Below are 56609 nucleotides of genomic sequence, written 5' to 3'. Positions count from 1 at the left end.
GACATGCTGTCCTTCCTGGTCGAGCGCTTCACCGCCGTGCCTGCGCAGGCGTGGCACGAGCGCTTGCTGCGCGGCGAGGTGCGCAACCAGCATGGCGAGGCGTTGCAGCCGGCGTCGCCCTATCGCAGCGGCGACTGCATCTTCTACTACCGCGAGCTGCCGCAGGGCGAGGCGCGTATCCCGGTGGAAGAAAAGATCCTGCTGGTGGACGATCACCTCGTCGTGGCCGACAAGCCGCACTTCCTGCCGGTGATCCCGACCGGACGCTTCGTGCAGGAGACCCTGCTGGTGCGCCTGAAGAAGGCGACCGGCTTCGAGGACCTGGTGCCCATCCACCGCCTCGACCGAGAAACCGCCGGCGTGATCGTGTTCTCGCACAATCCCGCCAGTCGCGGCAAATATCAGTCGATGTTCCAGCAGCGCTCCATGTTCAAGGTGTATGAGGCAGTGGCGCCGTTGCGGGCCGATCTGGAGCTGCCGCGCGTGCACCGCAGCCGGGTGGAGGAGATCCCGGAGCAGTTCTTCAAGATGCACGAAGCCCCGGGCGAACCCAATTCGGAAACCTATATTTCGCTGATCGAAGCGCGCAACGCGCTGGGGCTGTACCGCCTGGAGCCGGTCACCGGCCGGCGTCACCAGCTGCGGGTGCACATGGCCTCGCTGGGCATTCCCATCGTCAACGACCTGTTCTATCCAAACGCCGTGCCGATGGGCGTGGCCGATGATCTCGACAAGCCGCTCAAGCTGCTGGCGCGCTCATTGTTCTTCATGGATCCGCTGGACGGCGGCGAGCGCTTTTTTGAAAGCGAGCGGCAGTTGTAATGCGTCCAGGCGCATCACAAGACACTGGATCCTGACTTTCGTCAGGATGACGTCGTCAATGAAGTGCCTGCAACAGCGCAAACGCTGATTTGCCGCACCTGCGATCTCCCATCCACCGTCATCCCGGCGCAGGCCGGGATCCAGTGTCTTTCGTTTTTGAATAATGTATTCGGGCACATCGAAAGAGACTGGATCCTGACTTTCGTCAGGATGACGTAGTCAGTTGAAATGCTTGCAGCAGCGCAAACGCTGATTCGCTACGCCTGCGTTCGCCCATCCACCGTCATCCCGGCGTAGGCCGGGATCCAGTGACGTTGATGTTGCTGTGAGGCGGCTGGGCGATCTTCGATCCCGATGTCGTCAGGATGAAAAAGAAGGGGGAATGCCGCCATGAAATGGCGGCGTTTTCATGCAGAGGCGGCCGCTCAGGCCGCCGATTTCAGCTGATGCAGCGACGCCACCAGGTCGGCGAAGCGCTGGCCCTGGATCATGATGTGGTCGCGCAGCACTTCCATGGTTTTTTCCTCATTGCCGGCGATGATGGCGTCGACCGCCGCGCCGTGTTCGTCGAAGGACATCTTCAGGCGGTCGCGCACCCGCAGCTGCAGGCGGCGATAAGGGCGCAGGCGGCGGTGCAGCGCGCGCGCCTGTTCGGCCAGGAAGGTGTTGTGGCTGCCGGCGTAGATGTGGTCGTGGAACACCTCGTTGAGGTAGAAGTAGGCGTCCGGGTCGCTGGCGTCGCGCGCGGCCTGGCAAGCCTGGTGCGCAGCCAGCAGCTGCGCGTGCTCGGCCGGCGTCATGCGGCGCGCGGCCAGGCGGCCGCACATGGCCTCGAACTCGGCCATCACCTCGAACATTTCAATCAATTGCTGCGGGCCGATCTCGGCCACGATGGCGCCGCGCCGCGGCCGCATCTCGACGATGCCCATCGACGCCAGCTGGATCAGCGCCTCGCGAATCGGCGTGCGCGATACCCCGAACTCCTCGGCCAGCGAGGTCTCGTCCAGGTGTTGGCCGGGCACCAGCTTGCCTACGGCGATCATTTCCTCGATCGATTCGCGCAGGGTTTCAGAGCGTTTCTTGGCGGTTTCCATCTTGAAGTCCTCGTAAAGTCCTTGTCGAGACCAGGAATTGTATTCAAGACAATATTTTAAATTGGATTTGTGCTTGACAATGTATGCCTTTCAGAAGAAATTGTATACACGATGAGAGCATAAAAACACACGTAGTAAAAACGTAGCATCCATCAATCCCTGGAGGAGACATAACATGACTGGAATTACCCGCCGGCATTTCCTCGGCACGCTGGCTGCCGCCCCCCTCGTGACAAGCATGGCAGGCTTGCCCGTCGCAGCATGGGCCCAGACGACCAACCTCAAGATTTCCCATCAGTTTCCCGGCGGCACCATCAATGAAGGCGACTTCCGTGATCGCTTGGTGCGCATGTTCGCCCAGCAGGTGGCCGAGCGCAGCAAGGGCAGCCTGAAGTTCGAGATCTATCCCGGCTCCTCGCTGATGAAGACCAACGCGCAGTTCTCCGCCATGCGCAAGGGCGCGCTGGACATGTCGCTGGTGCCGCTGAACTACGCCGGCGGCGAAGTCCCGGAAACCAACATCGGCCTGATGCCCGGCCTGGTGACGTCCTATCAGCAGGGCGCATCCTGGAAGAACGCCGAGGTCGGCAAGGAGCTCGCCCGCATCCTGAATGAGAAGGGCATCGTCGTCGTCAGCTGGATCTGGCAGGCCGGCGGCGTGGCCTCGCGCGGCAAGCCCATCGTCGACCCGGCGGACGCCAAGGGCATGAAGGTGCGCGGCGGTTCGCGCGAGATGGACCTGATCCTGAAGGAGGCCGGCGCCGCCGTGGTGACGCTGCCTTCCAACGAAATCTACGCCGCCATGCAGACCGGCGCGATGGACGCGGCGATGACCTCGTCGACCTCCTTCATGTCGTTCCGCCTGGAAGAAGTCGCCAAGGCGCTGACCACCGGCCGCGACAAGGCCTACTGGTACATGTTCGAGCCGCTGATGATGTCCAAGGCGGTGTTCGAGCGCCTGTCCAAAGACCAGCAGGCCATCATCATGGCCGTCGGCGCCGACATGGAGCAGTTCGCCATGAAGGCGGCGCAGGCCGACGACATCGCCGTGGCCCAGGTCTACCAGAAGGCGGGCGCCAAAGTGGTCGACCTGAACGCCGAGGTGGTCAAGAAGTGGCAGGATATCGCCCGCAATACCGCCTGGAAGGACTTCGCCGCGCGCAACGCCAACTGCGCCAAGCTGCTGTCGCTGGCGGAGAAGACCTTATGAGCCACGGTTTCGAGATGCCGGGCGCCGCCCCGGCGGCGCGGCAGGTGCCGGCCAGCGCGCCGCTGGCGTGGCTGGCCGCGGTGCTGGAGGGCTATCACAAGGTGGCCGTGTTCCTGGGCATGATCGCGCTGGTGGTGACCTCGTGCATTCTCACCTACTCGGTGGTGGTGCGTTATTTCCTCCATCACCCGACCGACTGGCAGGACGAGGCCTCGGTGTTCATGTTGGTGGGCGTGATCTTCCTGTGTTCGGCCTATGTGCAGTCGCTGCGCGGCCACATCGGCATCGAGGCGCTGGCGGGTTTGCTCTCGCCAATGGCCAACAAGGTGCGCATGTTCATCGTCGACCTGGTGTCGTTCGTGTTCTGCGCCTTCTTCGCCTGGAAGTCGTGGGCGCTGTTCCATGAAGCCTGGGTGGACGGCCAGACTACCTCGTCGACTTTCGCGCCGCCGCTGTGGATTCCTTACTCGATGATGGCGCTGGGCATGAGCATCCTGACGCTGCAATTGCTGGTGCAGGTGCTGGTGCGCATCACCGGTACGGTGGAAGCGAAGGGAGGGCAGCAATGAGCCCGCTGACCCTTGGCGCCCTGTACGGCATCATCACCATCGTCGTCATGTGTTCCGGCATGCCCATTGCCTTCGCGCTGGGCGTGGTGGCGACCGGCTTCATGTACTTCTTCATGCCGGAGTCGGCGTTGGACACCATCACCCAGAACGTCTACGAAGAGATCGCCTCGATCACGCTGCTGTCGATCCCGCTGTTCATCCTGAAAGGGGCCGCCATCGGCAAATCGCCCGCCGGCAAGGACTTGTACTCGGCCATCCACGCCTGGCTGAACCGCGTGCCGGGCGGCCTGGGCATCGCCAACGTGTTCGCCTGCGCGCTGTTTGCGGCGATGGCCGGCTCGTCGCCCGCGACCTGCTCGGCGATCGGTTCGGCCGGTATTCCGGAGATGCGACGGCGCGGTTACTCGCCCGGCTTCGCGGCCGGCATCATCGCCGCCGGCGGCACGCTGGGCATCCTGCTGCCGCCATCGATCACCATGATCCTGTACGCGGTGGCAGCTGAACAGTCGCTGGGGCGCCTATTCCTGGCCGGCATCGGCCCGGGCGTGCTGCTGGTGATCCTGTTCGCCGGTTACGCCGTCTACCGCGCCCGCAAGGAGTACAAGATGGCGCACGCCATCTACAGCGCCGGCGGCGTCAAGTCGGCCTATCTGGATGACGAGCATTTCACGCTGGCGCAGAAGGTGGAGATGCTGCCGCGCGTGCTGCCGTTCCTGATCCTGCTGATCGGCGTGATGGTGGCGCTGTACGGCGGGCTGGCCACGCCGTCCGAGACCGCCGGCCTGGGCGCGCTGCTGGCGCTGGTGCTGATCGCCATCGTCTACCGCATCTACAAGCCGCGCGAGATCGCGCCGTTCCTGTCCTCCACCATCAAGGAGTCGGGCATGCTGCTGTTGATCATCGGCATGTCGCTGCTGTACTCCTACGTGATGAGCTACCTGCACATCAGCCAGTCGGCGGCGCAGTGGGTGGTGGACCTGCACCTGTCCAAGTGGCTGCTGCTGGCGGTGATCCTGCTGATGGTGATCGTGCTGGGCTTCTTCCTGCCGCCGGTGTCGATCATCCTGATGACCGCGCCCATCATCCTGCCGCCACTGAAGGCTGCCGGTTTCGACCTGATCTGGTTCGGCATCGTGATGACGGTGGTGATGGAGATGGGCCTGATCCACCCGCCGGTGGGGTTGAACCTGTTCGTGATCAAGAACATCGCACCCGACATCCCGTTGGGCGACGTGATCAAGGGTACGATTCCTTTCCTGGCGCTGATGTTCGTCGCGGTCCTGCTGCTGTGCGTGTTCCCCGGCATCGCGACCGTCCTGCCTGACCTGTTGATGGGAGTGAAGTAAATATGAGTGGTAGCGAACGCGTCTGGAATGCACGGCAGAACAACCGCGAACAACGTCTGGCGCGCGCCGCCGCGGCGCTGGGCGACAAGCTGCAAGGCAAGATCGCGCCGGCGGCGCAGCTGGCCGAGCTGCTGTATGCGGTGCTGGAGCCGGGCGACCGGGTTTGCGTCGAGGGCAACAACCAGAAGCAGGCCGACTTTTTGGCCCGTGGCCTGGCCTCGCTCGACCGGGCGCGCGTGTACGGCTTGCACATGCTGTTCTCGGTGCTGGCCCTGCCGGAGCATCTGGACGTGTTCGAGAAGGGCATCGCCGATCGCCTCGACTTTTCCTTCTCCGGCCCGCAGGCCGGGCGACTGGCGAAGCTGGCCTCGGCGGGCAAGCTCAATATCGGCGCCATCCATACTTACCTGGAGCTGTTCGGCCGTTACTTCGTCGACCTGACGCCGCGCGTAGCGCTGGTGGCCGCGCAGGCGGCCGACCGGCATGGCAATCTCTACACCGGTCCCAACACCGAAGACACGCCGGCGATTGCCGAGGCCACGGCGTTCTCCAGCGGCATCGTGATCGCCCAGGTCAACGAGATCGTCGACGAGCTGCCGCGCGTGGACATCCCGGCCGACTGGGTCAGCTTTGCCATCAAGGCGCCCACGCCGCACTACATCGAACCGCTGTTCACGCGCGACCCGGCGCAGATCTCCGAGATCCAGGTGCTGATGGCCATGATGGCCATCAAGGGCATCTACGCCGAGTACGGCGTACAGCGCCTGAACCATGGCATCGGCTTCGACACCGCCGCCATCGAGCTGATCCTGCCGACCTACGCCGAGTCGCTCGGCCTGCGCGGCAAGATCTGCAAGCACTGGGCGCTGAACCCGCACCCCGCGCTGATCCCGGCGATCGAGGCGGGCTTCGTCGAGTCGGTGCATTCCTTCGGCTCCGAGCTGGGCATGGAGGATTACATCCGCGCCCGGCCCGACGTCTTCTTCGTCGGCCCCGACGGCTCCATGCGCAGCAACCGCGCGTTCTCGCAGACGGCCGGTCACTACGGCTGCGACATGTTCATCGGCTCCACGCTGCAGATCGACCTGCAGGGCAATTCGTCCACCGCCACGCTGGGCCGCATCGCCGGTTTCGGCGGCGCGCCCAACATGGGGGCGGACGCACGCGGCCGGCGCCACGCCAGCCCGGCCTGGTTGAAGGCCGGCGCCCAGGCGCGCGAGGGGAAGAACACCATTCCGCGCGGCCAGAAGCTGGTGGTGCAGACGGTGGAGACCTTCCGCGAACACATGCAGCCGGCCTTCGTCGAGAAGCTCGATGCCTGGCAGCTGGGCGAGCAGGCCCGGATGCCGATTCCGCCGGTGATGATCTACGGCGACGACGTCACCCACATCCTGACCGAGGAAGGCATCGCCAACCTGCTGCTGTGTCGTTCCGACGAAGAGCGCGAGCAAGCCATTCGCGGCGTGGCCGGCTACACCGCAGTAGGCCTGGGACGCGACAAGCGCATGGTGGAGAACCTGCGCGACCGCGGCGTGATCCGCCGCGCCGAGGACATGGGCATCGACAAGCGCCTGGCCACGCGCGACCTGCTGGCGGCCAAGAACATGAAGGACTTGGTGCGCGCTTCGGGCGGGCTGTACAACCCGCCCAAGCGCTTCCGCAACTGGTGAGGCCGGGGCGTCAGGAGGTAACAGGCAAGAGACAGGGGTAAGAGCAGGAGCAGGGGAAAGCAGGACAGAGGGACAGGGGGGGCAACAAGGGGAAAGCGCCCGCGCAGTGCGGGCATCTTCAACCGCAGCAACCCGATAGCGAGGTGTCCATGCACGACCAGCCCGACGGCATTGAAGCATCCGAATCCCCCGGCATAGACCGGCAACGGCGCAGGCTCATGGCGGCAGGCATGCTGTGGGGCGGTGGCGCGCTGGGGCTGGCGGCACACGCGGCACACGCGACGGACACCGGCGCACCGACTTCAGGAGGCAACAGCAACACCATGACATCGCAAGCACAGCATCGGCCTTCCGACATCGTGGCGCTGGACGCGCTGGCGCTGTCGGCCGCCATTCGCCAGCGCCAGGTTTCCTGCCGCGAGGTGATGGCGGCGTATCTGGGCCATATCGAACGCATCAACCCCAGGGTCAACGCCATCGTCGCGCTGCAGGACGGCGATGCCTTGCTCGCGCAGGCCGACGAGAAAGACCGCCAGCTGGCCGCCGGGCAGTATCAGGGCTGGATGCACGGCATGCCGCACGCGGTGAAGGACCTGGCCCTGACGCGCGGCATTCGCACCACCTTCGGCTCGCCGCTGTTCAAGGACAACGTGCCGCAGGCCGACGACATCTTCGTCGAGCGCATCCGCAAGCAGGGCGCGATCCTGATCGGCAAGACCAACACCCCGGAGTTCGGTCTCGGCTCCAACTCCTACAATCCGGTCTACGGCATGACGCTCAACGCCTGGGACCAGAGCCGCATCGCCGGCGGCAGCAGCGGCGGCGCGGCGGTGGCGCTGGCCCTGCAGATGGTGCCGGTGGCCGACGGCAGCGACATGATGGGCTCGCTGCGCAACCCGGCGGCCTACAACAACGTCTACGGCTTTCGTCCCTCGGCCGGCGCCGTGCCCAGCGGGCCGGGGCCGGAGCTCTACCTGGGAGGGCTGTCCACCAACGGCCCCATGGGACGCAATGTCAGCGACCTCGCCATGCTGATGTCGACCCAGGCCGGCTACGACGGCCGCGCGCCGATGTCGGTCGGCCAGGACGCCGCGCGTTATGCGCAGCCGTTGCAGCGTGACTTCAAGGGCGTGCGCATCGGCTGGCTGGGCGACCTGTACGGTTACCTCGCCATGGAGCCCGGCGTGATGGACGTCTGCCGTTCCAGCTTCGCCGCCTTCGACAGCATCGGTTGTCATGTGGGTGAAGTGAGCAAGGAAGAATTCGGCTTCGCCCCCGAGCGCATGTGGCAGTCCTGGCTGGTGCATCGCCAGTCGCTGCTGGCCGGCGCCTGGGGCGATGTCTACGCCGACCCTGCCAAACGCGCGCTGATGAAGCCGGAGTTCCAGTGGGAAGTGGAGAACGGCCTGAAGCGGAGCGCGCGCGATTTCTACCGCGCCTCGGCCGAGCGCAGCGCCTGGTACAAGGCGCTGGACAAACTCTTCGAGCGCTACGATTACCTGCTGCTGCCGACCGCGCAGGTGTTCCCCTTCAGCGCCCAGGAGCACTGGCCCAAGAGCATCGCCGGCCGTGACATGGATACTTACCATCGCTGGATGGAAGCGGTGATCCCGGCCTCGCTGGCCGGCACCCCGGCCATCAGCGTGCCGGCCGGGTTCGGCCCGCAGGGCCTGCCGATGGGCGTGCAGATCATCGGCCGCCGCTTCGCCGACCTCGAGGTGCTGCAGCTGGCCTATGCCTACGAGCAGGCCACGCATTGGGAACGCAAGCGGCGTCCGGCGCTGCTGCAGGCTTGAACGAGATACAACGCTAACCAAAGTAAAAACAGGCAACGACGACCGACGATATGGAAACCCTGACTTTTCGTTTTGAACATGGGCAGCGCAAGCTCAAGCCCGCGCCCGAACTGGTGGGCGTGGTCAGCTCCGGCAACCTGGAGGTACTGATCGAGAACGCCGCTCTCAACGGCGGCTGCGCCATCGAGGTCAAGACCGCCGCGCGCGGCTTCGGCGCCATCTGGGAGGCGGTCATGAACGACTTCTTCCAGCGCTGGCAGCTGGCCGATGCACGCATCTCGATCAACGACATGGGGGCCACCCCGGCGGTGGTCAGCCTGCGCCTGGACCAGGCGGTGGAAGCCATGGTGGAGGGCACAGCATGAGCGCGAGCTATCTGGAAGCCAGTGCGCGCGAACGCATCCTGGCGGTGCTCGACACCGGCAGCTTCGGCGAACTGCTGCCGCCGGCGCAGCGCGTGGTCAGCCCGCACCTGGGCCAGCTCGACGCGCCGGTATCGTTCGACGACGGCGTGGTGATCGGTGAGGGCAAGCTGGGCGGCAAGGACGTCATGGCAGCCGCGCAGGAGGGCGGCTTCATGGGCGGCGCGGTGGGCGAGGTGCATGGCGCCAAGCTGGTCGGGCTGTTGAAGCGCGCTATCCGCAAGAAGGTGGCCGGCGTGGTGCTGCTGCTGGAAACCGGCGGCGTGCGCCTGCATGAGGCCAATGCCGGCCTGATCGCCGTCTCGGAGGTAATGCGCGCCGTGCTCGACGCGCGCGCCGCCGGGATCCCGGTGATCGTGCTGGTGGGTGGCGCCAACGGCTGCTTCGGCGGCATGGGCATCGTCGCGCGTTGCGCCAATACCGTGATCATGTCGGAAGAGGGCCGTCTGGCCATGTCCGGCCCGGAGGTGATCGAGACCGCCAACGGCGTCGAGGAGTTCGATTCGCGCGACCGCGCGCTGGTCTGGCGCACCACCGGCGGAAAGCACCGCTACCTGATCGGCGACTGCCAGCAGTTGGTGAACGACGATGTCGACGCCTTCCACCATGCCGCCATCGCCGCGCTGGAACAGGCCGGCCCGACCGCGCTGAGCCTGCAGGCGCTGGAGGCCGAGCAGGAGATGCTGCGCCGTCGCATCGCCACCTTCGGCCATGCCGAAGACCCGATGGACATCTGGGCCGAGCTGGGCGTGCCCAAGCCGGAGTCGGTGCCGATGCTGGAAGCCGCGGCCTTTACCGCCATGGCCGACGCCCATCGCATCACGAGCAAAGCCTGAGACGACACAGAGGACACCCGCATGCAAACCGCAACCAAAGAAACCCAGGTCACGCAGGTCGACTGGCGCGCGCTGGCGCAGCAACTGTTCCCGCAGGGGCATGAGATCGTCGAGCAGGACAATTTCCTCTCCGGCAGCGCCAAGGTCGACGGCGTCACCGTGGCCGTCATCGGCACCACCGGCCACACGCCCATCGGCATCGAGATCGCGCTGGCCCAGGCCGCCGCGATCCTGGATACGGTGCGCGAGCATCCCGGCCGGCCCATCGTCATCCTGGTCGATACGCAAGGCCAGCGCCTGCGCCATCGCGACGAGATGCTGGGCATCAACAGCTACATGGCGCACCTGGGCAAGTGCGTGGAACTGGCGCGTCGCTACGGCCACCGCGTGATCGGCCTGGTGTACGACCAGGCGCTGTCGGGCGGCTTCATCACCAGCGGCCTGATCGCCGACGCCTGCTATGCCTTGCCGGACGCCACCATCCGCGTCATGGGCCTGCCCGCCATGGCGCGCATCACCAAGGTGCCGGAAGAGCGCCTGACCGAACTGGCGCGCAGCAACCCGGTGTTCGCGCCGGGGCCTGAAAATTATTTGCGCATGGGCGGCGTGGCCGACATCTGGAGCGGCGACCTGGCGCAGGCCCTGCGCACCGCCCTGGCCGAGGATCGTTCCGCCGACCGGCGCGCCGTGGCCGGGTTGGAGCGCGGTGGCCGCAAGCTGGCCCAGCGCGTGATCGACGCCGTGGCCGACGACGTACCCTTGAAGTGACTTCGCCCAACCAGAGCTGCGCATGCATGAACGCCACCACCTGATCTGGCTGACCGAGGCCGGCTGGCAACGCCAGCTGGCGCAAGCAGTCGACGCGCGCCAGCGCGAGACGATGGCGCACTGGCAGGACAGTCGCTGGCCGCTGGTGGTGCGCCGCGCCGACTCGGATGCCGCCGCTGACGAGATCTGCGCCGGCATCGCCTTGCCGCCGGATGCGCAGGGCAACAAGCCGCGCATCGCCGTGCGGGTGAAGGCCGCCGAGGTCGCGGCCGCGCGCGCGCCATTCCCGCTGCGCGACATCGTTGCGACCCGTTTGCCGCAACTGCCGCCGGGCTGGCCGAGCGCCATGGCCGACCTGCAGGAGCAAATGGCGCGCGCCGGCATCACGCTGGCGGTGTTCGGCTCGCTGGCCTGGCAGGCGGTGACCGGGCAAACCTATCTGCGCAGCACCTCCGACATCGACCTGCTGTTCCAGCCCACCGACCGCGCGCAGCTGGAGCAGGGCGTACGCCTGCTGGCCTACCATGCGATGTTCTTGCCGCTGGACGGCGAGATCGTGTTTCCCGGCGGCGCGGCAGTGTCGTGGAAAGAGTGGCGCCAGGTGGCCGTGCTGGGCGGCAACGCCGACGGCCGCGTGCTGGTAAAGGGGCCTGCTGCGGTGCTGCTGGAACGCGTAGGCGCGCTGGCCGCGAGCCTGCCTGCTGAGGGCGAGGGACGATGCGCAGCCTGAACCACATCGATCGCGATACGGGCACGCCGCGCGCGGCGCTGATCCCGGCCCCGCATTACACGCAAAAGCGCCGCGACGCGCGCGATAACCAGCTCTTTTGCCGCACGCTGGCGCGCCTGGCGCTGCGCAGCCTGCATCAGGAGCTGGTGCTCTATCCCAAGCCGGGACTGGTCTCACCGGTGGACAACGGCAGCCACACTGACATGGATGCCGGCACCTTCATGCGCAGCCTGTTTTCCCTGCGGCGCTACTTTGTCGAGATCGCCGAGGCCGGCGCGCAGGGGCAAGCCTTCCGTCATCTGCAGCGCCTGGCCATCACGGCCGAGGCGCGCATGCTGCGCGCCACCAACGGCATCAATACCCATCGCGGCGCGATCTTCGCGCTGGGCATGCTGTGCGCGGCCATCGCGTATTGCCGCAGCCGCAAGATGACGCTGACCGAGCCGACCATACGTGCAGCCCTGTTGATTCAGTGGGGCGACGCCCTGGCGCGCCATACGCGCGCCGAGATCTCGCCCGAGGCCGTCAGCCACGGCCAGCGCGTGGCCGCAGTGCACGCCGTGGGCGGTGCGCGCGAAGAGGGCGCTCTGGGCTTTCCGTCGGTGTTCGAGGTCGCGCTGCCGCGCCTGCAGGCCACGCTGGCGGCCGGCCGCGGCTGGCGCGAGGCAAAGATCGACGCCTTGTTCGCACTGATGAGCCACATCAGCGACACCAATGTCTACCACCGCGGCGGCGCCGACGGGGCCGCCATCGTGCGCGGCAGCAGCGCCGCCTTTCTCGCCGCCGGCGGCACCGCACAGGCGCACTGGCAGGCGCGCGCTGTCGATTGCCATCACCTGTTCAGCCGCCACCGCTTGTCGCCGGGCGGCGCGGCCGATCTGTTGGCGGCGGCATGTCTGGTGCACCAGGCATGCGCGCTGGGTGACGCCGTCGCGCTGCCGCAGCGACGCCGGGCATGAACATGCGCCTGGCCATTCTCTGCCCCGGCCAATGCGGCCAGCAGGCCGCCATGTTCGACCTTGCGCGCGCCGATGCCCGCGGCGGCGCCTTCCTTGAGCGCTGCCAATGGCCGGCGTTGCTGGATGCGCCGCTGGACGTCGTGTTGTCCGATCCCGCGCGCCTGTTCGCCAACCGCAATGCCCAGCCTTTGATCGTCGCCGCGCAACTGGCCGCCTGGCATGCGATCTCCGCACCGCTTGCTGAAATTGCCGGCAGCCCGACCGTCGTGGCCGGCTACAGTGTGGGCGAGTTGTCGGCCTGCGCAGTGGCCGGCGTGCTCGATGCTGAACAGACGATCGCGCTGGCCGCGCAGCGCGCGCGCTGCATGGATGAGGCGGCCGCCGCGCTGCCGGCGCAGGGCCTGATGTCGGTCGGCGGCGTCGCCGTCGGGCTGGCCCGTGCCTGCCTGCAGCGCCACGGCGCCGGCGTGGCCATCGACACCGGGGAAGACAGCCTGATCGCCGGCGGCCCCAATGCCGCCTTGCAGGCGGCCGCTGTCGAGCTGCAGGCGCAGGGCGCGCGCACCGGCGAGTTGCCGGTCGGTCTGGCCTCGCACACGCCGCTGATGCAGGCAGCCGTCGCGCCGTTCAGCGCGGCCTTGGCTCAGGTGGCCGGCGCTGCGCCCAGCGCGACCTTGCTGGCCGGGGTGAGCGGGCAGGCGGTGGCCGATGCGGCGCAGGCGCGCCAATTGCTGGTGCGCCAGCTGACCGAGACCATCCAGTGGGCCGCCTGCATGGATGCCTGCGCCGAGCGCGGCGTCACGGTCGCGCTTGAGCTGGGCCCCGGCTCGGCCTTGACGCGCATGCTGCGCGAACGCCACCCGCAGATCGCTTGCCGCTCGCTGGCCGACTTCCGCAGCCTGGACGGCGCGCTGGCCTGGCTGCGCCGCCAGGCCGACTGAAAGCTCATCCTTTCCCTTCCTTTTTTTGCAGGCGCACACGCCGGCCGATCGCACGCGGGATCGGCCAGATCGTCTGGAATCGCCCGCCGGCAAGTGCTATGTTGAAGATGGCGGCCCGCGTCCGGCGCGGGCTTGCGTCGCAGCAATTCTTGCTTGAACCAATGCCCGGCATGCCAGTCGGAAAAATGAGGACGCAGTGAATCGGCAAGCCAAGCCTGCGCTCCTGCAATGCCATTGTTCAATCTGACCTGGAGGCCGAAGATGAAAGTCGATGTGTACAAGCGCCCGGATAGCGACGGACTGTTTTCCTATCTTGTCATCCCCCATGAAAAGCCCCTGCCGGAAGAGGTGACCAACACCGACTGGCAGATGCACGAGCAGGATGTGAATTTCGAGCGCGACGGCAAGCGACATTTCACGCTGCAGGCGGAAGACGCCTACAAGCAGATCGGCGAGAAGGGATACGCCATCACCCACCTGAACGAACGCGCCGGCGACGGCGCATCCTGAGCGACCCCTGCGACCACAACCCAAGGAGGAGACACCATGCCAACCGAACAAATGGGCGACTATGAAATCGAGTACTCCGGCGTGCGCGTGATCGGCGGCGAGGAGTGGGTGGCCAACGTCGCCATCTTCGGCCATTCGACCAACCCCATGCACCGCAACCCGGTGTTCCCCTCGCAGCGCGTGCTGGCCGACAAGACCTTCGCCGACGAGAAATCAGCCGAGCAGGGCGCCTTGCAGGTGGCGCATGAAATGCTGGAGTGCGATGGGCGCAAGGCGACGCGGCACTAGCGCCATCAGATTGCATTGCAGCTTGCTTGGCGCTCACTTCATCCCCCGGGCGGGTGAAATGGGCACGGTCAGATATTTTTTGAGATTTTTCCCATAGGAGCCGCCCGGGGATTTCGGCATGATCGGCGTTTTGATAAACGACAGGCTTGCTCTCTCATAGAGTCGTGAGGCGGGCCGGAGAACGATCTCATGCGAAATTATCTGCACAGTGCCCGGGCCTTGGTGGTCATGTTGTTATTGCTGGCGTCGTCAGCAGTGCATGCCGTGGTTTGCAACGACCCGACTTACAACGGTGGGACGAACGATGGATATGGCTCAAATATGGGTGTACGGACTCCTGGTCAAAACGACTACAGGGGGATAGCGGTTCCCAGGGCCTCGCCTGACGGAACCATCCTATGGCGATCGGCGACTATCACCATTCCGATGAGATGCAAAAATGCCGGGATAAATGAGGAGATTTCATTCTTTATCAATCCCTATCGCCAGCAAGCTGTTCCAGGCGCGGTCGTCGGTGTGATCTATAAAGGCCAGATGGCGTTGGTAACCAGTCCGACCGAACTCAAGAAGATCCCGACCGGCTATCACATCAGCCCTGGTCAGACGCTGGACTTCTCTCTCACCTACACGCTTGTATTGGTGAAACAAGGTCCGTCACCCTCCAGTGGGCGTGCCAGAGCGACTTCCACCGTGTTCGGGATTGATGGCGCTGGTGCTCAACCGCAGTCTCAAAACTTTAAGCAATTTCTCTTTTCGGATGTGATATTTACCGAAGGCGGCACCTGCGCGCTGAACCTGGGCGACGCCAACCAGAACATCGTGTTGAAATCCATCAACGTGCGCGATCTGCCCAGCGTGGGCGCCACGGCGGCCAGGACGTCATTCAGCCTCAATGTATCGAACTGCAGCACAGCCGTGCGATCCGCGCGCTTCATCTTCGAGGGCAATACCGCAGCGGAAGACAAGCGTTATTTCGCCAATACCGGCGACGCCGGCGGCCTGGCGATCCGGATGGGCATGAGCTCTCCCGATGCGATCATTACCCCGGAGTCCCCGGACAACGAGGCAGTCGTTGCGGTCAGCGACAAGAGAGCAAGCTTGAACCTGTATGCCGAATATGTGCGTACCGGTGCGCTCAAGGCGGGTAGAGTGTCGTCCAGAGCGACGGTGAGTATCATCTACCAGTAGGTTTTCGCACTAGAATGTCGTGCAAGACAATTTCCCCTTGATTGCCACGACAACATGAAACCGCCACTGCTCGTCCTCATCCACCTCTCCGAGACCAGCCAAGCCATCATTGGCGCCCATTACGACATCCTGTACGCGCCGGATCGCCAGCGTCGCGCCGAGATGATTGCCGGCCCAGCCAAAAAGGTCGCGGTGGTGCTGACCAACGGCGCCACCGGGCTCACCGCCGACGAAATGCGCGCCTTGTCGCACCTGCAGCTGGTGTGCGCGCTGGGGGCCGGCTACGAGAACGTGGACCGGGCCCATGCCGAGGCCGCCGGCATCGAGATCGCCACCGGCGCCGGCACCAACGAGGATTGCGTGGCCGACCATGCGATGGGACTGCTGCTGGCCACCGTGCGCCACATCGCCGCGCTCGACAAGATCACCCGCGACGGCGGCTGGCGCGAGAACCTGCCGCTGCAGCCGCAGCTGGCCGGCAAGCGCCTGGGCATCGTCGGCCTGGGCGGCATCGGCAAGAAGATCGCGCGCCGCGCCGCCGGCTTTGACATCGAGATCGCCTATTGCAACCGCAAGAAGCGCGATGACGTCGACTATCACTACTTCCCGGACGTGGCTCAGATGGCGGCCTGGTCGGATTTCCTGATCGTGGCCGCGCCGGGCGGGGCAGAGACCAAACACCTGATTTCCGAGCGCGTGATCAACGAGCTGGGCCCCAAGGGATATCTCGTCAACATCGGGCGCGGCAGCATCGTCGATACCGCCGCGCTGGGTCGCGCCCTGGCCGAGGGCCGCCTGGGCGGCGCCGGTCTGGACGTGTACGAGAGCGAACCCAAGCCGCCGCAGGAGCTGATCGGCCTGTCCAACGTGGTGCTCACGCCGCACGTGGCGGGCTGGTCGCCGGAATCCATCGACGCGTCGGTGCGCCAGTTCCTGCGCAATTGCGAGGAGCACTTCGCCGCCGCCGAGCCGGTGGTGCGCGCGTAAGCGCCGGCGAGGGCGAAGGCGAAGGCGAGTTTTTCACCATTTCCGCCTGCATTTCATCGATAATGGCGCCGCGGCCCGCTGCATAAAGCGAGTCCGCACGGCGGCCGGATGCGCGCATGGGGGCGCGCGCCGGCCGTCGCCGATCCGGACGTCGTCCGCACCATCCACGATTTACCGCACTACAGAGAGAGCCAAGCGCCATGGACCTGCCATCTCACCAACTCACCATGACGGTCTTGATGACGCCGGACATGGCCAATTTTTCCGGCAACGTGCACGGGGGCACCATCCTCAAGCTGCTGGATCAGGTCGCCTATGCCTGCGGCAGCCGCTATGCCGGTCAGTACGTGGTGACCTTGTCGGTCGACCAGGTGATGTTCCGCCAGCCCATCCATGTGGGCGAACTGGTGACCTTCCTGGCCAGCGTCAACCATACCGGCACCTCCTCGATGGAGATCGGCGTGAAGGTGGTGGCTGAGAACATCCGCACCCAGGTCACGCGCCACGTCAACAGCTGCTTCTTCACGATGGTGGCGGTGGACGACGAACGCAAGCCGATCGCGGTGCCGCCGCTGCGGCCGTTCTCGCAAGAGGAAAAGCGCCGCTTCGAGGCGGCCGTGATCCGCAAGTCGCTGCGCAAGGAGCTGGAGCGGCGCTACGAGGAAATCAAGCCGTCCTGAATCCGCCGCCGCACGCATCTCACAGGCCAGGCCCGGTACGCCGCGCGCGATGACCGGGCGGGCCTGATCCCGGTTTGATCCGGGTCTGATCCCACTCCCGCGCTTTACCCCTCCCGCGTTTTTTTCCTTTTTCCTGATTCAGGTGCGCAGCGCGCCGAACTCCGGCTGGCGCTCGAAATAGGCGCGGATGTGCTCGATGCAGCGCTGCACCTTGAGTGAGCGCTGTTCCCGCCGCGGCACCACCAGATAGGCGCCCAGTCCGGCCATACGCCATTGCGGCAACACCAGCCGCAGCCGGCCGGCATCGAGGTCCTTCTGGATATTGGTGCGCAGCAGGCGTGCCACGCCATGTCCCTGTACCGCCAGCAGCTGCAGCGATTGCGCATGGTTGGCGCTGATGCGGCTGCTTACGCGTACGCGTGTGCTGCGCCCGGCGCGGTCGACCAGTTCGAGGACGGGCGCGTCGCCTTGCGGCGTGAACTGCAGGAATTCATGGTCGGGCAGGTCGGCCGGCGAGAAGATGGGCGCATGCGCATCGAGATAGGCCGGCGCGGCGCACAGCACGTCCTGGAAATGCGCGATCTGGACGCTGCCGGTGTGCGGCTCGGGCGAGTGGCCGATGCGCAGGGCGAGATCGATGCGGTGTTCGATCAGGTCGATGTCATGGTCGCTGACGTCGAAACTCAGCTTGATGCGGGGATGCTTGCTGATGAAATCCTGCAGCGCCGGAATCAGGTATTGGCAAGACATGAAGCTCGATACCGCCACCCGTAGTTCGCCCACCGGTTCATCGCGCAGCTGCGCCACTTTCTGCCGGCCTTCGCGTGCGGCGCGCACCACCTTGACGCACTCGTGGTAGTACAGGCGGCCGGCCTCGGTCAGGCTCAGCTTGCGGGTCGAGCGGTGCAGCAGCAGGGATCCCAGCGATTCTTCCAGCGCGCGGATGTGCTGGCTCACCGCCGAAGCCGTCAGACCCAGTTCCGTGGCGGCGCGTGAAAATGCACCCAGTTCCACGACCCGGGCAAAGATCGCCATGCGTGGCAAGTAGTCCATGTGTCAACTCGTTGGAGATAGAACGTCGGTAAGCGGGGCCCGGCGTCTCCCGTTATTTTTCTTGTTGATCGTCCCATGATTCGGGACGGCGATGCTCCCTGCTGAATGCGAACATTATATCGACGACGTTCCTTCTTGTCTTCAGCAAATGGATTGGATCCAGTTTTCATGCGGGTAAGGATGGCAATGCCATGGAATGGCTGACCCGTAAGAATGCGAGTAGATTGTCTCTCTGGAAGCCCTCTCGGCGTGATCCGCAGGCCTGTTGGGCAGGAATTGGCAAGTGAAGAAGAATTGATGAAAGATAAATATTTCAGTGCCACTAAAGAAAGACATTAACAAATCGCCACTAATCAAGAATTACGCGATGGCATATAGTCCGGCCTGGCTTTTTGCGTTGTCATACCAGCATTGCGACCGGGAAGGACGGCCACTGCCAGGTGGAGAGCGACCTGCCGAAGGGGCGGCACGATCCGGGCGAAGAACGCGGACGGCTGAACACAAGCAACGGCGTGAGGGCGCCGAATCATGAGGGGTACCCGTGAGTTTGAAGAACATGAAGGTCGTGACCCAGCTGATGCTGGGATTTACCGCAGTGATCGCGCTGACCGCCTGCCTGGGCGGCGTGTCGCTGTACAAGGTGGACCAGGTCAACTCGCACCTGACCGAAATCCGCAGCAACTGGATGCCCAGCGTGCGCGCCGCGCTGACCATGACGCTCGATCTGCGCTCCATCAACCTGGCCGAGTATCGCGCGGTGACTTCGGCCAATGCCGCCGAACTGAACGACGCCAAGGAACGTATCACCAGCTCCATCGCGCGCTATCGCCGCTCCTCGGCCGAGTACGGCGAGCTGGTCGACACGCCTGAAGAGAAGGCGCTCTACGACGAGCTGCAAAGACTGTTCCCGAGCTATCTTGAACTCGATCGCGAGATCGTCGCGTTGGTCGACCAGGGCAACAGCGAGGCCGCCGTGCAGGTGATCAAGGTCAAGCTGTTCCCGGTGCGCAGCGCCATGGAGACGGCCCTGCAGAAGATCGCCGACGCCAATCGGGCCGGCGCCGACAAGGAAAGCAATGCCGCCCAGCAGGCTTATCTGGAGACGCGCTCGGTGGTAATTGGCGTGACCGTGCTGGCGGCCCTGGTGTCACTGGCCATCGCCCTGTTCATCGCGCGCCGCCTGGCGCGCCAGCTGGGCGGCGAGCCCGGCGACGCCATGCGCTTGTCGGCCGAGATTGCCGCGGGCAATCTGCGCGCCGATGTGGCGCTCAAGGACAAGGACGGTTCCAGCCTGATGTATTCGCTGGCGCAGATGCGCAATCAGCTGGCGTCGCTGGTGCGCCAGATCAAGTCGACCAGCGAGTCCATCACAGTGGCTTCGGGCGAGATCGCCCAAGGCAACGCCGACCTGTCGCAACGCACCGAGGAGCAGGCCGCCTCGCTGGAGGAAACTGCCTCCAGCATGGAAGAGCTCACCAGCACCGTGCAGCAGAACGCCGACAACGCCTCCAAGGCCAGCCAGCTGGCGCGCAGCGGCTCCGAAGTGGCGCGCCGTGGCGGCGAGGAAATCTCGCGCGTGGTCGGCACCATGCGTGAGATCGCCGGCAGCTCGCACCGCATGGCGGAGATCATCTCCGTGATCGAGGGCATTTCCTTCCAGACCAATATCCTGGCGTTGAACGCCGCCGTCGAAGCAGCGCGCGCCGGCGAGAACGGTCGCGGCTTCGCGGTGGTGGCCACCGAGGTGCGCGCGCTGGCGCAACGCAGCGCGACCGCCGCGCGCGAGATCAAGGAGCTGATCACCGACTCGGTGGACCGCATCAAGGCCGGCACCGAGCTGGTCGAGGGCGCCGGCCAGACCATTTCCGAAATCATGACCTCGGCCGGCCGCACCACAGACATCATGAGCGACATCGCGTCCGCCTCCGAAGAGCAGAGCTCGGGCATCGGCCAGATCAATACCGCCATCGTGCAGATGGACCAGGTGACGCAGCAGAACGCGGCGCTGGTGGAGCAGGCCGCCGCCGCCGCCCAGGCGCTGATGCAACAGGCGCGCGAGTTGTCGGCTGCGGTGTCGGTGTTCAAGGTGGAAGAGGGCGAAGCGCTCGCCATGGTCGGCCATGTCGCGCCGCAGCGCCTGCAGCTGGCGTCGCAGCGTGCGCGAAGCGAGGGTGCGTTGCTGGCCTATCAGCAGGACTAGGTTGTTGGATACGCGCCGACGCGACAGCGCAATCGCATGAACGCAAAAACGGGATGGCATGCCATCCCGTTTTTCCTGGTCGCGCAGTTTTTGCTTTTTCTGTGCGTGTTGCTCCTTTTGGAGCAGGCGCCTCAGGTGAGGTGCACCGTCACCGATCCCAGGATGCCGAGGTCGGCGACGATGGTCTGGCCGGCACGCACCGCCATCGGCACGATGGTCGAGCCGGAGGCCACGATGTGGCCTTCGCCCAGCGTCAGGCCGTGCTGGGAGAGTTCGTTGACCAGCCAGGCCAGCGCCACGCGCGGGTCGCCCAGCACCTGTGCGCCGCTGCCTTCGCGCTGTTCGCCGCCGTTGATGCGGCCGAAGGTTTGCAGGGCGGAGAGGTCCAGCGCGCGCCAGTCGCCGGCGGCGGGCGCGCCCAGTACGAACTGGTCGGCGCAGGTATTGTCGGCGATCAGCTGGGCGGCGCCGACTTCCTTGAACTTGTCGTAGCGGGTATCGGGGATCTCGATGGCCGGATGCACCGAGCCGACCGCGTCCATCACTTCATCCAGCGTGTAGGGGGCGGCGCGCGGCGGCAGGGCGCGGCGCATGCGGAAGGCGACTTCCACTTCCATCACGCTCATCAGGCTGTCGCCCAGCGAGATCGTGGCGCCGTTGCGGTGCACGCGTTCGGCCAGCAGGCGGCCGGCCAGCGGCGCATCGACGTTAAGCAGCTTCTGGCCGCCGGGGCCGGTGGCGCCGATCTTCCAGCCGGCCAGCGGGGCGAAGCTGCGCGCCTCCAGGCGGCCCTGGATGTCATAGGCTTCCTTGCGGTCGGTCGGGCGCAGGCCTTCGGGCAATTGCGGGATGCGGCGTCCATGGGCCCAGCAGTCCCACAGCAGGTCAGCCGCTTGTTGGCGTTGCGATTCGGTCAGCACTACGTTTCCCCTTTTTTTTCTGATTATGTCTTGGCGTGCCGGCGCGTGCAGGCGCCGAGCTTTGCCATCATAGTCATATTTGCAGCGGGTGCGGTGTCAGGAATGTAAAAAACGCAGCCGGCGCGAAACTCAGGCCGCCAACGGCCCCAGCGCGCCCAAGGCGATGCTCAGCAGGCCCAGGCACAGGTTGATGCCCACCAACAGGCGGATCTGGCCCAGCGCGCGGGCCGCGCGGTCCCAGTCCTGCTGGGCGGCGTAGAGCTTGAGGCGGCGGAACGGCGCAAAGAACACGTGGCCGAAGATCAGCATCATCAGCACCCCGGTGCCGGCCATGGCGTGCACGTAGAGCGGCGCATGGCCTGATCCCATCAGTGCCATCATGTGCAGGCCGCTGCCCAGCACCAGCGCGATGGCGATCCATACCCAGGTAAAGAAGCCGCCCAGCGCGGCGGCCATCAGCACCAGCCGTTGCGGCGGCTGCAGGGAGGCGAGCGCCGGACGCAGGGCCATGTGGGCGAAAAACATGCCGCCGACCCAGATCGTGGTGCCCAGCAGATGGATGAATTTGGCGATCAGCATGTCACTCCCGTCAGGTAAGAGCCGGTTTTGTAAAGATGCGCCATTGTCGCACGCGTCGCACGCCGGCGGCATCGGCGGCGGACGTGCTTGTGGTATGGTCATGCGCAGAGAGCATCGCCACCCGCCTCCGACGGCAGGTGCGCCGCATCACCGGAGAATCTACCCGCATGGCCACACTGAGCGCAATCACCATCTACCCGATCAAGTCCTGCGGCGGCATCGCGCTGAACCAGGCCGGCATCGGTCCGCTGGGCCTGGCGCTGGATCGGCACTGGATGCTGGTCGACGAACAGGGGCAGTTCCTGACCCAGCGCAGCCACGCCGCCATGGCCTGCATCACGCCGCGCTTCGACGCCGGCGAACTGTGCCTGACTGCGCCCGGCATGGCCGAGCTGCGCCTGCCGCTGGAAGGCGCCGACGGCGAACAGCTCGCGGTGACGGTATGGAAGGACACCGTGATCGCCCTCGACCAGGGCGCCCGGGCGCGCGCCTGGTTCTCGGCCTATCTCGGCGTCAATGCCCGGCTGGTGCGTTTCAAGCCGGACGTCGAGCGCGTCTGCAGCGCCCGCTGGACTGGTGAACATCGCGCCACCACGCAATTTTCCGACGGCTATCCGCTGCTGGTCATCGGCCAGGCTTCGCTGCAGGATCTCAACGCCAGGCTGGCCGCCAAGGGGGCGCCGGCGCTGCCGATGGAGCGTTTTCGCCCCAACCTGGTGATCGACGGGCTGGACGCCTACGAGGAAGATTTCGTCGACACCATCCGACTCGGCGAAGGCGAGGATGCGGTGGAGCTCAAGCTGGTCAAGCCTTGCGCGCGCTGCCCGGTGCCCGGCATCGACCAGCGCACCGGTCTGCGTGATGCACAGTGGCCGGACGAACCAATGGACACGCTGGCCGCGTACCGCGCCAACGAACGCGTGGGCGGCGGCCTGACCTTCGGCCAGAACGCCATTGTCAGCCGTATCGGCGGCGAGATCCGCGTGGGGCAGGCGTGCAGCTGGGAATTCAACTTCTGACGTCGATCCTTTGGGCTTGGCGCAAAACCTGCTAGGGAAGGCGGGGCGCCCGGGCGGTTGCGCCGGGAGTAGTAAAAAAACGTAAAAGAACAGGCAACACGGGAAGGGATGGACAGGGCAATGCGTAATTGGATAACGGGCGTCGCCATGGCGGCGGCGACCCTGGGGCTGGGAGCCATCGCCACGATGGCGCGAGCCGAACCGCGCACGGTGGTGATCGGGCTGGCGGCGCCGATGAGCGGTTTGTCAGGCAGCACCGGGCTGGCGCTGGAGCGCGCCGCGCAGATCGCCATCGACGACGTCAACGACACGCGGCCGGTCATCGGCGGCGAAGCGGTCAGCTTCAAGCTGCAGTCCCAGGACGATCGCGCCGACCCGCGCACCGGCGAGCTGATCGCCGAGTACTTCGTCAAGAGCGGCGTGGCCGCCGTGGTGGGGCACTGGAACAGCGGCGTGGGCATTCCCGCCTCCCGGATCTACGCCGCTGCCGGCATCCCGCAGGTTTCTCCGGCCACCACCTCGCCGGCCTATACCCGCCAGGGATTCGCCACCGCCTTTCGCATCGTTCCGCACGACGGCGACGGCGCGCGCCACACTGCCGAGTACGTGCTGCGTGAGATGAAGGCCGCGAGCATCGTGGTGATCGACGACCGCACCGTCTTCGGCGCAGGCTACGCGGCGGAATTCGAAAAATCCGTGAAGGCCTTGCAAGGCAGGATCGCCGCCCATTACTCGGTGAGCAGCAAGACCTCGGACTTCAACGGCATCCTGCGCTCGGCGCGCAGTCTGAAGCCCGATGTGGTGTTCTTCGCCGGCATCGATGCGCAGGCCGCGCAGTTGGCCAGCGACATGCGGCGCCTGAAGATCACCGCGCCGCTAGTGGGAATCGGTGGTCTGGTCGGCCCCACCTTCCTGCAGCTGGCAGGGCAGGCGGGCGAAGGAACGGTAGTGGTGGAGCCCGGCCTGGCCTCGTACAAGGGGTCGCAATGGACGCGCTTCGAAGCCGCCTGGAAGACTCGCTACCGTGACGAGATTTATCTCTACGCCCCGTTCGCCTACGACGCCGTGCGCACCATCGCGGCCGCCATGCGCGAAGCCAATTCGGTCGATCGCGCCAAGGTGACGGCGGAACTGCACAAAATCCGCTACCGCGGCATTACCGGCAACATCGGCTTCGATAAGGACGGCAACCTGCGCGAGCCGATCTTTACGCTTTATGAAGTCAGGAACGGCCGCTGGGTTGTCATCAAGACCATCGGCGACAAGGGTTGATTGGCGTGTCGGTTGGTCACAAAGCTGACGACACTGGGTTCCTGCTTTCGCAGGAACGACGGCTTTCCCGGTCTCACTGATATCTGACGGAGAGCCGGCTGGAGATGTTGCTGGAGTTGCCGGCGGCGAAGCAGGCTTGAGCGATATTGCCGGCGCAGGCTGAACGACGCTGGGCCCCTGCGTTCGCAGGGCGACGGAGATGAAAGCGTAGATAACCTGTCGTTCCTGCGAAAGCAGGAACCCAGCGTCGTTCGTTGCGCACGGAGAGGCGGTTGAACGAATAGTCTCCGTTGCTCCCACCACCGTCGTCCCTGTGAAAGCAGGAACCCAGCGTCGTCCGTCGCGCATGGCGAGGCGGTTGAACGAATAGTCTCCGTTGCTCCCGCCACCGTCGTCCCTGCGAACGCAGGGACCCAGTGTCGTTCGCAGCACACCGGGGAACATATCCAGCGCCAGCCGCCGCAAAACAAAAATGCCGCCCGATGTTCATCGAGGCGGCATTTTCATTTCAGCAAGCGCACGCAGGCGCCGGCGGATTACTTCTTGGGACGGCCGACCTTCAGCGGCGTCAGGCCGCCGAGGATGTCCTTCAGTTCGGCGATCTTCAGGTTCTTGATCAGCGACACGCCGATGCGCAGCAGGTCGCTCTTCTTGATCTCGACGCCGGCCTTCAGGCAGGACTTCTTGACTTGCGCCAGCACCGCGTATTCGTTCTCGGGCATGGTGAAGCTGTCGCGCACTTGCTTGACCTTCTTCGGCTTGGCGGCCTTCTTCTCGGCCTTGCTCAGTGCCGGCTTTGCGGCTGCCGGTGCGGCCGGCTTCTTCGGTGCGACTGCCTTGGGGGCAGGCTTCGGAGCCGCTGCGGGCTTCGGCGCCACGGGCCTCGGTGCTGCTGCTTTCGGTGCAGCCTTGGGGGCTGCGGTCTTCGGTGCGACGGCCGTCGCTGCCTTGGCTGCGGGACGTGCGGCGGGCTTTGCAGCCGGCTTTCTGACGATGGCCTTGGCTGCGGTTGCGGCCTTGGCGACAGGTTGTTTCTTTGCGGTCGTTGCGGTTTGTGTTCTGGTTGCCATGAACCCTCCTCTGAAAATCAATATAAACAATATATATTTTTTAAATCACTGCCGCAATCGAGATTGCAAAATGTGAACGATTTCACAATGAATTGCGTGCATCAAACACCGTTGCAAACGTTTACAACGATTGTTTCCGTGACAAAAAAATGACATGGCGCTGGAAAAATGCATCCCGGCCAACACCCGGCCGCGAAGCGGCGAGCGATGACAAAGCGCGATCGGGGAGCTCAATGAAGGCCATGGCGGCGATCCTAGCAAGTCCAGGTTAAAGCTCTGTGACAACGCAGGAAAACAATTTACCGCGCCGGCCCGGCGCGGTCGCTGGCGGGAAAGCCGGTGCGAAGAAGCGCGGGGGAGACCTGCGCAACAAAAAAAGCAGTCCGGCCGCGAACGGCGGGACTGCTGTACAAAACATCGGTCTCTACTGGGGACTTACATGAAACTGCGGGTTGCTGCTGGCTTGTTTTCGGTGGATGCCGTCAGCGGGCGGCGCGCCTGCTGGGCGGAATCGAATTCCTTGATGTCGGCGCTCTTGACCGCGCCCATGGCGGCGGTGGCCTTCAGCTGGGTCGCCTGCTGCAGATCCTGGTCGGTCTTGAAGTCGCGCAGGAAGTGGGCGAAGTTGCTGCCCACTTCATGGTGCTTGATGCCCATCGCCACGGCCGCCTTCAGGTAGCCCAGCTTGGAGCCGCAGTCGAAGCGCTGGCCTTCGTAGCGATAGGCCAGGATCTGTTCCTCGGCCAGCAGGGCAGAGATGGCGTCGGTGAGTTGCAGTTCGCCGCCGGCGCCGGTGGTGATGTTTTCCAGGCGCTCGAAGATCGCCGGGGTCAGCACGTAGCGGCCCACTACGGCCAGGGTCGACGGGGCGACTTCAGGGGCCGGCTTCTCGACGATGCCGCTGACCAGCTCCAAGCGGTCGCGGTATTCGCTGCCGCTGACGATGCCGTACTGGCGGGTATCCAGGCGCGGCACGTCCTGCACGGCCAGGAGGCTCTTGCCTTCCTGCTCGAACATCTGGGTCATCTGCGCCATGACGTTCTTTTGGCCGGCTTCGACGTCCATGAAGTCGTCGGCCAGCAGCACGGCGAAGGGTTCGTCGCCCACCAGCGGCTTGGCCAGCAGCACGGCGTGGCCCAGGCCCAGCGGTTCAGCCTGGCGCACGTACACGCAATTGATGTGTTTGGGGATGACGGTCTGGACCATCTCCAGCAGCTTGGTCTTGCCGGCGGCTTCCAGTTCGCTTTCCAGCTCATAGGCCTTGTCGAAGTGGTCTTCGATGGCGCGCTTGTTGCGGCCGGTGATGAAGATCATCTCGGTGATGCCGGCTTCGACGGCTTCCTCGACGGCGTACTGGATCAGCGGCTTGTCGACGATAGGCAGCATTTCCTTGGGTTGCGCCTTGGTGGCGGGCAGGAAACGGCTGCCCAGGCCGGCGACGGGAAAGACTGCTTTAGTGATTTTTTTCATGATAGGCCCAAGTAGAGTTGATTGAAGGACGTGGCATCCTCACCCACTGCGTGTTTCACAGGATCCTGAACGCGACGTTCAGGCCTGCTTCTTGTTCTTGATCATCTTCAGCTGCAGGAACGCGCGGGCGCCGTGAAACAGCGGCGCGTTGGCGGGAAAGGCATGGCTCAGCAAGCCAGCCGCCGCATCCAGCATCGCACCACCGCTGAAGCGGCCGCGCGATTCATTCTGTGCTGCCTGCTCGTCGAATTGCACGCGCTCCGGCGCGCTGCCTTCATTGAGCTGTTCCAGCACCGAGGCCAGTTGCGGTGCCTTCACCGAAATCTGGCGCAGCAATTGCGCTGATTCGCGAGCATGCTGGTTGGCCGCCTCGGCAAACGAGACATCGACCTGCTTGCCGCTCTCGCGGCGGGCGCTGAAGGCAAGCAGGGCGAAGCTGTTGGCGAAGGGTTGCGGCTGATCCAGGCGAGTCTCGGTGGTGAGCATGGCGGCGTGGCTTTCGTGGCGTTGATCCTGCAGTTGTCGTTGTACGGGGCGGGTGCATCCCTTCACGTCATGGCGCACAGTCCCGCTGATCTGATTTGACGCCAGCTTAAGAACTTGCTGCGTTGCGAGCTATAGGAATGCCGCCTTTTGATGTGTAGGAAAACAGGAAAAGATCGCCTCGCCTCGTCCTGCCCGAGGGGGGCTGGGCAGCGGCGACGGCGCGACGGGCGGGCGTCGGCGTGCGATGCCCGCCTTCCCGGCGCGCCTGTCGGGCGTCGGCGACATCGCGATGAAAGCCTTGTCCGCAAAGGCTTCGGGGCTTGTCCTACAAGGGGTCGGGGCGCTGTCCGATAGCTGGCGCGCGCCGGTCTTCCTACCATGGCCTCATCTGTCGGCGCCCTGGCGCACGGCAGCCTCAAAACAGAAGGATCCCTCCACATCACACGAAAGGGCACATCATGGAACACGGACTCATTGCTTGGCTCATCATCGGCGCGGTTGCCGGCTGGCTGGCGGGCGTACTGGTGAAGGGCGGCGGCTTCGGCCTGCTGGCGGACATCCTGATCGGTATCGTCGGCGCCGTCATCGGCGGCTGGCTGGCCGGTCTGCTTGGCATCGCGGTGGGCGGCGGCATCCTGGCCTCCATCCTCACGGCCACGCTGGGCGCGATCGTCCTGTTGGTCATCGTGCGTGCCTTTACGCGACACGCCTGACACGCAGCAACGCCTCACGCGCAGTAACCGACAATGCGCCCGCGGCAGCCGCCGGGGCGCATTTTCTTCGTTTCGGAGTGGGCCTGCCTTACAATGCCCGCCATCATGGCAATAAGAATTCGATGAGCGGTTCGATGAACGATGAGCTTTGCTCCCTGTCGAACCGCCAGTCTCCGTTTCCATCCATTCATAAATAACTACATCCATGAGCAGCGTCAATCCACTGGCCGGCAAACGCGCGGCGCCCTCGGCACTGGTCAACCTGCCGGTGCTGATCTCCAACTACTACAGCCTGCGTCCGGACGTGGCCGAGTCCACGCACCGGGTGGCCTTCGGCACCTCTGGCCATCGCGGCAACGCCAACGCCCACAGTTTCAATGAATGGCATGTACTGGCCATCACCCAGGCCATTTGCGACTATCGGAAGGAGCAGGGCTTCAAGGGCCCGCTGTTCCTGGGCATCGACACCCACGCCCTGTCCGAACCCGCCTGGCACAGCGCGCTGGAAGTGCTGGCCGCCAACGAGGTGGTCACCATGCTGGCCGAAGGCAGCCCGTATGCGCCGACCCCGGCCGTGTCGCACGCCATCCTGACGCACAACCGCGTGCACCGCGACGCGCTGGCCGACGGCATCGTGGTCACGCCCTCGCACAATCCGCCCGACAACGGCGGCTTCAAGTACAACATGCCCAACGGCGGCCCGTCCGACTCCAACGTCACCGGCTGGATCGAGAAGCGCGCCAACGCCTATCTGGAGAAGCAACTCGACGGCGTCAAGCGCGTCACCTTCGAGAAAGCGATCAAGGCCGACACCACGCGCCGCTATGATTACCTCGACAACTACGTCGGCGACCTGCCCAACATCATCGACCTGGCGGCGATTGCCGGCGCCAACGTCAGGATCGGCGTCGACCCGCTGGGCGGGGCCGGCGTGCATTACTGGTCGGCCATCGCCGATCGTTACAAGCTGAACCTGGAAGTGGTCAATACCGAGGTCGATGCGGCCTTCCGCTTCGTGCCGCTGGACTGGGATGCGCAGATCCGCATGGATCCGTCCTCGCCGTACGCGATGACCGAGCTGATCGCGTTGAAGGAGCGCTTCGACGTCGCGCTGGCCTGCGACACCGATCACGACCGCCACGGCATCATCGCCAAGAGCACCGGTCTGCTGCCGGCCAACCATTACCTTTCCACCGCGGTGTACTACCTGTTCCGCCATCGTCCGGCGTGGCGTGCCGAGGCCGCAGTCGGCAAGACCCTGGTGTCGAGCCAGATGATCAATCGCGTGGCCGACCACCTGGGCCGCAAGCTGCTGGAAATGCCGGTGGGCTTCAAGTGGTTCGTCGACGGCCTGTACGACGGCAGCCTCGGTTTCGGCTGCGAAGAGAGCGCCGGCGCCTCCTTCCTGCGTTTCGACGGCCAGCCCTGGAGTACCGACAAGGACGGCATCACCGCCGCCTTGCTGGCCGCCGAGATGACCGCGCGCACCGGCAACGACCCGGGCAGGATCTATGAAGAGCTGACCCAGCAGCTGGGCGCGCCGCTGAACGGCCGCATCGAAGCCGCGGCCACGCCGGAGCAGAAGGCGCGCCTGTCCAAGCTCTCGCCCGAGGACGTCAGTTCGACCGAGCTGGCCGGCGAGCCCATCCGCGAGGTGTTGACCACGGCGCCGGCCAACGGCAAGGCGTTTGGCGGCCTGAAGATCGTCACCGACAACGGCTGGTTTGCCGCGCGTCCGTCCGGCACCGAGAGCATCTATAAGATCTACGGCGAAAGCTTCCGCGACCAGGGCCACCTGGACAAGATCTTTGCCGAGGCGCAGGAAATCGTTTCCCGCGCGCTCAAGACCGGCTGATCCGTCACCCGCGCCAGGTATTGCGCGAACGCCGGTTGCTCAAGGGCAACCGGCGTTTTTCTTTGCGTTTGCGCCAGCCGTTTCTTCCAGACTTCCTACAAGCGAATGCTCCGGTGTCCTGCTGCCGCGCTGGCGACGCATTCGTAAGATGAAGTTGCCTTCTTTTCATCCGCGCTCATGCGCCCGGGATTGCAAGCAGGGTGCAGGCGACGATAGAGGGCACCGCCCGGCGCGGTGGGCATGAGCCGCTGCGCCGATATCGCTGAACGCATCGAGGCAAGGAGGGCCGACATGGACAATCAGGCGCAAGGATCACAGGCTGCCGCAGCACTGCTGCGACCACTCAGCCCGCTGCAGTTGCGGGCGCAGCGCGAACGCGCAGGCGAAGCCAAGGCAGCGCGCCAGGGCAGGGCGTCGGTATCGCCGGCGCAACATAAGCCTGTTCTGGAAACCGATGAATTCCGCGTGGTCGAACCCGACGGCACCGAAGACCCGTGGGCCAGCGCAGACGACGGCGTGGTGCCGGATCGCCCGGCTCCGGAAGGCGATGCGGGGCGTGAGTACCATCGCAAGGACGACTGACCAGGAGATGCACATGCACAAGCCGCAAGATACGCCGCCCGTCGAGGTTCCGCCGCTGGATCCGACGCCGCCGCAAGATCCGATTCCCCATCAACATCCGAGCGGCCGATCGCATTGAGGATCGCAAGCCGCCAGCGGAGGAGGCCTACGTTGAACTACGCTTTGCACACGCCCCAGGAGACGCCGCCGACCCACGATCCGCATCTGCCGCCTCCGGAGTTGCCCGACGACGACCCGATCCCGGTCGAGGATCCGCCCCTCAATCCGCGTCCCTCGGACAAGCCCATCCGCATGTAACGGCCGGCGCGGCGGCATCTGATCGTCGGTCCGAGGGGGGGCTGATCACGATGCGGCCATGGCCTCATCGCCTCTTATGATTTTGATGACGCGCCGCCCCCGCGGCCGTCGCACGGCATCCTGTTCTTTTTCCGGAGGAGTTTGTCATGCGTCATCGTCCCGGTGTTTCCCCTATCCCCAATTTTGCCCAGATCTTCGGCGCCGGTGTCGGCTCGGTCGCGCTGACACCGGTGGCGCCCGGCGCGGCCGCGGCAGCGGCCGGCCCCCGCGCGCCGGCGCCTGATCCCGCCGCCGGCCCGATCGACAAGGAGATCCGCCGCATCAACAGCGCCCACCAACCGGAGGTGCGCGAAGTTGCCTCCGACAATGAAATCGGACGCGACATCGTCGATGAAGATGCGCGCCGCCTGGCCGCCCAGCAGCGCTCGGTGCGCAAGCAGGAGCGCACGCGGCGCTGATCCGGTCGCGGCGGGCGCAGGCAGGGCGCATAACGGTGGTCTGATTTGTTGTCGCGGCGGCAATTGTTTTGGTCGTCGCCGGCCGCCATCCGGTTGCTCCATCGGCGTGCGGCCTTTATACTGCGCGCCATAGCATTGCTTCTGGTATCCCGCGCGCAGCCGCGCCAGGGATTGAAACGGGAAGCCGGTGCGGCCCGCCCGAACACTGCAGGCCCATTCCGGCGCTGCCCCCGCAACGGTAAGCGAGGAAGGACACGCATCACGCCACTGTGCCCCGGGGTTCGCCCCGACATGGGAAGGCGCCTGTCCATGAGGTCGCAAGGCCTCGTCCCGCAAGCCCGGAGACCGGCCCGAAGCGTATTCTGATTTGCATCGCGGAGGGCGATCGTACGGACAGCTTCCCCATATCCCGGTTGAGTCAAGCCTGACCATCGACACCCGCCATCCCTGTATGGCGCGTGGCACCGGGCATGGGCGCTTTCGTCGCCGGCCTTCGTTTCATCCATCGAACCAGGGAAACCAACATGGCCAGCACATCCGGCATCACTCCGAGCAGCACCCTCGACCAGGCCGCCAGCGGCAGCAACGTCTGGCGCGACCGTATTGCGCCGTCGCTGCTGGCCTTCGCCCTGGGCGTTGCGCTGATCTACGGCGCCGGCTTCGCCTCCAAGGTCGAGCTGCACAACGCCGCCCACGACGGTCGCCACTCGGCCGGCTTCCCCTGCCACTGAAGGACGCGCATGAACTGGACGATTTTCCGGCGCATGGCGTCGGCCGTGGTCATTGCCGGCGCGCTGTCGGGCATCCTGCTCTCGGGCGTGCAGCAGCTGCAGGTGGAAAAGATCATCCTCAAGGCCGAGGAATACGAGAAGGCCGGCGAAGCCGAGCATGCGCACCAGCATGAGGCCGCGGCAGCAACTGCGACTGCTGCGGCTGCGGCTGCGCCTGCCGCCGCCGACCATGAACACGAACACAGCCACGACGGCGACGAGTGGGAGCCGGCCGACGGCGCCGAGCGCACCGGCTACACCGTGCTGGCCAACGTCAGCATGGCGATCGGTTTCGCGCTGATGCTGGTGGCGGCGATCGCCGTCAGCGGCCGTCAGGTGAGCTGGCGCAGCGGCCTCCTGTGGGGGCTGGCCGGCTACCTGGTGTTCTTCGTGGCCCCCTCGCTGGGCTTGCCGCCGGAAGTGCCGGGCACCATGGCCGCGCCCCTGCATGCGCGCCAGTTGTGGTGGGTGATGACCGCCGGCATGACCGCCGTCGGCCTCGGCGCCATCGTCTATGCCCGCGCCTGGCCGTGGAAGCTGTTGGGCGCCTTGGTGCTGGTCGTGCCGCACGTGATCGGCGCGCCGCAACCCGAGGTGCACGGCAGCGTCGCGCCCGAAGAGCTGGCGCAGGCCTTCATCCACGCCACCGCCGTTGCCAATGCGGTGTTCTGGCTGGCGCTGGGCGGGCTGACCGGATTCTTCTATCGCCGGTTCGGCTGAACGGCCAGGACTTGGTAACGGATGCGGCGGCAGGCGCTTGTTGGCGCCTGCCGCCGCAACGCATTTGAACGCGCACCAGAGAATTGACGCAATGAGAACCCATACCCGCCACGTGCTGATGTGCGTGGGCCCGCGCTGCACCGAAAACGGCGTGCTGGCCGAGTCCATGTTCGCCGTGCTGGGCGAGCAGATCGATGCCCGTCCCGAGCTGCGCGTCAAGCGCACCCGTACCCATTGCATGGTGGCCTGCAAGGCGCAGGCGCCGGTGGTGGTGGTCTACCCGGAAGGCGTGTGGTACCGCTGCGAGGATGCGCAGGCGGTCGAGCGCGTGGTGGTGGAGCACCTCGAAGGCGGTCGTGAAGTCACCGACCTGATCTTCCATCGCCTGGGCAGCGGCGACGTCAACCCCGAACCGGAGCACAGCGATGCATGAGGCCGTTAGCATTGCGCTGCTGACGCACGCACCCACCGACCTGTCGATGCTGGCCAGCGCGCGCGGCCAGCTGCCGGAGGATTTCCCGGCGGTGGCCGGCTACGACCTGCAGCGCCTGCAGTCCGAGACCGACGATGACGGCAACCCGCTGCGTACCCTGGCCGACCTGCTGCGCGGCGAGCTTGCCGGCGCCGGCGTGATCGTGCTGCGCGTGTTGGGGCGGCTCTCCGCCGTGGCCGGTTTCCCCGAGTTGCTGCGCGCGGCGCGCGCCGAAGGCCGCCACCTGATCGTGCTGTCCGGCGCCGGCGAACCCGATGCCGAACTGGCCGCGGCCTCCACCGCGCCGGCCGACGTGCAGCAGCAGGCGCTGGCGTATTTCAGCGCCGGCGGCAGCGTCAACCTGGCGCAGCTGCTGCGCTGCCTGTCGGACCGGCTGCTGCTGTCCGGCTACGGCTACGAGCCGGCGCAGGCCTTGCCCGAGCACGGCATCCACCATCCCGACCTGGAGCAGGGTGCCGGCATCGATGACTGGCTGGCGTTGCGCGCGCAGGCTCCCGCCGGCAAGCCGGCGGTCGGCATCATCTTCTATCGCGCGCACTGGCTGTCGGGCAACACCCGCTTCATCGACGCTTTGGTGGCGGCGCTGGAAGCGCGCGGCATGGACGTGCTGCCGGTGTTCACCTCCTCGCTGCGCGCCTCTAACGCCGGCCGTGAAGCGCTGCCGCCGGCCTTGCACTACTTCGGTAGCAACGGCAAGACGCCGCACGTGGACCTGCTGATCAACACCACCTCGTTTGCCATGGGCGAGATCACCGCCGGCGGCGTCACGCCGGCCGGCTGGTCGGTGTCGGTGCTGGAGCAGCTCGGCCTGCCGGTGCTGCAAGCCATGACCAGCGGCATGACCCAGGCGCAGTGGGAGCATTCCACGCGCGGCATGAATCCGCTGGACGCCGCCATGAACGCGGTGCTGCCGGAGTTCGACGGCCGCATCATCGGCGTGCCGCTTTCCTTCAAGCTGGCCGACGAGACCGGCGCGGTGCAGTACCAGGCGCTGCCCGACCGCGTGCGCCGCATCGCCGGCCTGGCGCAACGCTTCGTGCGCCTGCGCCGCACGCCCAATGCCGACAAGCGCATCGCCTTCATCTTCACCAACTCCAACAGCAAGGCCTCGCAGATCGGCAACGCGGTCGGCCTCGACGCGCCGGCTTCGCTGATGAACGTGCTGCGCGCGCTGGACGCCGACGGCTACCGCATCGCCGGGCTGCCCGACAGCGGCACCGCGCTGATCCACGAGCTGGTGGACCGCTGCTCCTACGACGACATCATCCTGTCGGAAGACCAGTTGCGCCGCGCCGCCGCGCGCATTCCCGCCGCGCGTTATGCGCAATGGTTCGCCGCCTTGCCCGCCGCGCTGCAAGCCAAAATGCAGCGCCAGTGGGGCGAGGCGCCCGGCGAGGCCTATGTGCACGAGGATCACCTGGTGATCGCCGGCCTCGACCTGGGCAATGCCTTCGTCGCGCTGCAGCCGCCGCGCGGCTACGGCATGGACCCGGACGCCATCTATCACCAGCCCGACCTGCCGCCCACACACCATTACTACGCGCTGTATCGCTGGCTGGACGAGGAGTGGGGCGCCGACGCCATCGTCCACGTGGGCAAGCACGGCACGCTGGAATGGCTGCCGGGCAAGGGCGTGGGTCTGTCGGAAGAGTGCTTCCCGGATGCGTTGCTGGGCGACGTGCCGCTGTTCTACCCGTTCATCATCAACGACCCGGGCGAGGGCTCGCAGGCCAAGCGCCGCGCCCACGCCGTGGTGGTGGACCACCTGACGCCGCCGATGACCACCGCCGACAGCTACGGCGCGCTGGCCCAACTGACGCAGCTGGTGGACGAGTATTACCAGGTCGAGGTGCTGGATCCGTCCAAGCTGCCGCTGCTGCAGCAGCAGATCTGGGAGCTGGTGCGCCAGACCAACCTGGACACCGACCTGCAGTTCAAGCTGCTGCATCACCACCATGATCACGAACACGGTCATGAGCACGGACATGGCCATCACCACCACGACCACCACCATCATGCGCACGGCCATCATCACGGTCACGACCATGAGCATCACGACCACCATCACCACGAAGACGGCGAGCTGCCGCATGCGCTGTCCGAGCTGGACGGCGCCGGTGTGGCCCACCTGATCGAGGATCTCGACGGCTACCTCTGCGAGCTGGGCGCGGCGCAGATCCGCGACGGCCTGCACATCCTCGGCCGCATGCCGGACGCGCAGCAGATGCCCGACATGCTGGTGGCCCTGACGCGCCTGCCCAACCAGGACCTGCCCGGCCTGCAGGAAGAAGTGGCGCGGCTGTTCGGCCTGTCGCTGGACATGCTGCTGGAGCACAAGGGTCGTCGCCTCAATATCGGCGACGCCCTGGCGCGTACCGCCGGTCGCGCAGTCGTGACGCGCGCCGATGCCATTGAGGCGATTGATGCCCTGTGCGCGGCGTTGATGCAGGCGCTGCAAGACGCGGACTTTGACGAAGCCGCCATCGACGGCGTGCTGAACGCCATCTTCGCCGAGCTGGAAAAGGCGCCCGCCGACGACAAGCCGCGCATGCAACCGGCCGCCGTCAATCCCGCCAAGACTGGCGGCAGCGTCTTGGGCGGCATGCGCGCGATGGCGCGTCCGGCCATGCCCAAGGCCGCGACCGCGACCCCGGCGCCGGCGTCCAAGCCGGCGACCGTCAAATCGAACGACTACGCACCGCTGCGCCGCGTGCTGGCCTTTGCCTGCACCCAGCTGGTGCCGCGCCTGCAAAGCACTTCCGACGAAATCGGCAACCTGTTGAAGGGCTTGTCCGGCGGCTACATCCCGGCCGGCCCCAGCGGCTCGCCCACGCGCGGCATGGCGCATATCCTGCCGACCGGGCGCAACTTCTACTCGGTCGATCCGCGCAGTGTGCCGTCGCAGTCGGCCTGGCGCGTCGGCCAGCAACTGGCGCGCGAGGTGCTGGAGCGCCACGTGCGCGAAGCCGGCAGCTATCCGCACAGCGTGGCCGTCAGTATCTGGGGCACCAGCGCGATGCGCACCCACGGCGACGACGTCGCCCAGATTTTGTCGCTGATGGGGGCGCGCCCGGTCTGGCGCGCCGGCAATCGTCAGGTGGCCGGGGTCGAGCTGGTGCCGCTGGACGAGCTGCAGCGCCCGCGCATCGATGTCACCACCCGCATCAGCGGCTTCTTCCGCGATGCCTTCCCGCAGCTGATCGAGCTGATCGACGACGCGGTTCAACTGGCGATCGCGGCCGACGAGCCGGCCGACATGAACTTCGTGCGCAAGCATTACCTGGACGACCTGAAGCAGGGCATGGATAGCGGACTGGGCCAGGCCGAGGCCGCCGCCCAGGCGTCTTACCGCGTCTTCGGCGCCAAGCCTGGCAGCTACGGCGCCGGCATCCTGCCGCTGATCCAGGAGAAGAACTGGCAGGACCAGGCCGACTTTGCCGAGGCCTACGTCAACTGGGGCGGCTACGCCTACGGCCGCAAGGTGCAGGGCGCCGACCAGCGCGAAGCCTTCCGCCAGCGTTTGTCGGGCGTGCAGGTGGCGCTGCACAACCAGGACAACCGCGAGCACGACATCTTCGACAGCGACGACTACATGCAGTACCACGGCGGCATGATCGCCACCATCCGCGCCTTGTCCGGCCAGCAGCCGCGCCATTACTTCGGCGACAGCCACGATCCCTCGCGCGCCGCCGTGCGCGACCTGAAGGAAGAGACGCTGCGCGTGTTCCGCTCGCGCGTGGTCAACCCGAAGTGGCTGGCCAGCATCCGCCGCCACGGTTACAAGGGCGGGCTGGAGCTGACCGCCACCGTGGACTATCTGTTCGGCTACGACGCCACGGCGCAGGTGCTGGACGACTGGATGTACCAGCAAGTGGCCGAGAGCTACGGCTTCGATCCGGCCATGCGCGAGTTCCTGGAGCAGGCCAACCCCTGGGCCCAGAACGCCATCGCCGAGCGCCTGCTGGAAGCAGCCGGGCGCGGCATGTGGGAGAAGCCCGACGAGCAGACCCTGGAACAACTTCGCCAGCTCTACCTGCACAGCGAGACTCTGCTGGAGGCGCGCGGCGAGACGGTGCGCGGCAGCGAACACGCGAAGGACATGCAATGAGTAGCGTCTATCCCTTCTCCGCCATCGTCGGCCAGCCGCTGCTGAAGCAGTCGCTGCTGTTGTGCGCGGTCGATCCCGGCATCGGCGGCGTGCTGATCCGCGGCGACAAAGGAACGGCCAAGAGCACCGCCGCGCGCGGCCTGACGCAAGTGTTGCCGGCCATCGCCCGCATCGCCGGCTGCGCCTTCAACTGCGCGCCGGGGAGCCCGGTCGCCGCCTGCGAGAACTGCAACGCGGCCGAGGGCAAGCGTGAAGCAAGCGGCGAAGTCCCGTTCGTCACGCTGCCGCTGGGCGCCACCGAAGACCGCGTGCTGGGCACGCTGGACCTGCAGAAGGCGCTGCAGGGCGCGCAGCGCGCCTTCCAGCCCGGACTGCTGGCCTCGGCGCACCGCGGGATGTTGTATATCGACGAGGTCAACCTGCTGGCCGACCACCTGGTCGACGTGCTGCTGGATGTGGCCGCCATGGGCGTGAACTCGGTGCAGCGCGAGGGCTTGTCGGTGTCGCACCCGGCGCGCTTCACGCTGGTGGGCACCATGAACCTGGAAGAAGGCGACCTGCGCCCGCAATTGCTGGACCGTTTCGGCCTGATGGTGGAAGTGACCGCGCCGCAGGACAAGGCCGTGCGTGCCGAGGTGGTGCGCCGGCGCATCGCCTACGAAGCCGATCCGGCGGCATTCGCGCTGCAGTGGCAGGCGCAGCAGGACGCCCTGCGCGCACAGGTGGCGCAGGCCCAGCGCCTGCTGCCGCAAGTGGCGCTGGATGACGCCATGCTGGAATTGATCAGCCACCTGTGCTGCGAGTTCGAGGTGGCCAGCCTGCGCGCCGACATCGTCATGCACAAGACCGCGCGCGCCATCGCCGCGCTGCAAGCGCGCACGCGCGTCACGCCCGACGACGTCAAGGCCGCGGCTCAGCTGGTGTTGCCGCACCGCCGCCGCCGCAAGCCGTTCGACCAGACCGGCATGGATCAGGACAAGCTGGACGACCTGATCGACCAGGCGCGCCAGCCTGAACCGCAGCAAGACGGCGGCAACCAGAGCGAACAGCCGACGCAGTCCGGGCAGGACGAGCGTGATCAAGACAGTGATCAAGACCGCGACCGCGAAGACAAGAGCGAAGGCGAGGGCGGCGAGCAAACCTTCGCCGTCGCCGCCGCCGGCGTGGCGCGCAAGATCAGCGTCGAGGCCATGCCCGGCGCGTCGTCGCACGCCGCGGCCGGGCGCCGCAGCGCGGTCAGCGACGCCAAACGCGGCAGCGCCCTGCGCGCCGTGCCGGACGCCAATCCCGATCGCCTGGCGGTCGGCGCCACCTTGCGCAGCGCCGCCGTGCGCGGCGCGTTGACGCAGGATGCGTCGCAGGACGGAAACCTGCGCGTCACCGCCGCCGACCTGCACCGCCAGGTACGCGCAGGCCGTAGCGCCAACCTGATCGTGTTCGTGGTCGACGCCTCCGGCTCCATGGCCGCGCAGCGTCGCATGGAAGCGGTCAAGGGCGCGGTGCTGGCGCTGCTGACCGATGCCTATCAACGGCGCGACCAGCTGGCGGTGATCGCCTTTCGCGGCGAGTCGGCGCAGCTGCTGTTGGAGCCGACCCGCAGCGTCGATCTCGCCGAGCAGGGCCTGCGCGAGCTGCCCACGGGCGGGCGCACGCCCTTGCCGCATGCGCTGCAACTGGCCTCCCGACTGCTGGAAAAATCGGCGCAGCAGGACGCGCCGCCGCTGCTGGTGATCCTCTCGGACGGCCGCGCCAACGTCGGCCTGCCCGGCGACGAATCCGACCCGTGGCAGCAGACGCTGGCTGCGGCACAACACCTGGCCGCGCGCGGCACGCCGGCGCTGGTGCTCGATACCGAGACCGGTTACATCCGCCTGGGCCGCGCCGCGCAGCTGGCCGAAGCGCTGGGCGCGCCGTGCCTGACCATTGAACAACTGACCGGCGACGCCCTGGCGTTGACCGTGCGCGCGCAGCTCGGCGCGCGCTGAATGACACCGAACGTGAGAAAGACACCAACATGATCATCTGCATCGGCGCCGGCCCCGGCGACCATTCCTACCTGACCATGCGCGGCGCCGACCTGATTCGCAACGCCGACGTGGTGGCCGGCTTCAACGCAGTGGTGGATGTGGTGAAAGACCTGATCCCGGCCACCGCCGAGGTCGTGCTGATGGGTTATCGCGACCAGGTCGCCCAACTCGACCAGGTGGCCGCCATGCACCACGCCGGCAAGCGCTGCGTGGTGGTATTCATGGGCGACATCCACTTCAGCGGCTTCCAGTACCTGGAGCGCGTGGAGCGCGCCTGCGGCCATCGGGTGGAAACCCTGCCGGGCATCTCCTCGGCGCAGATCCTGGCCTCGCGCGCGCGCGTGTGCTTCGACGAGACCACCTTCATCACCTTCCATCGCCGCGGGGACCTGGAGCCGTTCAAGCGCCACCTGGTGCATGTGTTGAATGACGGCCGCAACGCCATCGTCATTCCGTGCCCATGGGACGCCGCGCGCTCCTTCATGCCGCGCCATATCGCCACCTACCTGCTGCAGCAGGGCGTCGACCCCGAGCACCCCACCGAGGTGTGGGAAAACCTCACGCGCGGCGACGCCGAATGGCACGGCAAGCTGGCCGACTGCGCCGACAAGGAGTTCAGCGACATGAGCATCATGCTGATCCGCACCAGAACGCCGATGGAAAGCCAGATTGAGCCGCCGCCGTCGTTGCCGGCAAAGGACGCGGCATGACCGCCGCGACGAAAAAGTCAGCGGTAGTGATTGCCGGCCACGGCAGCCGCGACCCTGACGCGCTGCGCGAGTTCGAGGCGCTGGTGTCGCTGGTGCGCGGTCGCGCCGGCGAGCGGTTGGTGCGCCACGGCTACCTGGAGTTCGCCGCGCCTACCATCGCCGAGGCGGCTGCCGCCTGCGTGGCTGACGGCGCCACCGAGGTCAGCGTGGTGCCCGGCGTGCTGCTGGGCGCGCGTCATGCCAAGAACGACATGCCGGCCGAGCTGTTGGCGCTGGCCAAGCAATACCCGCAGGTCGACTTTCATTTCGGCGCGCCGATGGACCTGCACCCGCTGCTGCTGCAGCTGGCGCAGCAGCGCGTGGTGGAGGCCGAGGCGCAGTCGCCCGAGATCATCAACCGCCAGGACAGCTGCCTGGTGCTGGTCGGCCGCGGCACCACCGATCCCGACGCCAACGGCGAAGTCGCCAAACTGGCGCGCATGCTGCAGGAAGGCATGGGCTTTGGCGGCGTCAAGGTCTGCTTCTCCGGCACCGCTACGCCGCTGGTGCGCGACGGCCTGTCGCTGGCTGCCGGCCAGGGCTGGCAGCGCCTGATGGTGCTGCCGTTCTTCCTGTTCGACGGCGTGCTGGTCAAGCGCATCTATGCCGCCGCCGACGAGACGGCGCTGCGCGAGCCGGGTGTGGAGGTGCTCAAGGCAGGCTACCTCGGCGTGCATCCGCATGTGGCTGACGTCATGCTGGAGCGCGCCGAGCAGGCGGTGCAAGGACGCGCCGCGATGAACTGCACGCTGTGCAAGTACCGCGTGCAGATCGTCGGCTTCGAGCAGCAGGTGGGCGAGCCGCAGCGCGCGCATCATCTGCAGGTACGCGACCTGTCCGCGCGCGAGAAGGCGCTGCCGGCGGCAGCTGTCCGCACCTCGCCCTACGTGCCGCATCCGATCGAAGCCGAGAGCATGCGCATCATCGGCGAGGGCCGCGACTGGAGCGTGTTCCCGCCTGAACACCTCACCGTGCTGCAGCGCCTGGTGCACACCAGCGGCGACTTCGCTGCCGCCGACGAACTGTATTTTTCCGCCGGCGCCGCCCAGACCGGCATGCGCGCGCTGTTGCGCTGCAAGCGCGTGGTGACCGACGTCACCATGGTGCAGACCGGCCTGAAGCGCCAGCTGCTGGAGCAACTCGGCATCGAGACCTGGTGCGGCGTGCACGACCCGGAGTCGCACCTGATGTCGCAGACCCTGGGCATCACCCGTTCGGCCGCCGGCATTCGCCGTGCCTGGCAGAAGTTCGGCAACGACGTGGTGCTGGCCATCGGCGACGCGCCGACCGCCATCGTCGAAGCCACCCGTCTGATCCGCGAGCACGGCTGGCGGCCGCAGCTGGTGGTGGGCCTGCCGGTGGGTTTCGTCGGCACGCGCGAGAGCAAGGACGAGCTGCGCCGCTGCCTGCAGGTGCCGCGCATCACCAACGCCGGCACCCGCGGCGGCTCGCCGTGGGCGGCGACGGTGGTGAACGCCTTGCTGATCGACGCCATCGCCTGGCTGATCGCGCAGGAGCAGGTCGAAGAGGGCGCCGCCTGATGGAGGCCGCCGGCGAGCATGAGCGAGACGGCGAGCGTGCCGAATTGCGGCGCGCCGAGTACGACCTGTCCGTGCTCGCGCCCAACGGCCTGCGGCGCGGCCGCAGCACCGGCAGCTGCGCCACTGCGGCGGTGCGCGCGGCGCTGTATTGCCTGCTGGGCGGCATCCGGCTGGAGCGCACCGAGGTCAGCCTGCCCGACGGCGCGCATTTCATCTCGGTGCCGATCAAGGACGTCGCGCTGCTCGATGACGCGAGCGCGCAGGCCGAGGTGTTGAAGGACGGCGGCGACGATCCGGACAACACCCATGGCGCCACCATCTTCGCCCAGGTGAGGCGCAACGGCAGCGGCGAGATCCGTTTTTTTGCCGGTGAAGGCGTGGGCACGGCCACCATGCCCGGCCTGCGCGTGGCGGTGGGCGAGCCGGCCATCAACCCGGTGCCGCGCGCCATGATGCGGGCGGCGGTGGCCGAGGTGCTGGCGGAGTTGCAGGCGCCGCAGCGCAACGGCGACGCCGGCTGGCGAGAGCAGGGCTTTGACCTCACCATCGGCTGCCGCGAAGGACAGGCGATCGCGCCCAAGACCTTCAACCCCAAGCTGGGCATCGTCGGCGGCATCTCGATCCTGGGTACCTCCGGCATCGTCGAGCCGATGTCGATGGCCTCGTGGATCGCGTCGATCGAGGTCTATATCCGGGTGGCATTGGCCGATTGCCGCACCGGCGACGTGGTGGCCTACCTGCCCGGCAAGATCGGGCGCAGTTTTGCGGCGCAGGAGCTGGGCCTGCCGGACAAGCGCAGCGTGCAGATCGCCAACTTCCTGGGCGATGCGCTGGATTTCACCCAGCAGGCGCTGGCCGAGGACGGCCGGCGTCTGCCGGTGCTGTGGTTGGCAGGACATCCGGGCAAGCTGGCCAAGGTGCTGGACGGCGTGTGGGACACGCACTCCAGCAAGAGCAACATGGCCATGCAGGGCGTGGCCCGCGTGGCGCAAGAGATGCACACGATGAACAGGCAGCACTGCGGCGCATTCGACGCCGGCTTGCTGCAGCAGATGAAGGAAGCCAATACGGTGGAAGCGGTAATCGAGCTGGTGCGCGCGCGGGACGAGTCCCTGTCGCGCGTGCTGTGGACTGAAATCGAAGCGCGCATCGCGGCGCTGGCGGCGGCGCGCGTGCCCAACGTCAGTCGCGTGGCGGTGCGCCTGTTCGATCTGGACGGACGTCAACTGGGAGCCGGGGCATGACCGTGAGCAGTCACCACAAGGGAAAACTGTCCGGCATCGGCGTCGGCCCCGGCCCGGCCGGCTATCTGCCGCTGGCGGCGCTGGACGCCTTGCGCACGGCTGACGTGATCTACCTGCCGCGTGCGCGCGGCGCCGACATGTCGGTGGCGCTGCAATGCCTGGACGGCGTCGCGTTCGATCGCAGCCGCCTGCGCGAGATCGAATTCAACATGGATCCGGACCGCCAGGTGCTGCAAGAGCACTACGCCCAACTGGGCGCCGAGCTGGCCGCGCAGCTGCGCGACGGCTTGCACGTGGCCTATCTCACCATCGGCGATTCGCTGACCTACTCGACCTACGGCTATGTGCTGGCCGCCGTGCGCGATCTCTACCCGGAGTGCGACTGCGTCACCTATCCCGGCATCACCAGCTACGCGGCCGCGGCCTCGGCGATGGAGTGGCCGCTGGGCGTGGGCAAGGAGCGCACGCTGATCCTGCCCTGCCCGGAAGACGCGGCCACGCTGCGCGCCGAGATCGAGAGCCACGACATCGTGGTGCTGATGAAAGTCGGCGCGCGCTTGCCGTGGGTGCTGGACTTGCTGCGCGAGATGGGCATCGCCCCGCACTGCGCCTTCGCCCGCCGCATCGGCTTGGAGGGCGAAGTGCTGGCGTCCGACCTGAGCACGCTGGACGCGGCCCAGGCCAGCGGCTACCTGGCGGTGCTGCTGATCCGCAAGACCGCGCCGGAAAAACGTCATGTGGCCGGATGAAATGCGGCTGGATGAATAAAGAACACTCCCTCCCCTTCAAGGGGAGGGCCGGGGTGGGGATGGGTTTAAACAAGGCCAAGGAGTTTCAAGGCCCTGCATTTTTGAATGAGACGGACGTCGTTCTTGTTCGATTCGGGACATTCGCAACCCATCCCCACCCCAACCCTCCCCTTGAAGGGGAGGGAGCGCCGTACCGATATTTGCGGAGCGGCGCACTAGCAACGAAAGGACAAGCATGAAGGTATATTTCATCGGCGCCGGTCCCGGCGCGGCCGACCTGATCACGCTGCGCGGCGCGCGCCTGCTGGGTGAGGTGAAGATGGTGCTGTACGCCGGCTCGCTGGTGCCCACCGCGATGCTGGAGCATTGCCGCGCCGACGCCGAGCTGATCGACACCGCCGCGCTGGATCTGGAGCAGCAGCAGGCCTGTTACCTGCGCGCGCAGGCCATGGGCATCGACGTGGTGCGCCTGCACTCGGGCGACCCCGCCATCTACGGCGCCACGGCCGAGCAGATGCGCCGGCTGGATGCACTGGGCATCTCCTATGAAGTGGTGCCGGGCGTGTCCTCCTTCACCGCGGCCGCTGCTGCGGTGTCGGCCGAGCTGACCAAGCCGGAGGTCTCGCAAAGCGTGATCCTGACCCGCGTCTCCGGCCGCGCCTCGGCGGTGCCGGAGTCGGAGTCGATCGCCTCGCTGGCCGCGCACCGCGCCACCATGTGCATCTTCCTCTCCGGCCCGCACCTGAAGAAGATCGTCAACGACCTGCTGCTGCACTACCCGCCGACCACGCCGGTGACCCTGGTCTACCGCGCCAGTTGGCCGGAGCAGCGCGTCTACCAGGGCACGCTGGAAAAAGTGCTGGACGAGAACAAGCGCGGCGAATGGAACCTGACCACGATGATGCTGGTGGGGGCTGCGCTGGACAAACAGCAGGTGGCCGAGTCCAGCCTGTATTCCAAGGACTTCACGCACCTGTTTCGCGTGGTGAAGAAGCAGAAGCAGGCTGAAGGCGCGGATGCCGTCGAGGAGCCGCAGCCATGACCCCGCCGCTGGCCGACGCCGAGCTGGGCATCTGGCCGGTGCGCGCCGAGGCCGAGCTGTTGGCGCAACGGCTGCAGTCGACGCTGGGCGGCACGCTCTATCGCCCGTGGCTGAACGCCGACGCCGGTGAAGCAAGTGACGGTGGGACGGTGCTGACCCAACGCCAGCAGTTCGCGTTGGCATACCGCCGCCATCGTCAGTGGATCCTGATCGGCGCCACCGGCATTGCCGTGCGCTTCCTCGACGGTCAGCCGCAGGACAAGCACAGCGACCCGGCCGTGGTGGTGCTGGACGAAGCAGCGCGTTTTGCCATCTCGCTGTTGGCCGGCCACGAAGGCGGCGCCAACCGCCTGGCCTACCGCGTGGCGCAAACCACCGGCGCGCAACCGGTGATCACCACCGCGACCGAAGCGATCAAGCCGCTGGTGCTGGGCATAGGCTGTCGCAAGCAAGCCACCGCGGAACAGATTTCTGCGGCGGTGTCGCATGCGCTTGGCCTGTTGGAAGGCGCCGCACTGGCGCAGGTGCGCGAGGTCGCGACCATCGACATCAAGGCGCAGGAGCCGGGCTTGCTGGCCTTTTGCGCCACGCACGACCTGCCGCTGCGGGTGATTGCCACGCAACAGATCGCCGGCCGCGCCTGGGTCGGCAAGCCCTCGGAATGGGTGATGCAGAACGTCGGCGTGGAAGGCGTCTGCGAACCGGCAGCCCTGATCGCCTCGCCGCGCGGGCGGCTGGTGCTGGGCAAGACGGCGCTGGACGGCGTGACGGTGGCGGTGGTCGATGACGCGGCAGGTTGGCTGGGTGCATCGGCACAGGCCGGATGAGGTATGACCAACGACGCTGGGTTCCTGCTTGCGCAGGAACGACGGATTAAACGAGATACGGAGTTTGTTTTTCAGTCGACGCCGAGCCCGTATGCAGAGGCGCAACGGAGGCCGGCGGTGATGGCGGCGCAGCGAACGACACTGGATCCCGGCCTTCGCCGGGATGACGGATTAAAGAGGAAAGTGAGTCGATGCCCCGAAGCCACAAGCAAGGCGCAAAGATCCGAAGCCGAAGGCGAGGATGAGCAGAGGCGATGCCGCAGGCGAGCCGGACGGCTTTCCCTTTGTGGGCCTGCCGTCGGAGTGCGCTGAAAAATGGATCAGCGGGGCAGTCGGAGCGAAGCGACTCTGCCGCGCCCATTTTTCAGCGCGCTCCGACGGGTACCCCGAAGGGGCTGGCACTTAGGGGCCGCCTTCTTTTGCTTACTTTTCTTGGCGGAGCAAGAAAAGTGAGCGGCTGCCGGGCCGCCCCCGGCGCTCCGTTCCGACCGGAGAAAGAGAGAAACAGAGCCGGTACATCGGCACGCAGCAAGACCAGACTACCCAAGCATCAAGGCATCAAGGCATCAAAGAACGCAGCAGCAAAGAAAACAAGCAGCAAAGCAAAAGGAATAAAGCAGTGAAAAAAGGCGTCCTCAACCTGGTCTCAGTAGGCCCCGGCTACGAAGAAATGATCATCCCGCGCGCCATCGAAGCCCTGCGCGACAGCGAAGTCATCGTCGCCTACGAGCTCTACCTGCGCTGGATCGGCCCCCATATCGAAGGCAAGGAAATCCACACGCCGCCCCTGACCCAGGAGCGCGAGCGCGCGCTGCTGGCCATCAAGCACGCCCGCGCAGGCAGGAAGGTGTCGCTGATCTCCAGCGGCGACATCGGCATCTACGCCATGGCCGCGCTGGCCTTCGACGACATGCGCGAAGACGACACCTACGAGGTCAACCTCATCCCCGGCGTCACCTCCGCCAACGCTTGCGCCTCGCTGCTGGGTTCGCCGCTGTCGCATGACTTTGCCACGCTGTCGCTGTCCAACCTGCTGTGCCCGTGGGAGTGGATCGAGCAGCGCGCCACCCACATCGCCCAGGCCGACCTGGCCTGTGTCTTCTACAACGTGCAAAGCGCCGGCCGCCAGGACGGGGTCTACCGCATCCTGCAGCTGATGCTGGAGCACAAGGCGCCGCACACGCTGTGCGGCGTGGTGAAGAACGCCTACCGTCCCGGCCAGCAGGTCAGCATCCACCGTCTGGACGAGCTGCCGGCGCTGAAGTTCGACATGCTGACCTCGATCGTGATCGGCAACCGCTTCACGCAGAGAAAGCGCGACTGGATCTTCACCCCACGCGGCTATAACGACTGGAGCGAGAGCGTCGAGGCCGAGGCGGTGGCGCAATTGCCGCCGCAGGCGGCGTGGGTGTTCTCCGGCACCGGCGACGGCAACGCGTTGGCCGCGCAGCTGGCGGCCGACGGCCTGCCGGTGGTGGTGTCGGCGGCCACCGGTTACGGCGGGGAACTGGCGCAACAGGACTGCCCCGGTGCCCATGTCTGGGCCGGCCGCCAGGGTGTGGAAGCGCGTCGCCAGGCATTGCGCGCCAGCCGCGCGCGGGTGCTGGTGGACGCCACCCATCCGTTCGCCACGCAAATTTCACAGCAGCTGATGGAGCTGTCGAAGGAACTGGAGATTCCCTATCTGCGCTACGAGCGCCCCAGCGACCTGGACGACCACGATGCCAACGCCTGCGCCGACATGGACGAGGCCGCCGGCCGCGCGATTGCCGCCGGCAAGCGCATCTTCCTGGCCACCGGCTCCAAGGATCTGGCCGCCTTCCTGCAGGCGCCGCACGCGCAGGAGCGCCAGTGGTTTGCGCGGGTGACGGCCGACCCTGATTTCGTGCGCCGCGCGCTGGAGCTGGGCGTGCCGCGCGCCAACCTGTGCGCCATGCAGGGGCCGTTCTCGCAAGGCTTCAACGAGGCGCTGTGGCGCGACTGGGGCATCGACTGCGTGGTCACCAAGGATTCCGGTGAGGCCGGCGGTTATCGCGCCAAGGCCGACGCCGCGCGCGCGCTGGGCATTCCCCTGATCACGGTGCGTCGTCCGCGGCTGGACTATCCGCGGGTGGCGGGCGACTTCGACGCCGTGCGCGCGCAGCTGGCGCAGTGGGCCGGAGCCTGAGCATGTCGTCGTCGCAGAACCTGCCGCCGGCCTTGCCGCCGATCCCGGTGACGGTGGTGACCGGCTTTCTCGGCACCGGCAAGACCACGCTGTTGCGCGGTCTGGTGCGGCGTCGCCAGGCGCGCCGGCTGGCCTTGCTGATCAACGAGTTCGGCGAGGTGGCCATCGACGGCGCCTTGCTGCGCGCCGACGAGGATGCGCAGGGCCAGGTGCAGATCCAGGACCTGTCGCACGGGCTGATCGCCTACGGCGACGATGCGCAGTTCGTGCCGGCCATGCTGGCCCTGGCGGCGCGGCGCGCGCAGATCGACCACGTGCTGATCGAAACCTCCGGCCTGGCCTTACCCAGTGCGGTGATGGAAGTGCTGCAGTCGGAACAGCTAGCCCCGCACTTCGTGCTGGATGCGACGCTGGCGGTGGTGGACACGCCCTTGCTGCTGGAAGGCGCCTTCGACGCCGGCGTCGATGCGCTGGCTGCGACCGCGCTGCTGTTTCGCCAGCAGCTGGAATGCGCCGACGTGGTGGTGTTGAACAAGATCGACGGCCTGCAGGAGCCGGAGCTGCTGCAGGCCGAGCAGCGCGTGCGCGCGCTGGCGCCGAACGTGCGTTTCCTTGAACTGGCCTACGACGCCCGGCTGGATATCCGCCTGGCGCTGGGCCTGCGCCTGCATCAGGCCGGCGCTGCCGTGCATCACCACTACACGCCGATGGGCATGCCCGGCGAGCGCGCCACGGTGGCCGCCGACCAGGGCCGCTTCAACGGCCACGCGCATTCGGGCCTGGGCGCGCACAGCCACGGCCTGGCCACGCACAAGCATTTTCATGAGCAGGATCCGGGCTGGCTCTCGTTCACCCTGCGCAGCGATGCGCCGCAGGACGGCGAACGGCTGCGCGAAGCGGTCGCCGCGGCGTCGCAGGCCGAACCCATCCTGCGCGCCAAGGGTTTCGTACAGGCCGGCGCCGACGCGCCGGCCTTGCTGGTGCAGGGCGTGCGTGCACGGGTGGCGGTCGTCAATGACGATGGCGAACCCGGCAAGACGCCGGCGCGCTCGGAGCTGGTGTTCATCGGTTATCACCCCAGCCGCACACGGGTGGCGCAGCTGCTGTGCGAGATGACCGGCACCGAATGGAAGTAAGCGTAAAGAACCATCACCGCTGATTTTTGGAAAGACACACATGAAGACCGATCCCGAATCGCACAAGCGTATGACCCAGCGCCACAAAGAGGGCTTCGAGAAGAAGAAGGCCGCGGCGCAAAAGGAGAAGGGCCTGCTGATCGTCAACACCGGCACCGGCAAGGGCAAGTCCAGCGCCGCCTTCGGCATGGGCATGCGCATCCTCGGCCACGGCATGAAGCTGGGCGTGGTGCAGTTCATCAAGGGCGCGCTCTACAGCGCCGAGCGCGACTTCCTCGGCGGCCACGCCAACTGCGACTTCCACGTGGTGGGCGAGGGCTACACCTGGGACACCCAGGACCGCGAGGCCGACATGCGCACGGCGCAGCGCGGCTGGGCCGAGGCGGTGCGCATGATCAATGACCCGAGCTACGACATGGTGATCCTGGATGAGCTCAACATCGTGCTCAAGTATCTCTACCTCGATCTGGACGACGTGCTGCGCACCTTCGCCGGCCGTCGCGAAATGCTGCACATCGTGGTGACGGGCCGCCATGCGCCGGAGGCGCTGATCGAGCAGGCTGACCTGGTCAGCGAGATGCGCCCCCTGAAGCATCCCTACAAGGAGCAGGGCGTGAAGGCGCAGAAAGGCGTGGAGTTCTGATGCCGCACAGCCCATACAGCAGCCCCGCGCTGTTCATCTCGGCGCCGGCCTCGGGCCACGGCAAGACCACCATCACCGCCGCGCTGGCGCGCCTGTACCGGCGCGACGGCAAGCAGGTGCGGGTGTTCAAGACCGGCCCCGACTTCCTCGACCCGATGGTGCTGGAGCAAGCCAGCGGCCATCCGGTGGTCAACCTCGACCTGTGGCTGGGTGGCGAAGACCATTGCCGGCGCCAGGTGGCGCTGGCCGCGCAGCAGGCCGACGTGGTGCTGGTGGAAGGCGTGATGGGCCTGTACGACGGCGAACCCAGCAGCGCCGACCTGGCGCAGTTGCTGGGCATTCCGGTGATGGCGGTGATCAACGCGCGCGGCATGGGGCAGACCGTGGGCGCGCTGGCGCAGGGCCTGATCGCCTATCGTCCCGAGCTGAAGTTCGCCGGTGTGCTGGCCAATGGCGTGGCCAGCCCGCGCCATGCGCAGATGCTGCGCCAGGGCCTGCAGAACGCGCGGCCCTCGGTGCCGCTGCTCACGGGGCTGCAGCGCGACATGCAGTTCGCGCTGCCGGAACGTCATCTCGGCCTGGTGGCCGCGCCCGAGATCGCAGACCTCGATACGCGCCTGGACGCCATCGCCGACCGCATGGCCAGCACCTCGCTGGCCAAGCTGCCGGAGCCGGTGGACTTCGGCACGCCGCCGCCGGAGCGCGCCTTCCCGCGCCTGCTGGAGGGCAAGACCATCGCGGTGGCGCGCGACCTGGCGTTCTCCTTCATCTACACCGCCAACCTGGAACTGCTGCAAGCCATGGGCGCGGCGCTGTGCTTCTTCTCGCCGCTGGCCAATGAAGCGCTGCCGCCGTGCGACGCGGTGTGGCTGCCGGGTGGTTACCCTGAGCTTTACCTCGACCAGCTGCAGAGCGCGTTGACCACGCAGGACGGTCTGCGTGCTCACGCCGCCGCCGGCAAGCCGCTGTACGCCGAATGCGGCGGCATGCTCTACTTGCTGGAAACCATCATCGGCCAGGACGGCCGCAGCGGCCGCATGTGCGGCGTGTTGCCGGGGCAGGCCGCGGTGCAGCCGCGCCTGCAGGGCCTGGGTTACCAGACGCTGTCGCTGAACCTGCCGGGCGCTTTCGGCGAGCACCTGCGCTGCCATACCTTCCATTACTCGCGCGCGGTGGTGGGCGCGCAGTTCATGGCGCGCGGCGAGCGCCTGTTCGATTCATCCGAAGGCGAGGTGGTGTACCGCCGAGACAAGGTGGTGGCCAGTTACCTGCACGCTTATTTCCGCTCCGCGCCGCGTACTGTGGCGGCCTTGTTTGGCGGGGCGGCATGAGCGACATGTCGCCGCATCGTTATCCGCAAGCCGAGGTGGAGGCGGTCTACCGCGCCATCCGCGAACGGCGCGACATGCGTCACTTTTTGCCGGACGCGGTTGATCCCGCCTTGCTGGAGCGCCTGCTGCAGGCGGCGCACCATGCGCCCAGCGTGGGCTTCATGCAGCCATGGCGCTTCATCCGCATCCGCGCCGCCGATCTGCGTACGCGCATCCACGCGCTGGTGGAGCAGGGGCGCATCGCCACCGCGCAGGCCCTGGGCGAGCGCGAAGACGAATTCATGAAGCTCAAGGTCGAGGGCATCCTCGATTGCGGCGAGCTGCTGGTGGCCGCGCTGATGGAGCGGCGTGAGCCGCATGTGTTCGGCCGCCGCACCATGCCGCAGATGGACCTGGCCTCGCTGGCCTGCGCCTTGCAAAACATGTGGCTGGCCGCGCGCGTCGAGGGGCTAGGCATGGGCTGGGTGTCGCTGTTCGAGCCGGCGCAGCTGGCGCAGTTGCTGGAGATGCCCGAGGGCGCCGAACCGGTGGCGGTAGTGTGCCTGGGGCACGTGCCGGCCTTTTATGAAAAGCCGATGCTGGAGCAGCAGAACTGGGCCGCGCGGCGGCCGCTGCATGAGCTGGTGGCCGACGACAAATGGCCGTCTGAACCGGCCGGAGACAAGACATGAAGACACGACGCACCCTGGTGTTCGGCGGCGCCCGCTCGGGCAAGAGCGCTTATGCGGAGAAAGAGTCGGTATTGGCGGCGTCGGCGGCGGGCGCGCAAGAGATCGTCTACATCGCCACCGCCGGCCGCCAAGCCAGCGCCGACGATGCCGAGATGCGCGCGCGCATCGACCATCACCGCCAGCGTCGCGAGGCGCAGGGCGGGCAGTGGCGCACCGTGGAAGAACCCCTGGCGCTGGGCGCGGCGCTGCGGGAGAACGCCGGACCGGGACGCGTGGTGCTGGTCGATTGCCTGACGGTGTGGCTGTCCAACCTGCTGTTCGCGGATGGCTATGACTTCCCGGAACTGGGCCCGATCGAGGCGCCGGCCGCCTTCACCATCGAGCGCGTGGATTTCCTGCGGGCGCTGCAGGAGGCGCAGGGCACGGTGATCCTGGTGTCCAACGAGGTCGGCATGGGCGTCGTGCCCACCGGCGCGGTGTCGCGCTGGTTCGTCGATGAGGCGGGGCGGCTGAACCAGTCGGTGGCGGCCTTGTGCGAGCGGGTGCAATGGGTGGCGGCGGGATTGCCGCTGAGCTTCAAGGATATCGCATGCTGAACGGCATTCCCTTGAGCTGGCTGGCCCTGCTGATGACGGCCGGCATCGCGCTCGACCTGCTGCTGGGCGAGGCGCGCCGCTGGCACCCGCTGGTGGGCTTCGGCAACCTTGCCAAGCGTATCGAAGGCGCGCTCAACTGCGCGCCCGGGCTGCGCCTGCGCGGGGTGCTGGCATGGATGCTGGCGGTGCTGCCGGGCGTGACGCTGGCGGCGTGGATCATCCATCTGTCGCCGTGGTGGCTGGCCTGCCTGCTGCATGCCGGGCTGCTGTATTTCTGCATCGGCCTGCGCAGCCTGCGCGACCACGCCATGCCCATCGCGTTGGCGTTGGCCAGGGGCGACCTGGCGGCGGCGCGGGTGCTGACCTCTTATATCGTCAGTCGCGACACCCGCCAGGCCGATGAAGGCGACCTCGCCAAGGCCGGCGTCGAGTCGCTGCTGGAGAACGGCAACGACGCCGTATTCGGTACGCTGTTCTGGTTCGCGCTGGCCGGCGGCCCCGGCGCCTTACTGTTCCGGCTGGCCAATACGCTGGACGCGATGTGGGGCTATCGCAATGAACGTTTCTTTTATTTCGGCTGGGCCGCGGCGCGCATCGACGATGGGCTGAACTGGGCGCCGGCGCGGCTGACGGCCTTGTCCTATGCCTGGCTGGGCGACCGCGACCGCGCCTTGTCCTGCTGGAAGGAGCAGGCCCCGGCCTGGGGCAGTCCCAATGCCGGGCCGGTGATGGCCGCCGGCGCCGGCGCGCTGGGCGTTATCCTGGGCGGCGCGGCAACCTACGACGGCGAGGTGGAGCAGCGTCCGCCGCTGGGGCGCGGCCAGCCCGCGCAAAGCGCCGACATCGTGCGCGCCTGGCGACTGGTGGCGATGTCGGCGGCGTTGTGGCTGGCGGCAGCATGGGCGCTGGCGGTTATTTCCTTCGGAGTTTTCCATGCTTGAACACGGCGGCAACCTGAACGACGCCGCGCTGCGCTACGGCCGTCCACGCAACGAGTGGCTGGATGTGTCGACCGGCATCAACCCGGTGCCGTATCCGGCGCCGACGCCGGCCGCTGATGCCTGGCATCGTCTGCCGGAACCTTCCGACGAACTGGTGCGGGCGGCCTGCGACTACTACGGCGCGCCGCGCATGTTGCCGGTGGCCGGCACCCAGGCGGCGATCCAGGCGCTGCCGCAACTGCGCCTGCGTCGCGATGGACGACCGGCGCGGGTGGTGGTGGCCGCGCCCATCTATGCCGAACACGCGCACTGCTGGACGCGCGCCGGCCACGCGGTGCGCGAAGTGCCTTATGCGCAGCTGGACGAGGCAGCCGCCGGCGACTGCGAGGTGCTGGTGCTGTGCAATCCCAATAACCCGACCGGCGCCGTCGTCGCGCCGGACCAGCTGCTGCGCTGGGCGCGGCAATTGCAGGCGCGCGGCGGCTGGCTGGTGGTCGACGAGGCCTTCGGCGACACCCTGCGCGCGCAGAGCGTGGCCGCGCACACCGGGCAGGAGGGCCTGATCGTGCTGCGGTCGGTCGGCAAGTTCTTCGGCCTGGCCGGCTTGCGGCTGGGCTTCGTCGCCGCCGCGCAGTCTTTGCTTGATGCGCTGGCCGATTGGCTCGGCCCGTGGACGGTGGCCGGGCCTTCCCAGCAGGTCGGCATCGCCGCCTTGCGCGACCGCGACTGGCAGCGCGCCACGCTGCAGCGTCTGCTGGCCGACGGTGAGCGCCTGCGCGGCTTGCTGGCGCGGCACGGCATCGCCGCGTCGGGCAGCGCCTTGTTCCAGTGGTGGCCGGAACCGCGTGCGACGGAGTTTCACGAAACGATGGCGCGCCAGGGCGTGTGGGTGCGCCTGTTCACGCGCGGGGCCGGCGGCATTCGCATCGGCTTGCCGCCGGACGAGGCGGGGTGGCTGCGCCTGGAGCAGGCCTTGCAGATATGGAGCGCACGTGGCTGATTTTTCCGGTTTCCCTTTCCATACCCTGATGATCCAGGGCACCACCTCGGACGCCGGCAAGAGCACGCTGGCCGCCGCGTTGTGCCGGTTGCTGAAGCGCGACGGCGTCACCGTCGCCCCGTTCAAGCCGCAGAACATGGCCCTGAACAGCGCGGTCACCGCCGACGGCGGCGAGATCGGCCGCGCCCAGGCGCTGCAGGCGCAGGCCGCCGGCATTGCGCCGCATACCGACATGAACCCGGTGCTGTTGAAGCCCTCCAGCGACACCGGCGCGCAGGTGATCGTGCACGGCAAGGTGCGCGCCGACATGAACGCGCGCGACTATCACCGCTACAAGACCGAGGCGATGCAGGCGGTGCTGCAGTCCTACCAGCGCCTGCGCGCGCAATATCGCGCCATCATCGTCGAAGGCGCCGGCAGCCCGGCCGAGATCAACCTGCGCGCGCGCGACATCGCCAACATGGGCTTTGCCGAGGCGGTCGATTGCCCGGTCATCATCGTGGCCGACATCGACCGCGGGGGCGTCTTCGCGCACCTGACCGGCACGCTCGACTGCCTGTCGCCAAGCGAGCGCGAGCGGGTGATCGGCTTCGTCATCAATCGCTTTCGCGGCGATATCAGCCTGCTGCAACCGGGCCTGGACTGGCTGGAGCAAAAGACCGGCAAGCCGGTGCTGGCAGTGTTGCCTTACCTGCATGGCTTGCAGCTCGATGCGGAAGATGCGATTGCGTCATCGCAGACGGTGCGCGGCGCGTTCCGCGTGCTGGTGCCGGTGCTGCCGCGCATCAGCAATCACACCGACTTCGACGCGCTGCGCGCGCATCCCGACATCGACCTGCAGTTCATCGGCCCGGGCCGGGCGATCCCGCCGGCCGACCTGATCATCCTGCCCGGCAGCAAGAACACGCGCGGCGACCTGCAGTGGCTGCGCGAGCAAGGCTGGCCGGACGCGATTCGCAAGCACCTGCGCTACGGCGGCAAACTGATCGGCATTTGCGGCGGCTTCCAGATGCTGGGCGAGGGCGTGGACGATCCGCACGGCGTAGAAGGCGCGGCCGGCGCAAGCGAAGGCCTGGGCCTGCTGGCCATGCGCACCGAGCTGACCCGGGAGAAACGACTGGTGCAGGTATCCGGCCAATGCGCCTTCACGCACGACCGGGCCGGCGTCAGCGGCTACGAGATCCACATGGGCGTGTCATCGGGCGCGGCGCTGGCGGCCCCGGCATTCATCATCGACGGCCGCGGCGAAGGCGCACGCTCGGCCGACGGCCAGATCCTGGGCAGTTATCTGCATGGCATGTTCGATACCCCGCAGGCATTCTCGGCGCTGATGGCCTGGGCCGGCCTGGGCGGGGTGGCGGCGGTCGACCTCGACCAGCTGCGCGAGGCCAGCCTGGAGCGGCTGGCCGATGCGACCGCGCCGTTGTACGACGCGTTGAAGCAGGTGCGCTCGCGCTTCGGCTGAGGCTCTGAAAGAAAAGTCCCGGCGCAGGGCCGGGACTGGTGGGCGGATGGCGATTGTCGATGCTTGGGCGGCGGCTCAGGCCAGCGCTTCCTTGGCCGCTTCTTCCGGAGTGAGTCCGTCGTAGAACAGATCGGTGAACCATTCCACCTGTTCTTCGATGTGCTCCTGGGCCTGGTCCAGCGTGGCGCCGCCCTGGACCAGGAACTGCTCGACTTCAGTGCACCATTGGATCAGGGCTTCGGTTTCCGGATCCAGCTTCTCTTGTTTCTTGGGCATGATGTTTCCTTGCTCGTTGAGGTACTGCACTCATTGCGCCGCATGCAGCGCAGCGAGTGCATTGCAAGGATATGCCAAAGCGCGCGGGCGCGCCGGACTATCTGCCATCTTCTTCCTGTCGCCTGTGCTTGCCGTCCGGGCAACATCGAGCGTCCATCGTCTATTGCAGCATGCCGCCGGCGGCGGGCTGTACCATTCCGCTGGCCAGCACCGCCGCTGCCGAGCGCGTCTCGACGCCGAGCTTCACGAAGATGTGCTCCAGGTGCTTGTTCACCGTGCGCGGGCTCATGCCGAGGATGTCGGCGATGTCGCGATTGGTCTTGCCCTTGCCCAGCCACAGCAGCACGTCGCTCTCGCGCGGCGTGAGGCGAAAGCTGTCGAACGCCGCGACGGCGGCTTCATCCATGCCCGCGGGCAGGGCGGCCATGGCGGCGACTGCCGGCGCGCTCACGCATTTTTCTTCCAGCAACAGGGTGATGCCGTGGCCTTGCCCGGCCGGCGAGACGGCGATGCTCAGTTCATGCCCGTCCTGCGTTACCACCAGCGGCGTGCCGCTGCAGCCGCCCTGGCGCTGCAGCGCCAGGTTCTGGTTAAGCCAGGCTTGCAGCGCCGCCGGCAGCTTGTGGCTCGCGCCGCCTGTGCCATTGGCGCTGCCCGGGAAATAGCGCTCCAGCCAGAGCGACGCTTTGCTGGTCTGCCACAACGGCAGGCCGTTGCCGCCCAGCACGATGACCGCATGCGCGGCATGCTCCAGCACGCCGCGCGTCTGCGACATCATGCGCGCGGTGCGGATGTGCGAGCCGATGCGCGCCACCACCTCCTGCGGCCGGATCGGCTTGGTCACATAGTCGATACCGCCCACCTCGAAGCCGCGCACCACGTGCTCGGTTTCCGACAGGCCGGTCATGAACACCACCGGCACGTGGCTCACGCTCTTGATCAGCTTGATGCGGCGGCAGGTCTCGAAGCCGTCGATGCCGGGCATCATCGCGTCCAGCAGGATGAGGTCGGGCGTGATGCGGTCCAGCCGCTCCAGCGCACTCATGCCGTCGGTGGCGACCAGCACGATGTGCCCGCTCTCGTCGAGCGAGTCCGACAGCATGGACAGGTTGTCGGGCATGTCGTCGACGATGAGGACCACATGCCTATCGAACGTCGTTGAGATCATGGCGGATCATCTCCTTGATGCGGGTGACATATTCATTCAGGCGGAACTGCTTGACCAGTTGCCGCAGCTCGGTGGTGAAGGGCAGGTAGGCGGGATTCTGCCGCTCCATGTCGTCGAGCTGCCTGAGGATTTCCTTGGCGTAGCCGATGGCGCCC

Annotated in this window: 56 protein-coding genes and 1 riboswitch (2 of these 57 only partly in view); of the genes, 45 read left to right on the top strand and 11 right to left on the bottom strand. The window is 66.7% G+C overall.

Annotation, left to right across the window (positions count from 1 at the left end):
* Nucleotides 1–822, top strand: partial view of a pseudouridine synthase gene (locus J8I26_RS15230; protein ID WP_209607956.1) — the 3' portion only. Its footprint begins 78 nt before the window's first position; the window shows 822 of its 900 coding nt (coding positions 79–900); the start codon falls outside the window, past its left edge; its stop codon occupies nt 820–822.
* A gap of 425 nt (nt 823–1247) precedes the next feature.
* Here J8I26_RS15230 and J8I26_RS15225 read toward each other — a convergent pair whose 3' ends face one another.
* Entirely contained in the window at nt 1248–1916 is a 669-nt protein-coding gene (locus tag J8I26_RS15225) for a GntR family transcriptional regulator (protein ID WP_209607955.1), read from the bottom strand.
* A 175-nt stretch (nt 1917–2091) separates the two neighbouring features.
* Between J8I26_RS15225 and dctP the strand changes: the two genes are divergently transcribed.
* The 11 genes from dctP (at nt 2092) to J8I26_RS15170 (ending at nt 13163) form a co-directional block, all read left to right on the top strand.
* The gene (gene dctP / locus J8I26_RS15220; protein WP_209607954.1) at nt 2092–3126 is read left to right on the top strand and encodes a TRAP transporter substrate-binding protein DctP; all 1035 of its coding nucleotides are present in this window, start codon (nt 2092–2094) and stop codon (nt 3124–3126) included.
* The gene (locus J8I26_RS15215; RefSeq protein ID WP_209607953.1) at nt 3123–3695 is read left to right on the top strand and encodes a TRAP transporter small permease; all 573 of its coding nucleotides are present in this window, start codon (nt 3123–3125) and stop codon (nt 3693–3695) included. Before dctP ends, J8I26_RS15215 begins: the two co-directional genes overlap by 4 nt.
* Entirely contained in the window at nt 3692–5041 is a 1350-nt protein-coding gene (locus J8I26_RS15210) for a TRAP transporter large permease (protein ID WP_209607952.1), read from the top strand. Before J8I26_RS15215 ends, J8I26_RS15210 begins: the two co-directional genes overlap by 4 nt.
* 2 nt (nt 5042–5043) lie before the next feature.
* On the top strand, nt 5044–6711 hold the full coding sequence (gene mdcA / locus J8I26_RS15205; RefSeq protein ID WP_209607951.1) for a malonate decarboxylase subunit alpha: 1668 nt from the start codon (nt 5044–5046) through the stop codon (nt 6709–6711).
* A gap of 323 nt (nt 6712–7034) precedes the next feature.
* Entirely contained in the window at nt 7035–8507 is a 1473-nt protein-coding gene (locus tag J8I26_RS15200; RefSeq protein ID WP_209607950.1) for an amidase, read from the top strand.
* 50 nt (nt 8508–8557) lie between these two features.
* Nucleotides 8558–8872: a malonate decarboxylase acyl carrier protein gene (gene mdcC / locus J8I26_RS15195; protein WP_209607949.1), complete on the top strand. Its 315-nt coding sequence runs from the start codon at nt 8558–8560 to the stop codon at nt 8870–8872.
* Nucleotides 8869–9765 (top strand): biotin-independent malonate decarboxylase subunit beta, encoded by an 897-nt coding sequence (locus J8I26_RS15190; protein WP_209607948.1) that lies wholly within the window; start codon nt 8869–8871, stop codon nt 9763–9765. Before mdcC ends, J8I26_RS15190 begins: the two co-directional genes overlap by 4 nt.
* Nucleotides 9766–9786: 21 nt before the next feature.
* Entirely contained in the window at nt 9787–10533 is a 747-nt protein-coding gene (gene mdcE / locus J8I26_RS15185) for a biotin-independent malonate decarboxylase subunit gamma (protein WP_209607947.1), read from the top strand.
* A gap of 22 nt (nt 10534–10555) precedes the next feature.
* Complete coding sequence (gene mdcG, locus J8I26_RS15180) at nt 10556–11263, top strand: malonate decarboxylase holo-[acyl-carrier-protein] synthase (protein ID WP_209607946.1); 708 nt, start codon at nt 10556–10558, stop codon at nt 11261–11263.
* Nucleotides 11251–12222, top strand: coding sequence for a triphosphoribosyl-dephospho-CoA synthase MdcB (gene mdcB, locus J8I26_RS15175; protein ID WP_209607945.1), 972 nt, complete (start codon nt 11251–11253; stop codon nt 12220–12222). The genes mdcG and mdcB overlap by 13 nt, the downstream gene beginning before the upstream one ends.
* On the top strand, nt 12219–13163 hold the full coding sequence (locus J8I26_RS15170) for an acyltransferase domain-containing protein (protein ID WP_209607944.1): 945 nt from the start codon (nt 12219–12221) through the stop codon (nt 13161–13163). The genes mdcB and J8I26_RS15170 overlap by 4 nt, the downstream gene beginning before the upstream one ends.
* A 4-nt stretch (nt 13164–13167) precedes the next feature.
* Here J8I26_RS15170 and J8I26_RS15165 read toward each other — a convergent pair whose 3' ends face one another.
* A complete protein-coding gene (locus J8I26_RS15165; RefSeq protein WP_209607943.1) occupies nt 13168–13398 on the bottom strand; it encodes a hypothetical protein in 231 nt (76 codons plus the stop codon).
* Nucleotides 13399–13424: 26 nt separating this feature from the next.
* Between J8I26_RS15165 and J8I26_RS15160 the strand changes: the two genes are divergently transcribed.
* From J8I26_RS15160 to J8I26_RS15140, 5 genes are all read left to right on the top strand, one after another.
* Nucleotides 13425–13673 carry a DUF6139 family protein gene (locus tag J8I26_RS15160; RefSeq protein WP_209607942.1) on the top strand — a complete coding sequence of 83 codons (249 nt, stop codon included), beginning with the start codon at nt 13425–13427 and terminating at the stop codon, nt 13671–13673.
* A 36-nt stretch (nt 13674–13709) separates the two neighbouring features.
* Nucleotides 13710–13961, top strand: coding sequence for a hypothetical protein (locus J8I26_RS15155; protein WP_209607941.1), 252 nt, complete (start codon nt 13710–13712; stop codon nt 13959–13961).
* Between the two features lie 189 nt (nt 13962–14150).
* Nucleotides 14151–15149 (top strand): fimbrial protein, encoded by a 999-nt coding sequence (locus tag J8I26_RS15150; protein WP_209607940.1) that lies wholly within the window; start codon nt 14151–14153, stop codon nt 15147–15149.
* Between the two features lie 54 nt (nt 15150–15203).
* The gene (locus J8I26_RS15145; protein WP_209607939.1) at nt 15204–16136 is read left to right on the top strand and encodes a 2-hydroxyacid dehydrogenase; all 933 of its coding nucleotides are present in this window, start codon (nt 15204–15206) and stop codon (nt 16134–16136) included.
* Between the two features lie 200 nt (nt 16137–16336).
* Nucleotides 16337–16816, top strand: a complete 480-nt coding sequence (locus tag J8I26_RS15140; protein WP_209607938.1) for an acyl-CoA thioesterase — start codon at nt 16337–16339, stop codon at nt 16814–16816.
* A 138-nt stretch (nt 16817–16954) separates the two neighbouring features.
* On the opposite strand, the gene J8I26_RS15135 is transcribed toward J8I26_RS15140, so the two are convergent.
* The gene (locus J8I26_RS15135; protein ID WP_209607937.1) at nt 16955–17869 is read right to left on the bottom strand and encodes a LysR family transcriptional regulator; all 915 of its coding nucleotides are present in this window, start codon (nt 17867–17869) and stop codon (nt 16955–16957) included.
* 541 nt (nt 17870–18410) lie between these two features.
* Between J8I26_RS15135 and J8I26_RS22820 the strand changes: the two genes are divergently transcribed.
* Complete coding sequence (locus tag J8I26_RS22820) at nt 18411–20069, top strand: methyl-accepting chemotaxis protein (RefSeq protein ID WP_209607936.1); 1659 nt, start codon at nt 18411–18413, stop codon at nt 20067–20069.
* A 131-nt stretch (nt 20070–20200) separates the two neighbouring features.
* Here the strand turns inward: J8I26_RS22820 and J8I26_RS15125 are convergent, their stop codons facing one another.
* Complete coding sequence (locus J8I26_RS15125) at nt 20201–20989, bottom strand: fumarylacetoacetate hydrolase family protein (protein ID WP_209607935.1); 789 nt, start codon at nt 20987–20989, stop codon at nt 20201–20203.
* A 129-nt stretch (nt 20990–21118) separates the two neighbouring features.
* Nucleotides 21119–21568 carry a CopD family protein gene (locus tag J8I26_RS15120; RefSeq protein WP_209607934.1) on the bottom strand — a complete coding sequence of 150 codons (450 nt, stop codon included), beginning with the start codon at nt 21566–21568 and terminating at the stop codon, nt 21119–21121.
* Between the two features lie 167 nt (nt 21569–21735).
* Between J8I26_RS15120 and J8I26_RS15115 the strand changes: the two genes are divergently transcribed.
* Both J8I26_RS15115 and J8I26_RS15110 read left to right on the top strand, forming a co-directional pair.
* Entirely contained in the window at nt 21736–22587 is an 852-nt protein-coding gene (locus J8I26_RS15115; RefSeq protein ID WP_209607933.1) for an MOSC N-terminal beta barrel domain-containing protein, read from the top strand.
* A gap of 120 nt (nt 22588–22707) precedes the next feature.
* On the top strand, nt 22708–23859 hold the full coding sequence (locus tag J8I26_RS15110; protein WP_209607932.1) for a branched-chain amino acid ABC transporter substrate-binding protein: 1152 nt from the start codon (nt 22708–22710) through the stop codon (nt 23857–23859).
* Nucleotides 23860–24395: 536 nt separating this feature from the next.
* Here the strand turns inward: J8I26_RS15110 and J8I26_RS22700 are convergent.
* From J8I26_RS22700 to J8I26_RS15095, 3 genes are all read right to left on the bottom strand, one after another.
* Nucleotides 24396–24737: a hypothetical protein gene (locus J8I26_RS22700; RefSeq protein WP_245200343.1), complete on the bottom strand. Its 342-nt coding sequence runs from the start codon at nt 24735–24737 to the stop codon at nt 24396–24398.
* Between the two features lie 627 nt (nt 24738–25364).
* A complete protein-coding gene (gene galU, locus J8I26_RS15100) occupies nt 25365–26399 on the bottom strand; it encodes a UTP--glucose-1-phosphate uridylyltransferase GalU (protein ID WP_209607930.1) in 1035 nt (344 codons plus the stop codon).
* A gap of 78 nt (nt 26400–26477) precedes the next feature.
* Nucleotides 26478–26885, bottom strand: coding sequence for a hypothetical protein (locus J8I26_RS15095; protein WP_209607929.1), 408 nt, complete (start codon nt 26883–26885; stop codon nt 26478–26480).
* Between the two features lie 458 nt (nt 26886–27343).
* Here J8I26_RS15095 and J8I26_RS15090 point away from each other — a divergent pair, with 458 nt between their 5' ends.
* From J8I26_RS15090 to J8I26_RS14970, 25 genes are all read left to right on the top strand, one after another.
* Nucleotides 27344–27598: a GlsB/YeaQ/YmgE family stress response membrane protein gene (locus J8I26_RS15090; protein WP_079214704.1), complete on the top strand. Its 255-nt coding sequence runs from the start codon at nt 27344–27346 to the stop codon at nt 27596–27598.
* 205 nt (nt 27599–27803) lie between these two features.
* The gene (gene pgm / locus J8I26_RS15085; protein WP_209607928.1) at nt 27804–29453 is read left to right on the top strand and encodes a phosphoglucomutase (alpha-D-glucose-1,6-bisphosphate-dependent); all 1650 of its coding nucleotides are present in this window, start codon (nt 27804–27806) and stop codon (nt 29451–29453) included.
* A 291-nt stretch (nt 29454–29744) separates the two neighbouring features.
* A complete protein-coding gene (locus tag J8I26_RS15080; RefSeq protein ID WP_209607927.1) occupies nt 29745–30035 on the top strand; it encodes a hypothetical protein in 291 nt (96 codons plus the stop codon).
* A 150-nt stretch (nt 30036–30185) separates the two neighbouring features.
* Nucleotides 30186–30332, top strand: a complete 147-nt coding sequence (locus J8I26_RS15075) for a hypothetical protein (RefSeq protein WP_209607926.1) — start codon at nt 30186–30188, stop codon at nt 30330–30332.
* A gap of 146 nt (nt 30333–30478) precedes the next feature.
* Nucleotides 30479–30790, top strand: coding sequence for a hypothetical protein (locus J8I26_RS15070; RefSeq protein ID WP_209607925.1), 312 nt, complete (start codon nt 30479–30481; stop codon nt 30788–30790).
* Between the two features lie 125 nt (nt 30791–30915).
* Nucleotides 30916–31159, top strand: a riboswitch (cobalamin riboswitch).
* 155 nt (nt 31160–31314) lie between these two features.
* Nucleotides 31315–31521, top strand: coding sequence for a CbtB domain-containing protein (locus tag J8I26_RS15065; RefSeq protein WP_209607924.1), 207 nt, complete (start codon nt 31315–31317; stop codon nt 31519–31521).
* A 9-nt stretch (nt 31522–31530) separates the two neighbouring features.
* Nucleotides 31531–32280 (top strand): CbtA family protein, encoded by a 750-nt coding sequence (locus tag J8I26_RS15060; protein WP_209607923.1) that lies wholly within the window; start codon nt 31531–31533, stop codon nt 32278–32280.
* A gap of 91 nt (nt 32281–32371) precedes the next feature.
* A complete protein-coding gene (locus J8I26_RS15055; RefSeq protein ID WP_209607922.1) occupies nt 32372–32713 on the top strand; it encodes a ferredoxin in 342 nt (113 codons plus the stop codon).
* Nucleotides 32706–36881 (top strand): cobaltochelatase subunit CobN, encoded by a 4176-nt coding sequence (locus tag J8I26_RS15050; protein WP_209607921.1) that lies wholly within the window; start codon nt 32706–32708, stop codon nt 36879–36881. Before J8I26_RS15055 ends, J8I26_RS15050 begins: the two co-directional genes overlap by 8 nt.
* Nucleotides 36878–38866: a putative cobaltochelatase gene (locus J8I26_RS15045; RefSeq protein ID WP_209607920.1), complete on the top strand. Its 1989-nt coding sequence runs from the start codon at nt 36878–36880 to the stop codon at nt 38864–38866. The genes J8I26_RS15050 and J8I26_RS15045 overlap by 4 nt, the downstream gene beginning before the upstream one ends.
* Before the next feature lie 29 nt (nt 38867–38895).
* Nucleotides 38896–39618 (top strand): cobalt-precorrin-7 (C(5))-methyltransferase, encoded by a 723-nt coding sequence (locus J8I26_RS15040; RefSeq protein WP_209607919.1) that lies wholly within the window; start codon nt 38896–38898, stop codon nt 39616–39618.
* Nucleotides 39615–41198, top strand: coding sequence for a precorrin-8X methylmutase (locus tag J8I26_RS15035; RefSeq protein WP_209607918.1), 1584 nt, complete (start codon nt 39615–39617; stop codon nt 41196–41198). Before J8I26_RS15040 ends, J8I26_RS15035 begins: the two co-directional genes overlap by 4 nt.
* Nucleotides 41198–42442 (top strand): cobalt-precorrin-5B (C(1))-methyltransferase CbiD, encoded by a 1245-nt coding sequence (gene cbiD, locus J8I26_RS15030; RefSeq protein WP_209607917.1) that lies wholly within the window; start codon nt 41198–41200, stop codon nt 42440–42442. The genes J8I26_RS15035 and cbiD overlap by 1 nt, the downstream gene beginning before the upstream one ends.
* The gene (gene cobI / locus J8I26_RS15025; RefSeq protein ID WP_209607916.1) at nt 42439–43191 is read left to right on the top strand and encodes a precorrin-2 C(20)-methyltransferase; all 753 of its coding nucleotides are present in this window, start codon (nt 42439–42441) and stop codon (nt 43189–43191) included. Before cbiD ends, cobI begins: the two co-directional genes overlap by 4 nt.
* A 235-nt stretch (nt 43192–43426) precedes the next feature.
* Nucleotides 43427–44233, top strand: coding sequence for a precorrin-4 C(11)-methyltransferase (gene cobM / locus J8I26_RS15020; RefSeq protein WP_209607915.1), 807 nt, complete (start codon nt 43427–43429; stop codon nt 44231–44233).
* A complete protein-coding gene (locus J8I26_RS15015) occupies nt 44230–45060 on the top strand; it encodes a cobalamin biosynthesis protein (protein ID WP_209607914.1) in 831 nt (276 codons plus the stop codon). Before cobM ends, J8I26_RS15015 begins: the two co-directional genes overlap by 4 nt.
* A 619-nt stretch (nt 45061–45679) precedes the next feature.
* The gene (gene cobJ, locus J8I26_RS15010; protein WP_209607913.1) at nt 45680–47227 is read left to right on the top strand and encodes a precorrin-3B C(17)-methyltransferase; all 1548 of its coding nucleotides are present in this window, start codon (nt 45680–45682) and stop codon (nt 47225–47227) included.
* Between the two features lie 2 nt (nt 47228–47229).
* The gene (locus tag J8I26_RS15005; RefSeq protein ID WP_209607912.1) at nt 47230–48363 is read left to right on the top strand and encodes a GTP-binding protein; all 1134 of its coding nucleotides are present in this window, start codon (nt 47230–47232) and stop codon (nt 48361–48363) included.
* Between the two features lie 40 nt (nt 48364–48403).
* Nucleotides 48404–49006 carry a cob(I)yrinic acid a,c-diamide adenosyltransferase gene (gene cobO, locus J8I26_RS15000; protein ID WP_209607911.1) on the top strand — a complete coding sequence of 201 codons (603 nt, stop codon included), beginning with the start codon at nt 48404–48406 and terminating at the stop codon, nt 49004–49006.
* Nucleotides 49006–50337, top strand: a complete 1332-nt coding sequence (locus tag J8I26_RS14995; protein WP_209607910.1) for a cobyrinate a,c-diamide synthase — start codon at nt 49006–49008, stop codon at nt 50335–50337. Before cobO ends, J8I26_RS14995 begins: the two co-directional genes overlap by 1 nt.
* The gene (gene bluB / locus J8I26_RS14990) at nt 50334–51008 is read left to right on the top strand and encodes a 5,6-dimethylbenzimidazole synthase (RefSeq protein ID WP_245200342.1); all 675 of its coding nucleotides are present in this window, start codon (nt 50334–50336) and stop codon (nt 51006–51008) included. The genes J8I26_RS14995 and bluB overlap by 4 nt, the downstream gene beginning before the upstream one ends.
* Nucleotides 51005–51604, top strand: a complete 600-nt coding sequence (cobU, locus tag J8I26_RS14985) for a bifunctional adenosylcobinamide kinase/adenosylcobinamide-phosphate guanylyltransferase (RefSeq protein ID WP_209607909.1) — start codon at nt 51005–51007, stop codon at nt 51602–51604. The genes bluB and cobU overlap by 4 nt, the downstream gene beginning before the upstream one ends.
* Nucleotides 51598–52545 (top strand): adenosylcobinamide-phosphate synthase CbiB, encoded by a 948-nt coding sequence (gene cbiB / locus J8I26_RS14980; RefSeq protein WP_209607908.1) that lies wholly within the window; start codon nt 51598–51600, stop codon nt 52543–52545. The genes cobU and cbiB overlap by 7 nt, the downstream gene beginning before the upstream one ends.
* Entirely contained in the window at nt 52538–53545 is a 1008-nt protein-coding gene (cobD, locus tag J8I26_RS14975) for a threonine-phosphate decarboxylase CobD (protein WP_209607907.1), read from the top strand. The genes cbiB and cobD overlap by 8 nt, the downstream gene beginning before the upstream one ends.
* A 28-nt stretch (nt 53546–53573) precedes the next feature.
* Nucleotides 53574–55010 (top strand): cobyric acid synthase, encoded by a 1437-nt coding sequence (locus J8I26_RS14970; protein ID WP_209608046.1) that lies wholly within the window; start codon nt 53574–53576, stop codon nt 55008–55010.
* Nucleotides 55011–55085: 75 nt separating this feature from the next.
* Here J8I26_RS14970 and J8I26_RS14965 read toward each other — a convergent pair whose 3' ends face one another.
* The 3 genes from J8I26_RS14965 to J8I26_RS14955 all read right to left on the bottom strand — a co-directional run.
* Entirely contained in the window at nt 55086–55286 is a 201-nt protein-coding gene (locus J8I26_RS14965; protein WP_209607906.1) for a hypothetical protein, read from the bottom strand.
* Nucleotides 55287–55446: 160 nt separating this feature from the next.
* The gene (locus J8I26_RS14960; protein WP_209607905.1) at nt 55447–56454 is read right to left on the bottom strand and encodes a response regulator transcription factor; all 1008 of its coding nucleotides are present in this window, start codon (nt 56452–56454) and stop codon (nt 55447–55449) included.
* A protein-coding gene (locus J8I26_RS14955; protein WP_209607904.1) for an ATP-binding protein crosses the window boundary here: on the bottom strand, nt 56432–56609 show its end. Its footprint extends 3245 nt past the window's final position; 178 of the gene's 3423 nt are visible here — the last part of the coding sequence; its start codon lies beyond the right edge, outside the window; its stop codon occupies nt 56432–56434. Before J8I26_RS14955 ends, J8I26_RS14960 begins: the two co-directional genes overlap by 23 nt.

The sequence above is a fragment of the Herbaspirillum sp. LeCh32-8 genome (assembly GCF_017814915.1).
In the GTDB taxonomy this organism is placed as follows: domain Bacteria; phylum Pseudomonadota; class Gammaproteobacteria; order Burkholderiales; family Burkholderiaceae_D; genus Herbaspirillum.
Note: the sequence above shows the minus strand (reverse complement) of the source record. Positions and strands in the feature narration are given on the sequence as shown.

Coding starts and splice junctions, on each gene's coding strand:
- J8I26_RS15225 (WP_209607955.1), bottom strand. CDS start 1,916: ATGGAAACCGCCAAGAAACGCTCTGAAACCCTGCGCGAATCGATCGAG.
- dctP (WP_209607954.1), top strand. CDS start 2,092: ATGACTGGAATTACCCGCCGGCATTTCCTCGGCACGCTGGCTGCCGCC.
- J8I26_RS15215 (WP_209607953.1), top strand. CDS start 3,123: ATGAGCCACGGTTTCGAGATGCCGGGCGCCGCCCCGGCGGCGCGGCAG.
- J8I26_RS15210 (WP_209607952.1), top strand. CDS start 3,692: ATGAGCCCGCTGACCCTTGGCGCCCTGTACGGCATCATCACCATCGTC.
- mdcA (WP_209607951.1), top strand. CDS start 5,044: ATGAGTGGTAGCGAACGCGTCTGGAATGCACGGCAGAACAACCGCGAA.
- J8I26_RS15200 (WP_209607950.1), top strand. CDS start 7,035: ATGACATCGCAAGCACAGCATCGGCCTTCCGACATCGTGGCGCTGGAC.
- mdcC (WP_209607949.1), top strand. CDS start 8,558: ATGGAAACCCTGACTTTTCGTTTTGAACATGGGCAGCGCAAGCTCAAG.
- J8I26_RS15190 (WP_209607948.1), top strand. CDS start 8,869: ATGAGCGCGAGCTATCTGGAAGCCAGTGCGCGCGAACGCATCCTGGCG.
- mdcE (WP_209607947.1), top strand. CDS start 9,787: ATGCAAACCGCAACCAAAGAAACCCAGGTCACGCAGGTCGACTGGCGC.
- mdcG (WP_209607946.1), top strand. CDS start 10,556: ATGCATGAACGCCACCACCTGATCTGGCTGACCGAGGCCGGCTGGCAA.
- mdcB (WP_209607945.1), top strand. CDS start 11,251: ATGCGCAGCCTGAACCACATCGATCGCGATACGGGCACGCCGCGCGCG.
- J8I26_RS15170 (WP_209607944.1), top strand. CDS start 12,219: ATGAACATGCGCCTGGCCATTCTCTGCCCCGGCCAATGCGGCCAGCAG.
- J8I26_RS15165 (WP_209607943.1), bottom strand. CDS start 13,398: ATGGCATTGCAGGAGCGCAGGCTTGGCTTGCCGATTCACTGCGTCCTC.
- J8I26_RS15160 (WP_209607942.1), top strand. CDS start 13,425: ATGAAAGTCGATGTGTACAAGCGCCCGGATAGCGACGGACTGTTTTCC.
- J8I26_RS15155 (WP_209607941.1), top strand. CDS start 13,710: ATGCCAACCGAACAAATGGGCGACTATGAAATCGAGTACTCCGGCGTG.
- J8I26_RS15150 (WP_209607940.1), top strand. CDS start 14,151: ATGCGAAATTATCTGCACAGTGCCCGGGCCTTGGTGGTCATGTTGTTA.
- J8I26_RS15145 (WP_209607939.1), top strand. CDS start 15,204: ATGAAACCGCCACTGCTCGTCCTCATCCACCTCTCCGAGACCAGCCAA.
- J8I26_RS15140 (WP_209607938.1), top strand. CDS start 16,337: ATGGACCTGCCATCTCACCAACTCACCATGACGGTCTTGATGACGCCG.
- J8I26_RS15135 (WP_209607937.1), bottom strand. CDS start 17,869: ATGGACTACTTGCCACGCATGGCGATCTTTGCCCGGGTCGTGGAACTG.
- J8I26_RS15120 (WP_209607934.1), bottom strand. CDS start 21,568: ATGCTGATCGCCAAATTCATCCATCTGCTGGGCACCACGATCTGGGTC.
- J8I26_RS15115 (WP_209607933.1), top strand. CDS start 21,736: ATGGCCACACTGAGCGCAATCACCATCTACCCGATCAAGTCCTGCGGC.
- J8I26_RS15110 (WP_209607932.1), top strand. CDS start 22,708: ATGCGTAATTGGATAACGGGCGTCGCCATGGCGGCGGCGACCCTGGGG.
- galU (WP_209607930.1), bottom strand. CDS start 26,399: ATGAAAAAAATCACTAAAGCAGTCTTTCCCGTCGCCGGCCTGGGCAGC.
- J8I26_RS15095 (WP_209607929.1), bottom strand. CDS start 26,885: ATGCTCACCACCGAGACTCGCCTGGATCAGCCGCAACCCTTCGCCAAC.
- J8I26_RS15090 (WP_079214704.1), top strand. CDS start 27,344: ATGGAACACGGACTCATTGCTTGGCTCATCATCGGCGCGGTTGCCGGC.
- pgm (WP_209607928.1), top strand. CDS start 27,804: ATGAGCAGCGTCAATCCACTGGCCGGCAAACGCGCGGCGCCCTCGGCA.
- J8I26_RS15080 (WP_209607927.1), top strand. CDS start 29,745: ATGGACAATCAGGCGCAAGGATCACAGGCTGCCGCAGCACTGCTGCGA.
- J8I26_RS15070 (WP_209607925.1), top strand. CDS start 30,479: ATGCGTCATCGTCCCGGTGTTTCCCCTATCCCCAATTTTGCCCAGATC.
- J8I26_RS15065 (WP_209607924.1), top strand. CDS start 31,315: ATGGCCAGCACATCCGGCATCACTCCGAGCAGCACCCTCGACCAGGCC.
- J8I26_RS15060 (WP_209607923.1), top strand. CDS start 31,531: ATGAACTGGACGATTTTCCGGCGCATGGCGTCGGCCGTGGTCATTGCC.
- J8I26_RS15055 (WP_209607922.1), top strand. CDS start 32,372: ATGAGAACCCATACCCGCCACGTGCTGATGTGCGTGGGCCCGCGCTGC.
- J8I26_RS15050 (WP_209607921.1), top strand. CDS start 32,706: ATGCATGAGGCCGTTAGCATTGCGCTGCTGACGCACGCACCCACCGAC.
- J8I26_RS15045 (WP_209607920.1), top strand. CDS start 36,878: ATGAGTAGCGTCTATCCCTTCTCCGCCATCGTCGGCCAGCCGCTGCTG.
- J8I26_RS15040 (WP_209607919.1), top strand. CDS start 38,896: ATGATCATCTGCATCGGCGCCGGCCCCGGCGACCATTCCTACCTGACC.
- J8I26_RS15035 (WP_209607918.1), top strand. CDS start 39,615: ATGACCGCCGCGACGAAAAAGTCAGCGGTAGTGATTGCCGGCCACGGC.
- cbiD (WP_209607917.1), top strand. CDS start 41,198: ATGGAGGCCGCCGGCGAGCATGAGCGAGACGGCGAGCGTGCCGAATTG.
- cobI (WP_209607916.1), top strand. CDS start 42,439: ATGACCGTGAGCAGTCACCACAAGGGAAAACTGTCCGGCATCGGCGTC.
- cobM (WP_209607915.1), top strand. CDS start 43,427: ATGAAGGTATATTTCATCGGCGCCGGTCCCGGCGCGGCCGACCTGATC.
- J8I26_RS15015 (WP_209607914.1), top strand. CDS start 44,230: ATGACCCCGCCGCTGGCCGACGCCGAGCTGGGCATCTGGCCGGTGCGC.
- J8I26_RS15005 (WP_209607912.1), top strand. CDS start 47,230: ATGTCGTCGTCGCAGAACCTGCCGCCGGCCTTGCCGCCGATCCCGGTG.
- cobO (WP_209607911.1), top strand. CDS start 48,404: ATGAAGACCGATCCCGAATCGCACAAGCGTATGACCCAGCGCCACAAA.
- J8I26_RS14995 (WP_209607910.1), top strand. CDS start 49,006: ATGCCGCACAGCCCATACAGCAGCCCCGCGCTGTTCATCTCGGCGCCG.
- bluB (WP_245200342.1), top strand. CDS start 50,334: ATGAGCGACATGTCGCCGCATCGTTATCCGCAAGCCGAGGTGGAGGCG.
- cobU (WP_209607909.1), top strand. CDS start 51,005: ATGAAGACACGACGCACCCTGGTGTTCGGCGGCGCCCGCTCGGGCAAG.
- cbiB (WP_209607908.1), top strand. CDS start 51,598: ATGCTGAACGGCATTCCCTTGAGCTGGCTGGCCCTGCTGATGACGGCC.
- cobD (WP_209607907.1), top strand. CDS start 52,538: ATGCTTGAACACGGCGGCAACCTGAACGACGCCGCGCTGCGCTACGGC.
- J8I26_RS14970 (WP_209608046.1), top strand. CDS start 53,574: ATGATCCAGGGCACCACCTCGGACGCCGGCAAGAGCACGCTGGCCGCC.
- J8I26_RS14965 (WP_209607906.1), bottom strand. CDS start 55,286: ATGCCCAAGAAACAAGAGAAGCTGGATCCGGAAACCGAAGCCCTGATC.
- J8I26_RS14960 (WP_209607905.1), bottom strand. CDS start 56,454: ATGATCTCAACGACGTTCGATAGGCATGTGGTCCTCATCGTCGACGAC.